Origin of the sequence: Cupriavidus consociatus, from assembly GCF_017814975.1 — a bacterium.
GTDB classification, from domain to species: Bacteria; Pseudomonadota; Gammaproteobacteria; order Burkholderiales; family Burkholderiaceae; genus Cupriavidus; species Cupriavidus consociatus.
Map to the genome: position 1 here is coordinate 1 of NZ_JAGIQA010000034.1, position 54,717 is coordinate 54,717.

Sequence of the window (54,717 nt, forward strand, 5' to 3'; positions counted from 1 at the left end):
CTGCAGCGGCTGGTGAAGTCGGAAGCGTTCCGCACCGCCGACCTCGATACCGGACTGATCGAGCGCAACGAGAAGACTCTGTTCCCGCCGCCGGCGCCGGTTGGCATGGAAATCATCGCGCTGGCCGTGGCCGCGCTGCTGGACCGCGAGGCGCGCGAACTGCGCATCGACGCCGCCGATCCGCACTCGCCGTGGACCCACGGCGGGGCGTGGCGGCTCAATGGCGGCGTCTCGCGCCAGCTGCGCTTCGGCTACGGCGACCATGTGCTCGACGTGACGCTGAACACCAATGCGCGCGGCAGCACGCTGATCTACGCCGACCAGGCCGCGCCCTTCGCCAGCACCTGCCAGGCCGACGACCTGCGCGTCAACCTCGGCACCCGCCGTGCGCATGGGCAGGTGCACAGTGACGGCGAAACCTTCCATGTGTTCTATGCCGGACGGCATGTCGCGCTGGCGTGGCTCGACCCGCTGGCCCATGCCGGCGAATCCGAGAGCGAGGGCGGCAAGCTGACCGCGCCGATGCCCGGCAAGGTCATCGCGGTGATGGTCGAGGCGGGCAGCACGGTCACGCGCGGCACACCGCTGCTGGTGATGGAGGCGATGAAGATGGAGCACACCATCAGCGCGCCGGCAGATGGCGTGGTCAGCGAAGTGCTCTACGGAGTGGGCGAGCAGGTGGCCGAAGGGGCGCAATTGCTGGCGTTCGAGGGCAAGTAAGTGGCGCGGGCGGACGGGGACCGGCCCGAGGGCCTGACCCCCGATCGCATTCCTCTGCCAAAATAGCCTTTTGAGCGATCAACGCCCGCCGTCGATCCCGCGCACGGGAAAACAGCAATAGGACGCCCCGTTGCACGCCCCGCCCCAGCAACATCCCCTGGAGACAAGATGAAGTTGCAGTTGTACGTCCCCGACGGCCGCTATGACCCGTGGATCGAAGGCTTTGCCGAGGCCCTGCCCGAAGCCGAATGCCAGACCTGGGAGGACAGCCGCGGCAAGCCAGCCGACTACGCCGTGGTCTGGCGCCCGCCGGTGGAAATGCTGCGCGGCCGCACCGACCTGAAGGCGGTCTTCAATCTCGGCGCCGGCGTCGACGGCATCCTGCGGCTGCGCGACGAAGCACCCGATGCGCTGCCCGCCGGCGTGCCGATCGTGCGGCTGGACGATGCCGGCATGGCCGCCCAGATGGCAGAGTACGTCACACATGCGGTGCTGCGCTATTTTCGCAAGCTCGACGCCTATGAGGCGCAGGAGCGCGCCGGCCACTGGAAATTCCTCAAGCCGCATCGCCGCGCCGACTTCACCATCGGCGTGATGGGCGTGGGCACGCTCGGCACACATATCGCCCGCACGCTGGCCGGCTTCGGCTTTCCGGTGCGCGGCTGGAGCCGCACCGCGCGGGCGATCGAAGGTGTCAGCGGGTTCTACGGCGATGCGGGCCAGGCGCCGTTCCTGAACGGCCTGCGCGTGCTGGTCAATGTGCTGCCGCTGACACCGCAGACCGAGAACATCCTGAATGCCGGCCTGTTCGCGCGGCTGGCGCAGGGCGCCTATGTGATCAACGTGGCGCGCGGCCAGCACCTGGTCGAGGAAGACCTTGTGGCCGCTGTGCAGTCGGGCCAGCTTGCGGGCGCCACACTCGACGTGTTCCGCACCGAGCCGCTGCCGGAGGATCATCCGTTCTGGCAGGAGCCGCGCATCACGGTGACACCGCATATCTCGGCGCTGACGCTGCGCGAGGACAGCATCGCCCAGATCGCCGGCAAGATCCGCGCGCTGCGCGCGGGCCAGCCCATCGCCGGCGTGGTCGACCTGCAGCGCGGGTACTGAGCGCCACGGCACCCCACAATGAATAACAGACAGGAGACGGCCATGACCATCCCGAACTACGTGAAGATCGTCGAAGTCGGCCCGCGCGACGGCCTGCAGAATGAAAAAGCCATGGTGCCGACCGACGTCAAGGTCGCGCTGGTCAACCAGCTGACCGACGCCGGCTTCGTCAATATCGAGGCCGCCTCGTTCGTCTCGCCCAAGTGGGTGCCGCAGATGGCCGACGGCGCGGATGTGATGGCCCGCATCCAGCGCCGGCCCGGCACGCTGTATTCGGTGCTGACGCCGAACATGAAAGGCTTCGAAGGCGCCGTCGCGGCCGGCGCCGACGAGGTGGTGATCTTCGGCGCCGCCAGCGAAGCGTTCTCGCAGAAGAACATCAACTGCTCGATCGCCGAGTCGATCCAGCGCTTCGAGCCGGTCGCCGCCGCCGCAAAAGAGAAGGGCGTGCGCCTGCGCGGCAGCATCTCGTGCGCGCTGGGCTGCCCCTACCAGGGCGAGGTCCCGGTCAGCGCGGTGGTCGACGTGGTGCGCCGCATGCGCGAGCTGGGCTGCGACGAGATCGATATTGCCGACACCATCGGCGTGGGCACGCCGGTGCGCGTGCAGGAAGTGATGCGGGCGGCCGCCGCGGAGTTCGCGCTGGACCGGCTCTCGGGCCATTTCCACGATACCTACGGCCAGGCGCTGTCCAATATCCTGGCCAGCCTGGAAGTGGGCATCTCGATCTTCCACGCCTCGGTCGCCGGGTTGGGCGGCTGCCCGTATGCCAAGGGCGCGACCGGCAACGTGGCCACCGAAGACGTGCTGTACATGCTGCACGGCATGGGCATCCATACCGGCATCGACCTGGAAGCGGTGGTGCGCACGGGCGACTACATCTCGCAGGCGATCGGCCGCGCCAACAGCTCTCGCGTCGGGCGGGCGCTACTGACCAAATGGGCCGCCGCCAGCGATGCGGCGCCCGCCTGCGCCTGAGCCCGGACCTCTGAACACACGACAGGAAGAACCCATGACGGCAAGTAACGAAGCGCTGCCCGAATCCGCGCAGCGCGTGGCGGACCTGCTGGCCGGGCTCGGCCACGACTGCCCGGTGGTGATGCTGCCCGCCACCGGCAAGACCTCCGCAGAAGCGGCGGCGGGGCTGGGCTGCAGCGTGGCGGAGATCGCCAAGTCGATCATCTTCCGCCGCGTCGAGGACGATGCGCCGGTGCTGGTGATCGCCAGCGGCAGCAACCGCGTCGACGAGGCCAAGGTGGCCGCGCGCGTCGGTGCGCTGGGCAAGGCCGATGCGCGTTTCGTGCGCGAGAAGACCGGCTATGCCATCGGCGGCGTCTGCCCGATCGGCCATGCGGTCACGCCGGTGATGCTGCTCGACCAGGACCTGTTCCGCTACGACAGCCTGTGGGCCGCCGCCGGCCATCCGCATGCGGTGTTCAACCTGACGCCGCAGCAACTGCAGCAGATGACCGGCGCGGAAGTTGCCGACGTGGCCGCGGGAGCGCCGGCATGAGCGCCGGCATGAGCGCCGGCATGAGCGCCGGGGTGCCATCTGCGCAGCCATCTGAGCTGCGACCAGGGCTGACCTTCAGCTGGCAATACACGGTGCCCCCCAAGGCCACTGTGCCGCGGCTGTATGACGATATCCCCGGCTGCCCGGAGATGCCCGACGTGCTGGCCACCGGCTACCTGGTCGGCATCATGGAATGCGCCTGCCTGCAGATGTTGCGCGAATACCTTGACTGGCCGCGCGAGCAGTCGCTCGGCACGCTGGTCAGCTTCTCGCACCTGGCGCCGACGCCGCCGGGCATGACGGTGACGGTCAAGGGCCAGCTGGTCGAGGTGGACGGCCGCCGCCTGCGCTTTGAACTGAGCGCCTGGGACGGTGAGGACAAGATTTCCGAAGGCGTGCACGAGCGCCACCTGATCGACGCGGGCCGCTTCAACGAGAAGGTGGCGGCCAAGGCCGCGCGCCAGCAGAAGCATGCCTGAAACGCGCGCGCCAGCCACGCTTGCGGCATTGGCCGCGGAACTCGCGGCACAGGCCGAACGGCTGGAAACGCCGGTGCCCTCGCCGTGCCGCAACGTCTGCCGCATGGACGCGGCCAGTGGCTACTGCGAGGGCTGCCTGCGCACTATCGAAGAGATCGCCGGCTGGTCGTCGGCCAGCGACGAAGACAAGCGCCGCACCTGGGCGCAACTGCCCGGGCGCGCCGCCTGGCTGGCGGGCGAGGAGACACCCTCTTGAGCGAAGCATCGATGCCCACGTTGCCCGAGACCATGCGCGTGTTCGAGCGCGGGTGGCTGTCGGCCAACAACATCCTGTTCGTCGATGGCGACGATACCGCACTGGTCGACACCGGCTACGTCACGCATGCGCCCCAGACCGTGGCGCTGGTTGCGTCCGCGCTGCAGGACCGTCCACTGGCGCGCATCCTCAACACGCACCTGCACTCCGATCACTGTGGCGGCAACGCCGCGCTGCAAGCGCGCTGGCAGCCGCGCACCGCAATTCCGGCAGCCGAAGCCGCGGCCGTGGCCGCGTGGGATACCGAGGCGCTCACCTATCGTGCCACCGGGCAGCAGTGCGACCGCTTCGGCTTCGACAGCGTGCTGCACGATGGCGACGCGGTGACGCTGGGCGGCATCGACTGGCAGGTCGTGGCCGCGCCAGGCCATGACCCGCATGCGGTGATGCTGTTCGCACCGGGGCCACGCATCCTGATTTCCGGCGATGCGTTGTGGGAAAACGGCTTCGGCGTGATCTTTCCCGAATTGGAAGGCGAAAGCGGCTTCACCGAGCAGGCGGCGGTGCTGGCGCGCATCGCGGAACTCGATGCGCGGCTGGTGATTCCCGGCCACGGCCGTATGTTCACCGACGTCGATGCCGCGGTCGAGCGCGCGACCGCGCGGCTGCGCCACCTGAGCGCCGATCCCGCGCGCAATGCCAGCCATGCGGTCAAGGTGCTGGTGAAGTTCAAGCTGCTGGAGCAGCAGCGGATGACGCAGGGGGAACTGGCGCGGTGGATGGCGGAGGCGCCGTTGATGGTGCGGATACGCGACCGGTTCATGCCGCAGCAGGAGATGGCGCAGATTTCCGCGCAGACGGTGCGGGCGCTGGCGGGCGTCGGGGCACTGGCGGTGGAGGGGGAGTGGGTGGTGAACAAGGATTGAGATGGTTGCAGGGCCGGCGCCTCAACGAAGTCCCGCCAGCCGCTAAGCCACCACGCGGCCTCAGAACGACGTCCTGAACCCCAACTTCACGCTCCTGCCCGCCAGCGGTGCGATATCCCGCAGGATCGACGTCGCATTGCGCGCATCCTGGTTGGTCAGGTTATCCCCGCGCAAATACACCAGCGTCTGCGTCCCGGCCACCTTGAACTTGTAGGTCAGCGCCAGGCTCAGCAGCGTATAGGCATCGGTCGGCGTGTCGTTGGCCGGGACGCGCGTCTGCTTGGCCGCGTACGTGACATCCACGCGCGCGCCCCACGGACCCGCGCCATACACCAGCGCGCCGCCCAGCCGCAGCGGTGCCAGCCGCGGCAGCGGCTCGCCGGTGTCGCGGTTCTCGCCGCGTACGTAGTCGGCGCGGGCCTCGAAATCGAGTGTGTCGCTGCTGGTCAGCATCTTCTGCAGCAGCCGCGTCTTGCCTTCGGCCTCGAAACCATACAGCGTGGCCGGCACGCCCAGGTACTGGAATTCCGGCAGTGAATCCGGGCTGCCCGGGGCGACCACGTCGCCCGCCTCGTCGCGCGCGCGGCCCGTGGCCGACAGCGCCAGGTAGTTGGCAAAGCGGCTGTAGTAGCCCGATACGCTCGCGCTGTGCGCCCCCGACTTGAAGCGCGCGCCCAGGTCGATCGAGGTGGCGCGTTCCTTGTTGGCGTTGGGGTCGCCCACCTCCCACGAGCCGGTGGCCACGTGCGGGCCGTTGGCGTACAGCTCGTAGAAGGTCGGCGCGCGCTCCGTGTAGGACAGGTTGCTGGTCAGCGACCACGCCGGGCTGACCTTGTACAGCAGGCCGGCCGAAGCGCTGGTCGCGTTGAAGTTGCGGTTGGCGTCGGCAAAGCGGTCGTTGCCGTTGGCGCTGGCCTTGATGCTGCTGTGGTCGAGCCGGCCACCGAAGTTGAGCTTGAGGTCGCCCGACGCGGTCAGTGGCAGCTCTTCGAACAGGAACAGCGCGGCGTTGTCGGTATTGGTGCTCGGCACGAACGCTTCCTCGCCCAGCGCGGAGAAATCGGTATGGCCGAACTGCGTGCCGATCACGCCCGTCATGTTGCCGATTTTGGCGTGCTTGGCCTCGAAGCGCGCGTCCCAGCCGCGGTTCTTGAAGATCGTGCCGGTCTCGCCGCCTTCGATCTCCTTGTGCTCGTAGTCGGTGTAGCTGAACTTGCCCTTGACCGATTCGATCCAGCCGCCGGTACTGCCGGCCAGGCTGCGCGCCTCGCCTTCCAGCGCGAAGCGGTCCTGCTTCATCTTCAGCCGCACGTCCTCCTCGGCGGGCGTGCCGTAGTCATTGCGGTAGGCGCTGTAGTTGGCGCCGATGAAGCCGTCGGCCCAGGTGTAGGAGCCGCCCAGCGAGCCGCCCTGCTGATCGGCGCTGGTGTTGGGCAGGCGGCCGTAGGCCTCGCTTTCGCCCTCGGGCAACGGCTCGGCGGCGCGCAGGCGGTCGCTGCGGGCGTAGCCGGGAATGCGCAGGTCGCTGGTCTTGCGCGCGAAGGCATCGGCATGGACCGCGAACTGGCCGTTGCCGGCCTCGATCAGCGCGCTGGCATTGCGGGCCTCGTCGCCGCCGATGGTGCCGCTGGCATCCACGGCGCCGCCGACGCCTTCGATCGGCTCTTTGGGGATACGGTTGTCGATCACGTTGACCACGCCGCCGATAGCATTGCCGCCGTACATCAGCGCCGCCGGGCCGCGTACCACCTCGATGCGCTCGGCCACCAGCGGATCCAGCGCTACTGCATGGTCATAGGAGAGAGTCGAGGCGTCGACGGTGCTGCCGCCGTTCTGCAGCACCTTGATGCGGTCGCCATCCAGGCCGCGAATCACCGGACGGCTGGCATTGGGGCCGAAATACGTCGACGACACGCCGGGCATCTTGTCGAGCGTCTCGCCCAGCGTGCTGGCCTGGCGCACGGCCAGCGCGTCGCCACCCAGCGTCGAAACGGGCGCGACCATGTCGTTCAGTTCGCTGCCGAGCGGGTTGGCGGTGACGACGACTTCGCGCAGCGTGCCGGTGGCGGTGGCAGGGGCGGTCTCGGCAGCGGCCGCAGGCGTGGCGGTCTGCGCGTGCGCGGGTGCCGCCAGGGCAGCAAGCGAGGCAGTCAGGGAGGCAGCAATGGCCGCAAGCGGGGTCAGGCGGGGGGCGCTGTTTTTCGGGAAGTTCTGTGGGGACATGGTGCGCGTAACGAAGCAGTGGCAATCAGCCCCGGGCTGGGCACGGCTGCAGGGCGCGGCAGGGCGCGTGCCATCCCATAGGGGACGGCCGCACCAGGCAGGCGGCAGGTGTTCAGCTCAGGAAAATTCGAAAGCCGGGCACGCGGCGATGGCCGCGTCCCGGATCAGGCGAGGGCGATGGCCGGCGCCGGTGGCGCGCGCGAATGGAAGGGGTGTGCGGCGGGGAGATCGGGCCAGCGCCAGGCGAGGTTGGCCGGCTTGACCGGCTTGCCGAACGCGAGCCGCGGCAGCGGCAGCTTGCCGCACAGCGTGTCGGCCACCGTGGCGCCGTCGAACAGCACGCAGGAGTGGCCGCTGAATTTCTGCGCCAGTGGGTGGGAATCGGTATCGGCGTCGGTGCTGCCGTCGGCCCCAGCCGACGTGGCCAACGTGGCCGACGCGGCTGTGCTGACCGCCGCCAGCCCGCCGTGCACAATGCGGTGGGTCAGCCCGGCATGCTGCGCCAGCAGCAGGCATAGCGCCAGCCACAGCGCGAGCCACAAGCCCGGACCGTGCGCGCGCAGGCGGGCGAACCAGTCAGTGCGCATGGGGATCGTGCGGCGCGCCGCAGCCGCAATCGTCGCCATGGTCATGATCGTGGTCATGGCCATGGTCGTGGTCGTCGTCCAGTTCGTCGACCCACGCCGGGAACGGATCCGCGTAGTCCGCCCACGCCTGCGTGCCCGCTGCCATCTCGGCATCGTCCAGCAGGCAGGCATCGAGCCGCGCCGCCAGCGCAGCAGCGTCCAGGTCCACGCCGATCAGCACCAGTTCCTGGCGGCGGTCGCCAAAGGGTGCCGGCGCGCCGTCGACCTGCATGTCGGCCTCGATCCCGGCACGGTCCGCGTCATCGGTCGGCCATTCGGCCGGGTCCAGCGCCGACCACCAGGCGCCGGCGCCGCCGTGGCGGCACACGCCGCCGGCCTGGTTCCAGTCGCCGGCGGTGTCCATGCGGCTGGCCAGCCAGAACAGGCCCTTGGAGCGCAGCACGTTGCCGTGTTCGCGCAGCCATTCGGTATGGATCAGGTCGGCAAAGCGCTGCGGATGGAACGGCCGGCGGCGCCGGTACACCAGCGTCGACACGCCGCTGTCCGGCTCCGCCGCCATGCCCCGCAGAGCAGCCAGCCAGCCGGGAGCATCCGCGGCGGCGGCGAAGTCGAAGCGGCCGGTGCCGGACACGCGCTGCGGCGGCACGTTGCCGAAACTGGCCTCGACGATCCCGGCGCGCGGGTTCAGCGCATGCAGCACCGCGCGCAGCCGCGCCAGTTCATCGGCGCTGGCGAGGTCGGTCTTGTTCAGCACGATGACGTCGCAGAACTCGACCTGCGCGGCCAGCACTTCCGCGACGGTGCGGTCGTCTTCCGGCCCCTGCGCCAGGCCGCGGTCGGCCAGGAAATCGGCTTCGTTGAGGTCGGCGAGGAAGGTGGCGGCGTCGACCACCGTCACCAGCGTGTCGGGCTGCAGCGCGGCATCGGGACCGGCGCCGTGCTCGGCCTCGAACAGGAAACCCTCCGCGATCGCGAGCGGGTCGTCCCGGCCTTCGGCCTCGACCAGCAGCGCATCGAAGCGCGCCTGCGCGGCCAGCCGCGCGGTTTCGGCCATCAGCGTGTCCGCATCCGGCAGCACCGTGGCCTCGCAGCCGGGCGGCAGCGGCGCCAGCGTCTGGCCGTCCTGCGCGCCGCAGACCAGCACCGCCACGCGCCCGCCGGCGCCTTGCGCAAGCAGGTGGTTCAGCAGCGTGGTCTTGCCGGCGCCGGTAAAGCCGGACAGCACGGTGACGGGCAGGCGATCAGCCATGGCAGGAGAGCGGAAAGGTGGCGAACCGGCGGCGAACAGGCGGCGAACAGGCGGCGAACAGGCGGCCCAAGCAGGGGCCCAGACAGGCACGCATCCGGTTGTTGCAACAAAGTTGCGAATTTACCAGAAAGCCCCGCCCGGCGACAGCGGGACGATTCTCACCATGGTAGGCCGTGGCCGCGCCACGACAAGTGCTGCGGCACCAGGCGCGCGGCCAGCAATGCAAACGGCCCGGATAAACCGGGCCGTCGTGTCGCGGCTGCGCCGGCCATGCCGGCGCGCCCGGCTTAAGTGCCGGGCTTCAGTCCCCGAACAGCTTCTGGCGCAGTTCGCGGCGCTGCTGCGCTTCCAGCGACAGCGTCGCGGTGGGCCGGGCCAGCAGGCGCGGAACGCCGATCGGCTCGCCGGTTTCCTCGCACCAGCCGTAGTCGCCGGACTCGATGCGCTGCAGCGACTGCTCGACCTTCTTCAGCAGCTTGCGCTCTCGGTCGCGCGTGCGCAGTTCCAGCGCATGCTCTTCCTCGATGGTGGCGCGGTCGGCCGGATCCGGCACGATGACCGTTTCGCGCAGGTGTTCCGTGGTCTGGTCAGCGTTCTTCAGGATTTCGTCACGCAGCTGCTCAAGGCGATTCTTGAAGAAGGCGAGCTGCGCTTCGTTCATGTAATCCTTGTCGCTCATCTTCAGGATTTCAGCTTCAGTCAGAAGTTTGTTGCTGCTCATGGTTGCTGCTGATTCTCTTGTTGAGGCGGCCGGCGGCGTCTGGGTCCGCTCGGATTCGCTGTCCGTGCGCTTGCGCGCCACGGTCGTTTCACTCTGGCTGGCTGCAGTCTTGCTGCTTCGCGGGCCTCCCTTCGTTGCGCCCGCTTCGGCGTTCGCCGTACTGCCGCGGGGAGCGGGCGCGGCCTTCACAGGCTGCGCCTTGAGCGTCTCTGCCGCGGCACTACCTGTCTTGCTGCGGCTTTCTTTCGTCTTCGTTGCGGCTGTCATGGGACACCTCTCTCTCGCGTCAGTCAGTGACGGCGCGTGCCGGGGTACCCCAAGCGGAAAGGCGGTCTCCGCACGAAGCACTGCGACCGCACCTGCCCGGCGGCCTGCCTCATGCTGACGACAAATCCGCCGCCCTGCAGTCCACTGTTCAGTGGACTTCGATCCCGGCAGCGGAAAAAAGGTGCGCCACCGGTATCAAATCCGGCCTATTGTACTTGAACAAATTTTTCCGAGATACGGGGGAAAGCCAGCCAGCACTTCGGTATTTCCCCGGTACCCCGAACGGGGGTGGCCGTAAGGCGGCGTCGGAAGGCAGGGCCGCGCGTGCGGCGGCCCGTGCACTCAGGCCAGGCAGTTCTGCAGGCCCTTGAGGATGGCGTCCCGCGGCAGGTCAACGCCGATAAATACCATCTTGGTGCCCGGCGTCTCGTCATCCCACTTGGCGCCGATATCGCTGCCCATCAACTGGTGGACGCCCTGGAACACGACTTTCCGGTCCACGCCCTCCATATATAGTACGCCCTTGTAGCGCAGCAGTTTTTCCCCGTACACCGCCAGGATCCCCGACAGGAATTCCTCCAGCTTGCCGTAGTGGAAGGGCTTGTCGCTGCGGAAGACGAACGACGCGATGCGGTCGGTATGGTGGTGGTGATGGTGGTGGTCGTGCCCGTGGCCATGGTGGTGGCCGTGGTCGTGATCGTGATCGTGATCGTGATCGTGATCGTGATCGTGATCGTGGCCGCAGTCGGCGCCGCACTGCTCGCCGTGCTCGTGGTCATGATCGTGGTCGTGATCATGCTCGTCGGCGCGCAGGAACTCGGGGTCCAGTTCCAGCTTCTCGTTCAGGTTGAAGCCGCGCAGGTCGAAGATGGTCTCGATCGGCGTCTCGCCGAAATCGGCCGTGCGGATCGGTGCGCGCGGGTTCATGTGCAGCAGGCGATGGCGCAGATCGGCCACGTCGTCCTTGCCGACCAGGTCGGACTTGGTGATGAAGATGGCATCGGCAAAGCCCACCTGGCGCTGCGCCTCTTCCTGCTTGTCCAGCTGCAGGTGCGCGTGCTTGGCATCGACCAGCGTGATCACCGCGTCGAGCAGGTAGCGCGACGCGATTTCCTCGTCCATGAAGAAGGTCTGCGCCACGGGGCCGGGGTTGGCCACGCCGGTGGTCTCGATCACCACGCGGTCGAAGTCGATCTCGCCGGCATCGCGGCGCGTCAGCAGCCCGGACAGCGCCTGCACCAGGTCGCCGCGGATGGTGCAGCAGATGCAGCCATTGCTCATCTGCACGATCTGCTCGCGGCCGTCCTGCACCAGGATCTCGTTGTCGATGTTTTCCTCGCCGAACTCATTCTCGATCACGGCGATCTTCATGCCGTGCTGCTCGTTCAGGATGCGCTTGAGCAGGGTGGTCTTGCCGCTGCCGAGGAAGCCGGTCAGGATCGTGACCGGGGTCAGTTTGGACATTGCTTGTTCTCCGGGAAATTATGGGACCGGTCAGTGCGCCGCGGGCGTACGCTTGCCGCACTCGGCGCAGACGCCGTTCACGGTCAGTTCGACATGTTCGATGGCAAAGCCGCTGGGCACGCGCGGCGCGGCCGGCGGGGCCGGGATGCTGGCGTCGTCCAGGCAGAAAGTGCGGTCGCAGCGGGTGCAGTGGAAATGGCTGTGCTGGCGATGTTCCTGCGCGCGCGCGGCCTCGTGCTCGACCAGGGTGAAGCGGAACACGCGGTCGTTGCCGGCCCGCTTCTGCGCCACGCCTTGCTCTACCAGCCAGTCCAGCACGCGGTACACGGTGACGCGGTCGATGGTCTCGCCCTGCTCGGGCAGCCGGTCGATCACGGCCTGGTGGGTCAGCGCTTCGTCACTGCCGATCAGGCAGGCCAGGATGCACAGCCGCGGCTGCGTCACGCGCGCGCCCAGCTGGCGCAGGCGCTCGTGGGCGGCTTCGAGTATGGCGGGCGCCGGTCCAGGGGCCGGGCCGTCCGGGCTAATGCGGGTCATGGGCCGATTTAACCATAGGCCCACGGTTGTTGCAATTCAGTTGCAACGGTCCAGGGATGCACACGGTGGTCACTGGCGGCGCCGATGGCGGGGTTTGCGCCTATGATCGACAAGCGACCCAGAAGCGGAGACAAGCCATGCTGAACGACGCCAGCGCGCTGCTGTTCCCCAATTTCGAGCCCTTCCGGCACCGCGTCGGCGAGGTCGAGATCGCCGGCGTGCAGGGCGGCTCGGGCCCGCCGCTGCTGCTGTTGCACGGCCATCCGCAAAGCCACCTGATCTGGCACCGGGTGGCGCCAACGCTGGCCGACCACTTCACCGTGATCGCCACCGACCTGCGCGGCTACGGCAGCAGTTCGGCGCCGCCGGGCAACGCCGGGCATGAGCGCTACAGCAAGCGCGCCATGGCGCAGGACCAGGTCGAGCTGATGGCGAAGTTCGGCTTCACGCGCTTTGCGCTGTGCGGCCACGACCGCGGCGCGCGCGTGGCGCACCGGCTTTGCGCCGACCACCCCGACACAGTGAGCCGCGCCATGCTGCTTGACATCGCGCCTACGCTGGCCATGTACGAGCGCACCAGCATGGCCTTTGCCGCGGCCTACTGGCACTGGTTCTTCCTGATCCAGCCCGCGCCGTTCCCCGAGACGCTGATCAACGCCGAGCCCGAGTTCTACCTGCAGAAGCTGGTCGGCCTGCGCCAGGCCGGCCCGAGCCCGTTCGTCCCGGACGCGATGGCCGCCTACGTGGCGGCTATGCGCGATCCGGCGCGGGTGCACGCCATGTGCGAGGACTACCGTGCGTCCGCCACCATCGACCTGGAGCACGACCGCGCCGACCGCGAGGCCGGGCGCCGGCTGGCGCTGCCGCTGCGCGTGCTGTGGGGCGAGCACGGCGTGGTGGCGCGCTGCTTCGAGCCGCTCGGGCTGTGGCAGGAGGTGGCCGCCGACGTCAGCGGCAAGGCCCTGCCGTGCGGGCACTATCTCCCGGAAGAAGCCCCCGAACCGCTACTTGAGGAAATGCTCGGTTTTTTCCGTTGAGTAGCGCCGCATGTCGCAAAGGCGTGCCTTTATGGCGGATCCCTGCCTGTTTTCCGGATTTCCCGCCATATGCCGCGGATTGCAGGCGGGTTAGCCCCTATACCTGCGCATTGTCTGGAGTTGCTAACATCATCCCCCGCCCTTGCGGTTTACGGCAGGGGACAGCGGCGCCAGCCGGTCATGGTCCAAGCGCGGCCAGTGAGACCGCGCCAGAGCGCCCCCGCACGAGCAGGGGCCAAGCCGGCGGCAATGCATTGCATGACGGGTATTGAAGGAACCAGGAGAAGAGAGCATGAAACGAGTGGCAAAGACGGTCGCGGCCGCGCTGGCAGTGAGCGCGATGGGCATGGCGGCAGGCGCGTACGCGCAGGAATTCCCGGGCGGCAAGCCCATTTCGGCCGTGGTGCCGTTCTCGGCGGGCGGCCCGACCGACAAGGTCTCGCGCGAGCTGACCGCGATCATGTCCAAGCACCTGGGCGCGACCATCGTGATCGAAAACCTGGGCGGCGCCGGTGGCACCATCGGTGCCAAAAAGGTGGCCCAGGCCAAGAACGACGGCCATACCGTGCTGATCCACCATATCGGCATGGCCACGGCCCCGGCGCTGTACCGCAACCTGGGCTTCGATCCGCTGAAGGACTTCGAGATGGTCGGTGAAATCGCCGACGTGCCGATGATCCTGGTCGGCAACAAGCAGTTGGCGCCGAACAGCTTCAAGGAATTGCTGCCGTACATCAAGGCCAACGCCGCCAAGCTGTCGCTGGCCAATGCCGGCATCGGCTCGGCCTCGCACCTGTGCGGCCTGCTGTTCCAGAGCGCGATCCAGACCGAGCTGACCACCGTGCCATACAAGGGCGCGGCGCCGGCGCTGACGGATATCCTGGGCGGCCAGGTCAACCTGCTGTGCGACCAGACCACCAACCTGGCCGGCCACCTGAAGGCCCACTCGGTCAAGCCGTACGCGGCCATGCAGGCAAAACGCGTGGAAGCGTTCAAGGACGTTCCGACGGCAGCCGAGCAGGGCATGCCGAACGTGGAAGTGAAGGTCTGGCACGCCATGTACGCGCCGAAGGGCACGCCCAAGCCGGTGATCGACAAGCTGTCGGCCGCACTGCAGAAGGCCGTGGCCGACCCGGCGTTCCGCGCCAAGATGGCCGAGCTGGGCGCCGAAGCGGTGCCGGCACAGCGCGCCACGCCGGAATCGCTGCGCAACTACCTGACCGCCGAAATCAACAAGTGGACCCCGGTGATCAAGAAGGCCGGCGTCTATGCCGACTGATCGGACTGATTGGACTGCCGCGGCGCTTCGCTTGAAGTGATGCGCCGGGCGCCATGGAAGGGCCATGCGGCAACGCATGGCCTTTTTTGCTTTTGGGGGGAGGCGTACGAGGCGCTGCGGCAGGGCAGGGCCCGGCGTCCTATATTGGTCAGACGCCCGCGCGGCGCGCCGCCTGTGTGGCCCGGCGCACGAAAGGGCTTGAAACGGCCGGGGGCGTCGCCAACTACGGTCGTGACATATTCACGGAAGCCACCATGGAACAGTATCACGGCACTACCATCGTCAGCGTCCGCCGCGGCAACCAGGTCGCACTTGGCGGTGATGGTCAGGTCACTCTCGGCAATATCGTGATGAAGGGCACCGCTCGCAAGGTGCGCCGCATCTACAACGGCAAGGTGCTGGTCGGGTTTGCCGGCAGCACGGCCGATGCTTTCTCGCTGCTCGACCGCTTCGAAGCCAAGCTGGAGAAGTACCAGGGCAACCTCACCCGCGCCGCGGTCGACCTGGCCAAGGACTGGCGCTCGGACCGCGCGCTGCGCCGGCTGGAAGCCATGCTGATCACCGCCGACCGCGACACCACGCTGGTCATCACCGGCAACGGCGACGTGCTCGACCCCGAGGGTGGCATTGCCGCGATCGGCTCGGGCGGCGCGTATGCGCAGTCGGCCGCGAAGGCGCTGATGGAGAACACCGAGCTGCCGCCGAAGGACGTGGTCGAGAAAGCGCTGACCATCGCCGGCGAACTCTGCATCTACACCAATACCAACTTCGTCATCGAGACGCTGGAATAAGCGAAGGCGGCAACGCGCGCCCTACTGAACGGATACCATGTCGCACACCATGACCCCGTCGGAAATCGTTTCCGAACTCGACAAGCACATCATCGGCCAGGACAAGGCCAAGAAGGCCGTGGCGGTGGCGCTGCGCAACCGCTGGCGCCGCCAGCAGGTGGCCGAGCCGCTGCGCCAGGAAATCACGCCCAAGAACATCCTGATGATCGGCCCGACCGGTGTCGGCAAGACCGAGATCGCGCGCCGCCTGGCCAAGCTGGCCGACGCGCCGTTCATCAAGATCGAAGCCACCAAGTTCACCGAGGTGGGCTATGTCGGCCGCGACGTCGACACCATCGTGCGCGACCTCGCCGAGATGGCGATCAAGCAGACGCGCGAATCCGAGATGAAGAAGGTGCGGACCAAGGCCGAGGACGCGGCCGAGGACCGCCTGCTCGACGTGCTGCTGCCGCCGCCGCGCGACATCGGCTTCTCGCAGCCGGAGGAAAAGGATTCCAACACGCGCCAGGTGTTTCGCAAGAAGCTGCGCGAAGGCCAGCTGGACGACAAGGAAATCGAGCTGGAACTGGCTGCAGGCGTGCCGAGCATGGACATCATGGGGCCGCCGGGCATGGAAGACATGACCGAGCAGATCCGCTCGATGTTCGCCGGCCTGGGCCAGGGCAAGAAGGCGCGCCGCAAGATGAAGGTGAAGGAAGCCTTCAAGCTGCTGATCGACGAAGAGGCCGCCAAGCTGGTCAATGACGAGGAGCTCAAGCACAAGGCGATCGCCAATGTGGAGCAGAACGGCATCGTGTTCCTGGACGAGATCGACAAGATCGCCAGCCGCAGCGATATCGGCGGCGGCGAGGTGTCGCGCCAGGGCGTGCAGCGCGACCTGCTGCCGCTGGTGGAAGGCACGACGGTGAACACCAAGTACGGCATGATCAAGACCGACCATATCCTGTTCATTGCCTCGGGCGCGTTCCACCTGTCCAAGCCGAGCGACCTGATCCCCGAACTGCAGGGCCGCTTCCCGATCCGCGTGGAACTGGAGTCGCTGTCGGTGCAGGACTTCGAGGCCATCCTGACGCAGACCGATGCCAGCCTGACCAAGCAGTACCAGGCGCTGCTGAACACCGAAGAGGTCAACCTGGTGTTCGCGCCGGACGGCATCCGCCGTCTTGCCGAGATCGCGTTCTCGGTCAACGAGAAGGTCGAGAACATCGGTGCGCGCCGCCTGTACACGGTGATGGAGAGGCTGCTGGAGGATTTGTCCTTCCACGCCACCAAATCGTCGGGCGAGACCGTGACGATCGATGCGGGCTATGTCGACCAGCGCCTTGGCGACCTGGCCGGCAACGAGGACTTGTCGCGCTACGTGCTGTAAGCCGGCACGCAGGCCAGAGGAAAGAGGGCGCACCGCGGTGCGCCCTTTTTTGTGCCTCGCGGCCGGATTGTGTTTTCCGTGCGTATCGGCCTGCCACATGGAGGTAAGCATCGTAAGCATTGGTAAGCAGGCTGGCGCACACGCGGCGCGCAATGAGACCCTTGCGCACCTTGACGGTCGATTGACCGGTGCGGGAGCCACCGCATCCCACTCAACCCACTGGCAGGAGAAACCAATGGTCAACTACAAGACCCGCCGCGTGGTGCTCGCCACCGGAGGCCTGCTGGCCGCACTGGCCGCGGCTACCGCTTTCCTTTGCATCCGTCCCGCTGTGCCTGCCGTGCAGGCAGCCGAAGTTGCGCAGGCCGCGCAGGACACACAGGCCAATGTGCGCGGCGCCGCCAAGGCCGCCGCCGCGACGCTGGCGCTCGATGCCGGCGCGCTGTTCTCGCTGTCCGACCGGCATGCGGGCGATGCCATGCGCATCGTTGCGCAGGGCGACACGGCCGAGGCCAGCGAAGGGCTGGACTGGGAACACGTGCAGCTGCGCCTGTAAGCACGCGCCAGCCGCAATCAACTTCCGCTTTACTTCTACCGCGACACCGGCCGCTTCCCCAGCTTGCGCTGCAAGGTACGCCGGTGCATGTTCAGCGCCCGCGCCGTGGCGGAGATGTTGCCGCCGTGCTCGGCCAGCACGCGCTGGATATGTTCCCACTCGAGCCGCGCCACCGACAGCGGCACCGGCTCTTCCAGCGCGGCCTGCGCCGCGTCTTCCGACACTCCCGCCATCAGCGCAGTCAGGATCGAATCGACATTGGCAGGCTTGGCCAGGTACTCGTCTGCGCCCTGCTTGACCGCCGCCACCGCGGTGGCGATGCTGGCATAGCCGGTCAGGATCAGGATGCGCGCGTCCGGCAGCGCCTGGCGCAGCGGCGCGACCAGCTGCAGGCCGGATTCGGCCGGCGCGGTGCTGCCGGCTTCGGGGGGCGGCTCCAGGTGCAGGTCGAGCGTGACGTAGGCAAAGTCGGTGCGGCCCGCCAGCGCGAGCGCGGTGCGGCCGTCATGCGCCACTTGCACGGCGTAGCCGCGGCGCATGAGCGCGCGCGCCAGCGTGCCGGCAAAGACTTCGTCGTCGTCGATGACGAGGAACGGCGTGCCCGCCGGTGCGGTGGCTTCGGGAACCGGTTGGAAGGTGTCGGTCATGGTCAGGAGTGGCGCGTGGGTTCAGGATGCGCTGCGCACAGGCGGCGCCGATAGCGTGGACAGCGCGGGCAGCCGCAGCTCGGCCACGGTGCCGCCGCCGGACCGGTCGCGCCAGGCCAGCTCGCCGCCCATCTGGCGCGCGCCACTCTGCGCCAGGTACAGGCCGATGCCCTGGCCGCCATGGTGGCTGGCCACCGGCATTTCGCCGAGCTGGCCGCGCAGAGTCTCGGGGATGCCATCGCCATGGTCGGCGACGCGGAACGACAGCCACGGGGCCACGTGTCCCGGCTCCATGGCGATTTCCAGCTGAAGCGGCCGGCTGGAGCGGCCGGCGTTCTGCTGGGCGCGCGCGGCGTTGTCGAGCAGGATGGTCAGGATCTGGCCGACGCGCGCGGTCTCCACCGGCTGCGCGCCGGCACCCGGCGTGGCGCCTGCCTGCAGGCTGGCGTTGGGATGGCGCAGCTGCCAGCGCTCGGCGAAGGCCGGCAGCCAGGCGTCCAGGCGCTGCGGCGCCAGCGTGGCCGAGTCCTCGCGCAGCCGCGCCAGCGTGGTGCGGCACAGCGCCAGCTGCTGCTCGACGGTCTGCAGGTCGGGCAGGTAGCTGCGGATCGGCGTGGCGCCCAGCGCCGCGTCGGAGGCATCGGCGCGCAGCTCGCCGGCGATCACCGCCAGCGTCGCCAGCGGCGTGCCGATCTCGTGCGCCACCGCCGCGGCCTGGCCGTTAAGGTCTTCCACGCGCGCCTCGCGCAGCAACTGCTCGCGTGCCAGGTTCAGCTGCGCCTCGCGCTGGCGCAGCACGCCCGAGAGGCGCGCGACGAACATCGCGATCATCACCGCGCTGACGACGAAGTTCAGCCACATGCCCGCCAGGTGATAGTTCACCGCGTTGTCGGGGTTGTGCAGGTCCAGCGGCACGTATTCGAACAGCAGCACCGTGTAGCAGGCGAGCGCATATACCGCCAGCGCGATCACCTGCCGCCACGGCAGGATGGCCGCGGCGATGGCCAGCCCGGGCAGGTAGAACGACACGAAGGGGTTGGTAGCGCCGCCGGTGTAGAACAGGATCGCCGACAGCGCGGTCAGGTCCACCAGCAGCTGCCCCATCAGTTCGGCTTCGCCCGGCGCGGTGTTGCGCCGCGTGTGCTGGCGCAGGCGCAGTGCCGTGATCAGGTTGAACAGCGCCTGGAGCCCGAGCACCACCATCAGCGGCCCATATGGCAGCCGGATGCCGGCGATCGGGTCGCATGCCAGCAGCGTCAGCGCCTGTCCCGACAGCAGCGCCCAGCGCAGCCAGAACAGCCGGCGCAGCGTCACCTGGCCATGGCGCGGCGAACTGGCGGCCGGCAGGGGCGACAGGAAGGGCAGGTCAGGCAGGCGAGACAAGGCGGCGGTGGTCATGGCGCGAGTGTATCAATGCGGCCGGAAGGTGCCTTGCGCATGCGACACCTTGCCGCATTGGCGGCGCGCCGCCGCGGCTGCCAGACTAGCCGGCTTTGGCCGGCCCGCATGCTCCGGCACGCCTGCGCGCGGCGCGCGAGGCCATGTTCTAATGTCTGCTTTCAGGAGAGACAAAGATGCAAGCGAAATTCCGCGCGGCCACGCTGGCCGCATCGATTGCCGCACTGGCCACGGCGCTGGCGTCCGGGGCCGCGCTGGCCCAGGTCGACGTCAGCAACGCCTGGGTGCGCGGCACGGTGCCGACCCAGGCCGCTTCGGGCGCGTTCATGGTGCTGCATGCGCACGAGAACGCGAAGCTGGTGGGCGTCTCGTCGCCGGTGGGCGAAGCCGAGATCCACGAGATGAAGATGGAAAACAACGTGATGCGCATGCGGCAGGTCAAGTCGCTGGACCTGCCCAGGATGCAGAACGTCGAGCTGAAGCCGGGCGGCTACCATGTGATGCTGATGGGCCTGAAGAGCCAGCTCAAGAAGGGCGACATCGTGCCCATCACGCTGAAGATCGAGCAGGGCGGCAAGGTGACCGAGCAGATGGTCAACGCCGAAGTGCGCGACATGGTGCCGGGCGGCAGCCACGCCGGCCACGGCGATCACAAGCACTGATCCGCAGAGAGAGAGCCGGGCGCAGGCCTGGCCGCCAGCCATCATGGCCAACAAGCAGCACGGCACGCGCCAGAAACTGGTGTTCCGCGGTGGCACGCCGCCGGCACCGCCCGCGCCGCCCGCACCACCAACGAGGGGGCGCCGTGACGCCCGGCCGCAGCCCCCAGTGCCGGGTGCCGCCAAGCCGGCGCGGCGCCGTCAGCCGCGCAAGCTGATCGGCTCTTCCGATTCCTGACTCGCCGCCGCCGCCAGCACGCGCTCGCGCAGCCAGGCGTGGGCCGGATCGGCTTCGGTGCGCTCATGCCAGATCATGCTGAAGGTGAAGTCTTCCAGCGCAAACGGCGGATCGAAGATGGCGTAGCGCGGGTCTTCCTCCAGCGCTGACAGGCTGCGCCGCGCCGTTGTCAGCACCAGGTTGGTCCCGGCGATCAGCGCCGGCGCCACGCTCCAGTGCGGCACCACGCAGGCGATCTTGCGCCGCCCGCCCAGCCTGGCGACCGCGGCGTCGATCGCATCCATGCGTTCACTGTGGGTGGCCACCAGCACATGTGAGCGTGCCAGGTAGGCCACCTGGTCGAGCCGGCCGGTGTCCCGCACCGTGGCCGCATCCACCGCGCAGGCATAGCTTTCCCGGAACAATTCGGCCGACTGCACGCCTTCGGGCTGGTAGCTGAACACGCCCAGCGCCATGTCGATCTCGCCATCGGCCACCTGCGCCGTCATGCCCTCGCGGCTGGCCTGCGACACCGCCAGGTCGATATTGGGCGCGGCCTTGCGCAAGGCGCGCAGCAGCCGCGGCAGCACCACCAGCGCACCGTAGTCGGACATGGCGAGGCGGAAGGTCCGCCGCGCGGTGGCGGGCTGGAAGCCGCTCGGCCCCAGCAGGATGCGCACCTGCGACAGCGCTTCGGCCAGCGGGCCGGACAGTTCATGGGCGCGTGCGCTCAGCACCAGGCCGCCCTTGCCGCGTACCAGGATGGGATCGTCGAGCAGCTGCCGCAGCCGCCCCAGCGCATGGCTGACCGCAGGCTGGCTCAGGTGCAGGCGCAGCGCGGCGCGCGAGATGTGGCGCTCGGCGAGCAGTGCTTCAAGCACCACCAGCAGGTTGAGGTCGATTCCGCGTAGGCTATTCATTCGGCGAATATTAAACGTATGAAAGCAGAATTGGGAATTCGCTTTGCGATATTTCAAACTGTCAGGCATCGCAGTTTGCCCTACGGAGCGTGACATGTCAGGCATCCAGTTGCCGAATTCCTTCCCGGTTTCCTTGCTGTTGCCCCTCGCGAGCGCCGTGCTGGCGGGTGCCGTGATCCCGTTCCAGGCGGGTGCCAACGCCGCGCTGGGGCGCACGCTGGGACATCCGCTGGCGGCGACGCTGGTGTCGCTGCTGGTCAGCCTGGCGGCGCTGCTGCCCCTGCTGTGGCTGCTGCGCGTACCGCTGCCCGCGGCCTCGGTGCTGGCGCGTGCGCCGGCGTGGACCTGGATCGGCGGCGTGCTGGGCGTGTTCTATATCTCGGCCGCGCTGGTGATGGCGCCGAAGCTCGGCGCGGCCGGCTTTATCGCCGCGGTGGTGGCGGGACAGGTGCTGGCCGCGCTGGCGGTCGACCAGTTCGGGCTGGCCGGATTCGCGGTGCGGGCCATGACGCCGGCGCGGCTGGCGGGCGCCGCGCTGATCGTGGCGGGGATGCTGGTGATGCAGTGGGGCAGCGCCGGCGCGTCGTCCGACCCTGTGTCGGCGGTTCAGCCCTCGGCGGGCTCCGGCGCCTGATCGCCGCGCTGGCGCGCCGCAAGGCAGTTCGGACAAAGGCAGTGCTGGCCCGGCACGATGCGCCGTGCCGGCAGCAGCGGCTGGCTGGCGCACCAGCACTCGCTCAGCCCCGCCACGTAGCCGCAGACGAAGCCGGCGCCGCATTGGCTGCAATGCTCGACGGGGCGAAGCTGGCCGGTCAGGACGGTGGCGGGATCGGTCATGGTGCGGCGGGGACTGGCACGGCGGGAACTGGTACGGCGAAGGGCGAGACAAACGGCAAAGGCCGCGGCAAGGCTCGCTGTTGCGCGAACGGAACGCCGGCGGGCCGCCGTGGTGCCCCGTGCGGCGCTTGCCGGCGGATGGCCGGACCTGCCCGGGCCACGGGACTCGCGCCCCGCGCGGTTTCTTGTAAAATCGGCGCCTGCCATAGCCGGATGGCGCACTTTCGGGCGATCCCTGTTGCGCAAGGTTGCGCGCCGTTGCGTGTACCCCGGCTACGCGGCTGTTAGCCATCATACCTGTTGAATCTCACGGATGTCCCCCATGAACGCCGACAACCCCGGGCCTGCCGCGACTGCGGTGGCCGCCATCGCTCCCGCACTGAAAGCCGAGATCCTCGCCGAGGCGCTGCCGTATATCCGCAAGTTCCACGGCAAGACCATCGTGGTGAAGTACGGCGGCAATGCCATGACCGAAGAAAAGCTCAAGCACGGCTTCGCGCGCGACGTGATCCTGCTGAAGCTGGTCGGCATGAACCCGGTGGTGGTGCACGGCGGCGGCCCGCAGATCGATGAAGCGCTGAAGAAGGTCGGCAAAGTCGGCACCTTCGTGCAAGGCATGCGCGTCACCGACGAAGAGACCATGGAAGTGGTCGAGTGGGTGCTCGGCGGCGAAGTCCAGCAAGACATCGTGATGCTGATCAACCAGTACGGCGGCCAGGCCGTGGGCCTGACCGGCAAGGACGGCGGCCTGATCCGCGCCAAGCGCCTGCAGATGCCCGACCGCGAAAACCCCGGTGCCTTCATTGATATCGGCTACGTGGGCGATATCGAGGCGATCAACCCGGCAGTGGTCAAGGCGCTGCAGGACGACGCCTTCATCCCGGTGATCTCGCCGATCGGCTTCTCCGACGATGGCCAGGCCTACAACATCAACGCCGACGTGGTCGCCGGCAAGATGGCCGAGATCCTGAAGGCCGAGAAGCTGGTGATGATGACCAACATCCCCGGCGTGATGGACAAGAAGGGCAACCTGCTGACCGACCTGACCGCGCGCGAGATCGAAGAACTGTTCGCCGACGGCACCATCTCGGGCGGCATGCTGCCGAAGATCTCGTCGGCGCTGGACGCGGCCAAGAGCGGCGTGCATTCGGTGCACATCGTCGACGGCCGCATCGAACATTCGCTGCTGCTGGAAATCCTGACCGAGCAGGCGTTCGGCACCATGATCCGCTCGCACTGAGCGGAGCCGCCGGGGCGGCGCAGGCTTCAACCAGCCGCCCCGGCATCCCCCACCATCATCCGAGCTGCCCGGCGTGCCTTCCAGTCTTCCTCCTCCGCGCCGTGTCCGCGCTCGCCTGCGCCGCAGTCCGGCCGGGGACAACTCGGGGCGCACGGTCTGGCTGTTCGACCTCGACAACACGCTGCACGATGCCTCGCACGCGATCTTCCCGGCGATCAACCGGCTCATGACCGCCTACGTGGCGCGCGTGCTTGATTGCGACGAGGCGACCGCGAGCCGCGTGCGCGTGGACTACTGGCAGCGCTACGGCGCGACGCTGCTCGGCATGATCCGGCATCATGGCGTCGATCCCGCCGACTTCCTGCGCGCGGCGCATGATTTCCCGGCGCTGGCCGAGATGGTGCGCGTGCAGCGCGGGCTGGCGGCGCACCTGCGGCGCCTGCCGGGGCGCAAGCTGCTGGTCACCAACGCGCCGCAGGACTATGCGCGCGCGGTGCTGGATATCGCCGGCATCGGCCATTGCTTCGAGCGCGTGGTGGCGATCGAGCAGATGTGGGTGCATGGCCACCTGCGGCCCAAGCCGGACCGCCGCATGCTGCGACGCCTGCTGGTGCAGGCGCGGGTCGCGCCGCATCGCGCGGTGCTGGTGGAGGACACCGTGTCGCACCTCAAGCGCTATGCCGGCACCGGCATCCGCACCGCCTGGGTGACCGGCTACCTGCGCACCCTCGCGCCGTCGCGCCCGCATGACGTGCCTGGCGCGCCCGCTGCGGCGCAGGACAACGGCAGCCGGCGCGACGCGGCGGTCCGTTCGACGCTTGAGGCGGAAGAAGACCGCCGCGCCGGCCACGCCGCGCAGGAGCATTCGGTCACGCTGGTGGCCGCGGAGGCGCAGGCACCGCAGGCGCAGCCCGGTAACGTGCCCCGGGTGCGGGCCCGCGTGCCGAACCGGCCGGCCTATGTGGACATAAAAGTACAATCGATGCATCAACTCCAACGACGAATACGGAGAAACGGGTCATGACGCAAAGCAACGGGGACCAGCCGGAGGCAGTCATTACAGGCGGGGCCGATGACATGGACACGCCCGCGGCGCCAGCCACGCCGGCGCGCAAGCGCCCGCGCCCGGGCGAGCGCCGCGTCCAGATCCTGCAGACGCTGGCGACCATGCTCGAGCATCCGCGCGGGGAAAAGATCACCACCGCGGCGCTGGCCGCGCGCCTGAGCGTGTCCGAGGCGGCGCTGTACCGCCACTTCGCCAGCAAGGCGCAGATGTACGAGGGTTTGATCGGCTTTATCGAGCAGACCGTGTTCGGCCTGATCAACCAGATCGCGGACAAGGAAGAGCACGGCCTGCGCCAGGCGCATGCGATCGTGCGCATGCTGCTGTCGTTCGCCGAGAAGAACCCGGGCATGACGCGCGTGCTGACCGGCGAGGCGCTGGTGGGCGAGCACGAGCGGCTGCAGGAACGCATCAATCAGGTGGTGGACCGCATCGAGGCCTCGCTGCGCCAGTGCCTGAAGGTGGCGGTGACGCAGGCCGAGTTCCCGGTGGAGGCCGATATCCCGGCGCGAGCGGCGCTGATCATGGCGACGGTGCAGGGCCAGTGGCACCGCTATGCCAAGAGCGGCTTCCGCAAGTCGCCGTCGGACCATGCCGAGGCGCATCTGCGCGTGCTGCTGGGCTGAAACCGACACGCCGGGCCGATTGCTCTATAATTGCCCGGTCGCGCCGATTTGATGACTGGCTTGCGGGCGCGCGGCAGCCACGGGGACCAAGGCACCACGGTCCGGGCTGCCACTATAAATGCGGCTAAAGAGGTTGGGTCGGCGCCCCATGTCACCACGACGATGATCGGCGCCGGCACGCGGAATCCCGCAAGGAATCCAGCGAATCCCGACTTGGCTGCGTTGCTTCACACGCAAATGCCGGTCGGGTTTTTTTATGCCCGTTCGCCGCGGGCCTGGATTCCATGACTGATGTCGCCCTGCCGCCCGACGCACCCCGCGCGCCCAGCGCGCCCACAGCGCCCTCCCTGCCGCCCGGTTCGGTCGGCGTGGTCACGCCGCAGCGCATGCACTTTGCCGAGCCGCTGAAACTGCGCAACGGCACGTCCCTCGCCGGCTACGACCTGATGGTCGAGACCTACGGCACGCTCAACGCGGCGCGCTCCAACGCGGTGCTGGTGTGCCACGCGCTCAACGCCTCGCACCATGTCGCCGGCGTCTATGCGGACGACCCGCGCGACCTGGGCTGGTGGGACAACATGGTTGGCCCCGGCAAGGCGCTCGATACCAACCGCTTCTTCGTCATCGGCGTGAACAACCTGGGTTCATGTTTTGGCTCGACCGGGCCGATGAGCGTGAATCCCGCGACTGGCCAGCCTTATGGCGCGGCGTTCCCGGTGGTCACGGTGGAGGACTGGGTCAACGCGCAGGCGCGCGTGGCCGACGCGTTCGGCATCACGCAATTCGCCGCGGTGATGGGCGGCAGCCTCGGCGGCATGCAGGCGCTGGCCTGGAGCCTGATGTACCCGGACCGGCTGCGCCACTGCATCGTCGTCGCATCGACGCCCAAGCTGTCGGCACAGAACATCGCCTTCAACGAGGTGGCGCGCAGCGCCATCCTGTCCGATCCGGACTTCCACGGCGGCAACTACTATGCGCATGGCGTCAAGCCCAAGCGCGGCCTGCGCGTGGCGCGCATGATCGGCCATATCACCTACCTGTCGGACGAGGACATGGCGGAGAAATTCGGCCGCGAGCTGAAGACCGACGATATCCGCTTCTCGTTTGACGTCGAGTTCCAGGTGGAAAGCTACCTGCGCTACCAGGGCGACAAGTTTGCCGAGTACTTCGACGCCAACACCTACCTGCTGATCACGCGCGCGCTGGACTACTTCGACCCGGCGCTGGCCTACGGCGGCGACCTGACCCGCGCCATCGCCCAGACACAGGCAAGCTTCCTGGTGGCGAGCTTCAGCACCGACTGGCGCTTCGCGCCCAGCCGCAGCCGCGAGCTGGTCAAGGCGCTGCTGGACAACAAGCGCCCGGTCTCGTACGCCGAGATCGACGCGCCGCACGGCCACGATGCCTTCCTGCTCGACGACCCGCGCTACCACAACCTGATGCGTGCCTACTACGACCGCATCGCAGAGGAGATCGGCGCATGAACGCCCTGGCCAATCCCAATATCCTGGCGCTGCGCCCCGACTTCCGCGCGATCGCGCGCTGGATCGAACCCAACTCCACGGTGCTCGACCTTGGCTGCGGCGACGGCAGCCTGCTGCGTGTGCTGCAGGACGAGCTCGATGTGCAGGCCTATGGCATCGAGATACGCGACGAAGGCGTGCTGGCGTGCGCGCAGAAGGGGGTGCATGTCATCCAGCAGAACCTGGAGGGCGGGCTGGCGCTGTTCGAGGACAAGAGCTTCGACACGGTGATCCTGTCGCAGACGCTGCAGACCATCCACAACACCGCGCAGGTGCTGCGCGACACGCTGCGGGTGGGGCGCGAATGCATTGTGTCGTTTCCCAACTTCGGCTACTGGCCGCACCGGCTGTCGGTGTTCCGCGGGCGCATGCCGGTGTCGGAATCGCTGCCTTACCAGTGGTACAACACGCCCAACGTGCGCGTGCTGACCATCAGCGATTTCGAGGAACTGGCGCCCACGGTCGGCCTGCGCGTCATCGACCGCGTGGTGATGCACGAGGGCATCACCGTGAACTGGGGCGTCAACTGGCGCGGCAGCCTGGCGGTGTACCGGGTCTGCGCCGCCTGACCTCGCATGGCGGGCGGCGCCCGCCTCCTTATTGCGGCAGCGCGCCGGCCTCATACTGCGCCGCATACTCTGCCGATGGCGGAATCGGCTTGATCACGTCGATCAGCACGCCGTTGGGATCGGCGGTGATGAAATGCCGCTGGCCGAACGCCTCGTCGCGCAGCGGCAGCAGGATCGGCAGCCCCGCCGCCCGCAAGCGGTCATGGGCCGCATCCGCGTCTTCCACTTCAAAGTTCAGCAGCAGCCCTTGCGCGCGCTGGCCGCGTGCCGGCGCGGGGATGGTCTCGTGGCTGGCGTCCAGGACGGCCAGGTTGACCGATGGATCGTCCGCCCGCTGCAGGTGCACATACCAGCCGCTGGTGAACAGCGGCACGAAGCCGAAGTGGCGCTGGTAGAACGCGGCAGTGCCGGCGACATCGCCGGTCATGATGACGGGGTAGTAGCTGGTGACTTTCACGACGCGATTCCTTGTTGTCTAGATACATACAGCATGTATGTAAATTGATATTAAGATACAGACTGTATGTATGCAAGGAGAAACCGCGTGGCCCGATCCAACCGTGAACGTACCGAGGCTACCCGGCAGGCGTTGCTCGACGCGGCGCGGAGCCTGTTTGTCGAACGGGGCTACGGCGAGACCTCGACCCCGGACGTCTGCACCGTGGCCGGCATCACGCGCGGGGCGCTTTACCACCACTTCGCCGACAAGCGCGACCTGTTCCGCCAGGTACTGGCTGATGAAGCTGCGGCGGTAGCCGTTGAGATTGAGGCCGCAGCGCCCGCCGGCCTGGATCCCGCCGAAGCGCTGATAGCCGGCGCGCAGGCTTACCTGGATGCGATGACGGTGCCGGGCCGCACCCGGCTGCTGCTGGTCGAGGGGCCGGCCGCGCTGGGCCTGCGCGAAACGCTGGCGCTGGACGAGGACAATGCCGCGCGCACGCTGCGCGAAGGGCTCGATGCCGCCGGCATGGGCGGGCAGGGCGAGGTGGCGCTGCGCGCGCTGGCGCCGCTGCTGTCCGCGGCATTTGATCGCGCCGCACTGGAGATCGAGGCCGGTGCCGATGCCGCGCGGGTACGCGAAGCCATGCTCTGGCTGCTGCGGCGGGCGCTGGGCAAGGACTGATCAGGCCGGCGGTTCGGTGGCGGTGGCGGCGAGGTGATCGACAAAGGCGCGCACCTTGGGCGGCACGTGCCGCGTCGGGGTGTACACCGCGTAGGCCGTGCCGATGTAGGGCTCGAGGATGTCCCAGTCCGGCAGCACGGTGACGACGCGGCCCTCGTCCAGCGCGCTGCCGAGCGAGAAGTCCGGCACCAGCCCGATACCCGCGTCGCCTTCCACCATCGTCATGATGGCCAGGCTGTTATTGAGCGTCAGCCGCGGCGGGATGCGCACCACCACGGCCTCGCCGCCGGCATGGTGGCGCAGCGTCCAGCGCTCGCCGAAGTTGCCATAGCCCAGATACAGGCAGCGCGCTGCCGGCAGCTCGGCCGGCGCAGCGGGCGTGCCGTGCCGCGCCAGGTAGCGCGGCGAGGCCACCAGCCGGTAGCGCACCTCGCGCAGCGGCCGCGCCGCCAGGCCGGGCGCCAGCTCGCGCGCGATGCGCACGGCCACATCCAGGCCTTCTTCGACCAGGTCGACCATGCGGTCTGCCAGCGTCAGCTGCAGGTCGAGGCCCGGGTATTTATTCAACAGGGCGGGCAGGCGCGGCGCCAGCCAGGCCTGCCCGAACGAGACCGGCGCGCTGACCCGCAGCACGCCATGGGGCGTGCCGCCGTGCTCCCCGGCCAGCGCGGTGACCTCGCGCGCGGCGGCGGTCATGCGCGCGCAGGCGGCGTAGACCGACTGGCCCAGCTCGGTCAGCGAGAAGGCGCGCGTGGTCCGCTGCAGCAGGCTGGCGCCGAGCGTCGTTTCGAGCCGCGACACGTGCCGGCTGACGCCCGACGGGGTCATGCCGAGATCCTGCGCCGCGGCGGAGAAGCTGCCGCATTCGACCACGCGAGCGAAGACGGCCATCGCGTTAAGTGGGGTATCCGACATGCCAGGTCTCCGATCTTTGATTGCAGCTCAAATACTAATTGAGCTTTGGCGGGATTGTTGAGCGCACGGCATGGTGGAACAATGCCGCCATTGCATTCCCGGAGTGCCCCATGCCTTCCCCCCAATCCCTGCCCGGCGGTGCCTGGCGCATGGTCGCGGCCATGGTGCTGTCAGGCACCATCGGCTGGTTTGTCGTCACCAGCGGACAGCCGCCGCTGGACGTGGTGTTCTTCCGCTGCATCTTTGGCGGCGCCGCGCTGCTGGGCACGCTGACGCTGCAGCGTGGCTGGGTGCGCATGAGCCGCGCGCAGCTGGGCTGGCTGGCGCTGGGCGGCGTCACGCTGGTGCTCAACTGGCTGGCGCTGTTCTCGGCTTATGCCTACAGCGGCATTGCGATTGCGACCGTGGTCTACCACACCCAGCCGTTCTTCCTGCTGCTGCTGACCTCGGCGATGCAGCGCGAACCGCTCCCGTTCGCCAGGCTGCCGTGGCTGGTGCTGGCCTTTGCCGGCGTGATGCTGATCACCGGGCTGGAGCACGGCGCCACCGGCGCCGCGATGCTGGCCGGGATCGGCCTGGCATTGCTGGCGGCCTTGCTCTATGCGGTCACGACCATGGCCACGCGCCGGCTCCAGCAGATTCCGCCCGGGCAGATCGCGGGCCTGCAGATGGTGCTGGGTGTGGTGATGCTGGCACCGCTGGCGCATCCCGCGGCCGGCAGCTATCACACCGTCACCTGGGCCGCGCTGCTGGCGCTGGGACTGGTCCATACGGGTGTCATGTACACCTTGCTGTACGGCGCCTTCCAGCGGCTGAGCGTGGTGTCGATCGCAACGCTGTCGTTCGTCTATCCGCTGGTGGCAATCGTTATCGATGTGGTGGTGTTCGGCGTCGTGCTCGGGCCGCTGCAGGTCGCGGGCATGCTGCTGGTGCTGCTGGGCGTGGTCGCCAACCAGCTCGGCTGGAGCCTGCCGTGGTGGCGCCGGGCACAAGGCTGATGCGCCGTCCGGGCCGCTTGCCTGCAGGACCGGTTGACCGAACTCCTGACTACGGTTAGTGTAGGCAGCTATCGAACGACCGTTCTATTTGCTTCCTCGCCATGACTGCTACCGCTGCTGCCCTGTCCGCCTCCGCTCCCGTCGCGCTGCATGCGTTCGACGATGCCATCGCCCTGGAGGCCGCCGGCGAAAATCGTTTTCTGGGCCGCACCACGCCGGCCTACTGGAACATGATCGGCCCGTTCGGCGGCATCACCGCCGCCACGCTGCTGCAGGCGGCGCTGCTGCACCCGCAACGGCTGGGCGATCCGATCGCGCTGTCGGTCAACTTTGCCGGCCCGATCGCCGAAGGCCCGTTCGAGATCGAGGCACTGCCGGTGCGGACCAACCGCTCGACCCAGCACTGGAACCTGACGCTGCGCCAGGGCGATGCCGTGGCCACCACCGCCACCGCTGTGTTCGCAGTGCGGCGCGAGACCTGGGCCTGCGGCGAGGCGGTGATGCCCGAGGTGCCGGCTGCCGACACGCTGCCGGCGATGGGCGGCTTCGCGCCGGTGCGCTGGCTCAAGTCCTATGACATGCGCCCGGTGCGTGGCGCCAAGCCGAGCGCCGAGGCCGGCACCGAGCACCCCGACAGCCTGACCCAGTTCTGGCTGCGCGACGCGCCGGCGCGCACGCCGGACTTCGCCGCGGTGGCGTCATGGGCGGACAGCTTCTACCCGCGCATCTTCCTCAAGCGCGCGGGCTTCGTGCCGGCCGGCACGGTGTCGATGACTACGTATTTCCACGCCGATGCGCCCACGCTGGCGGCGCTGGGCGACAGCCACGTGCTGGCCAGCGCGCAGGCGCAGGTGTTCCAGCAGGGGTACTTCGACCAGCGCGCGCAGCTGTGGAGCCCGGCGGGCCAGCTGCTGGCCAGCTCGCACCAGATCGTCTACTACAAGGAATAAGCGCAGGCAGGGGCTCAGGCGATCGCTTCGCGCGCCTGGGCTTCGTACCGGTGCACGGTGTTGCGCATCGCCCAGAGCAGCATCACGCCGGGTAGCGCCACCACCACGGTGCCGAGGTAGAACGGCGCCCAGCCCCAGGCCTCGACCATGTAGCCGGACGTTGGCCCGACATAGACCCGGCCGACTGACGCCAGCGCCGACAGCAGCGCATACTGCGTGGCCGAGAACGAGCGGTTGCACAGCGTCATCAGCAGCGCCACGAAGGCCGCTGTGCCCATGCCGCCGCACAGGTTTTCCACGGCGATGGTCGCGCCCATGGTCCACAGGTGCGGCGGCGTCACGGCGAGGATCCAGTAGCCCAGGTTCGATACCGCCTGCAGCACGCCGAACACCATCAGCGAACGGTACAGCCCCAGCCGCACCATCAGCGTGCCGCCGAACAGCGCGCCGATGATGGTGGCGGCCAGTCCCAGCGTCTTGTTGACGATGCCAACCTCGCCGGCCGAGAAACCGACGCCGCGGATCAGGAAGGTGGTCGACAGGCTGCCGGCAAAGGCGTCGCCCAGCTTGTAGAGCACGATCAGCAGCAGCAGCCACCACGCGCCGGGCCGCGCGAAGAAATCGCGCAGCGGGCCGAGCACCGCCTCTTCCAGCGAGCGCGGCGCGCGCGCGGGCACGTCGGGCTCGGGCGCCCACAGCAGGGTCAGGATGCCCACGGCCATCAGCGCCGCCATCAGCAGGTAGGTCTGCTGCCAGCCGAGCACGCGGTCGGCCAGCCACAGCGCCAGGCCGCCGGAGACCAGCATCGCCAGCCGGTAGCCCAGCACCTTGACCGCCGCGCCGGCACCGCGCTCGGCCGGACGCAGCACGTCGGTACTGTAGGCGTCGAAGACAATGTCCTGCGAGGCCGACAGGAAGGCCACCAGCGTGGCCAGCGCCGCCAGCGTCCACAGCGCCTCGCGTGGCGGGCAGAACGCCATCGCGGCGATGCCCGCCACCAGCCCCAGTTGCGTCACCAGCAGCCAGCCGCGGCGCCGGCCCAGCAGCGGCGGCGTGTAGCGGTCCATCAGCGGCGCCCACAGGAACTTGAAGATATAGGCCTGGCCCACCAGCGAGAAGAAGCCGATGGTCTTGATATCCAGGCCCTCGACCGTCATCCAGGCCTGCAGCGTGCCGGAGGTGAGCGCCAGCGGCAGCCCGGAGGCAAAGCCCAGGGTCAGCATGGCGCCGATGCGGCGGTTGCGGAAGATATCGAGATAGGCCTGGAAAGTCATGGATGCGCGGGGGATGGAGCGCCGCGCGGCTGCGCGGGCGCCGTGTATTATTGCATCACCCGTTTGCCGCCCTGCCAGTTGCGCTGTGGCAGCTTGCCGCGGATCGCACCGGTCCGCCGCCACGATCCCCCTACTGCGCCCGAGGAACCGCAAAATGCTCCGCCCCCAGCAATGTGCCCAGCGTCCGATTCGTGTCCGGCTCGTCCGCGCGCTCGCGCTGGCGGCGGCGTTGCTGGCCTGGTCCGGCATGCCCGCGCAGGCGCAGGAAACCGAGCCGGGCGGCATCAACATCCAGCGCGGCGGCTCGGCGGTGCGCAATATCGTGCCGGCCGAGGCGATCGAGCAGCAGGCCGCGCAGGAGTACGAGCAGCTCAAGCAGGAAGCCATCGCCAAGCGCGCGCTGGCCGGCGACGACAACCCGCAGCTCAGGCGGCTACGCGCGATCGGCAAGCGGCTGCTGCCCCAGACCGTGCGCTGGAACGAGCGCGCGCGCAACTGGCCGTGGGAGATCAACCTGATCGGCTCGAAGCAGGTCAATGCGTTCTGCATGCCGGGGGGCAAGATCGCCATCTACACCGGCCTGCTCGACCAGCTTAAGCTGACCGACGACGAGGTCGCGATGGTGATGGGGCACGAGATCGCGCACGCGCTGCAGGAGCATGCGCGCGAGCGCGCCGCCAAGTCCGAGATCACCAACCTTGGCGCCAATGTGATTTCGCAGCTGTTCGGCTTCGGCAACCTGGGCAACATGGCGCTCGGCACCGGGGCGCACCTGCTGACGCTGCGCTTCTCGCGGGCCGACGAGACCGAGGCCGACCTGATCGGCATGGATATCGCCGCGCGCGCCGGCTTCGATCCCCGCGCCGCGGTGTCCCTGTGGCAAAAGATGGGCAAGATGTCGCAATCGGGCACCGAATTCCTGTCGACGCACCCGTCCGGGCGCAGCCGCATTGCCGACCTGGAAAAGCACATGCCCGAGGTGCTGCCGCTCTACGCACGCGCGATCAATACCCCGGTCGACAGGCTGCCGCCGTACCGCGCCAATATGGCCGGACTGGGCGATGCGCCGGTCGACGCGGGCGACGACGACAGAAGCAAGCCGCTGAAGCGCTAGCCGCTGCTGCCGGTGCCTGGCGCCGGGGCGGCCCACCGGATCGAAGGACAATGCGACAACCGCAGGGGAACCCGCATGAGCCTGAACCGCATGAGCCCGTCGGAGCAACGGGCCGCCTATATGCTGATCTTCGCGGGCTGCGAGGCCGAGCCCGAGCGCTTCACCAGCGACCTGCCGGTCAGCTCCGAAGTCTGGCTGCTGTATGCGTCGGGAGAATCGTTCGAGGTGCCGCGCGGGCTGTTGCTGACCCCGCACCACGCCGCGGGCATTGCGGCCCTGCGCACGGCGGTGCTGCGGCGCCTGCCGTCGCTGGCCGAGCCGGCATCGGCGGCGGCAGGCCAGCGCTTCCTGGCGGCCAACGAATCGCATCTGCTGGCGCAGATCGATTTCTTCGACATGCTCAGGCTGCTGCCGCTGACGGCATGGTGGCACCGGGAGGTTCGGCTGCCGATGGCCGGCGTCAGCTGGTCAACCGCCGCGCGGCACGCGCTTGAGCGCAGCCTCACCGGCGAGGCCTTCGTGCGCTGGCTGGGCGAGTCGGTTCTCGCCCATGTGTCCAGCGAGGCAGCCATTGCCAGGTTCAAGGACATCGGCTACACCGCTTCCCGGACGCGCTTCGGCGGCATCGCGGCGCCGGCCGGCCAGGCGCTGGGACGGCTGGTCAATGTCGCCGCGCAGTATGTAGCCCTGACCTTGCTGGGGCTGGACGACGACAGCTTTCCTCCCGGCGGGCTGACCCGGCGCATCGGGCAGGCGAGCCGGCAGGTGCTTGAGACGCTGTGGGCCTGCCTGCAGGACGACCATGCGGCGCCACAGGTTGCAGAGGCCGCGCGGGCAGCGGGATTGGCCGATGCCGCGGATGCGGCAGATTCGGCAAAGGTGGCGGCAGTGGCGCCGCTGTGGCGCATCTCAGTCAACCGGCCCGCCGAGCACGCGGTCTTCGCCTCGCGCAAGACCGTGAAGGCGGATGCGGCGATCCGCGTGTTCGATACCGGCGGGCAGGGCGTGCGCTGGGCGGTGATCGATTCCGGCATCGATGCGCGCCATCCGGCGTTCTTCGATCCTGCCAGGCTGGAGGGCGCGCTGCCGGTCAGCGACGGCCTGATCGCGCCGCGCCTGTCGCGCGTGGTCAGGACGCTGGATTTCACCCGCCTGTCGGCCATCACCAGCGGCCGCCTGCCGCCCATGCCCAAGGGCAAGCGCGGTCCCGCCGAGGCCGAGCTCAGGGCGCGCATCGCGGCGATCGCCGACGACCTCGCCAACGGCCGCATCATCGACTGGTCCGTGATCGAGCCGCTGCTGGAAATCAGCCAGGAAGACCCGGCGCAATACGTGCCGCCGGGCGGCAGCCACGGCACGCATGTGGCCGGCATCATCGGCGCCGGCTGGCCTTCGTCGGCCTACCTGGCGCGGCCCGAGCCCATGCCGCTGCCCCCGGAGCTTGCCGAAAGCGGCGACGTCAGCGGCATCTGCCCGCGCATTGAGCTGCTGGACCTGCGCATCTTCGATGCGCAGGGCAGGGGCGATGAGTTCGGCATCCTGGGCGCGCTGCAATACGTGCGCTGGCTCAACCAGAGCCGCGACCGGCAATACGTCCACGGCGTCAACCTCAGCGTGGCGCTGCGCCATGACGTGCGCACCTACGCCTGCGGCAGCACGCCGGTGTGCGTCGAGTGCGACCGGCTGGTGGCCAACGGCGTGATCGTGGTGGCGGCGGCCGGCAACTATGGCTATGACGAGCAATATGCGGCCGCGCACATGGGGGCGGGCTTTCGCGGCCAGACCATCACCGATCCTGGCAATGCGCGCGCCGTGATCACAGTGGGAGCGACCCATCGTACCGATCCCTTCCGGTATGGCATCTCTTATTTCTCCAGCCACGGTCCCACCGGCGATGGCCGCATCAAGCCCGACCTCGTGGCACCCGGGGAGAAGATCACCTCCACCGTGCCCGGCGGCACGCTTGCGTCAATGGATGGCACCAGCATGGCCGCGCCGCATGTGTCGGGCGTGGCCGCGCTGCTGCTGTCGCGCAACAATGAGCTGATGGGCCAGCCCGAGACCGTCAAGGCCATCCTGTGCGATGCGGCTACGGATCTCGGGCGAGAGCGCGCATTCCAGGGGGCGGGTCTGGTGGATGCGTTGCGGGCGCTGCAACGCGTGTAAGCACGCCGGTTTCCGGCCAGCAAAAAAGCCGGCAGTGCCGGCTTTTTTTTGTCCAGGAAGCAGCCGTATCAGGCCTGCAGCCCGGTGGCCTCGTCGGCGCCGACGTGCACGTTCATGCATTGCACCGCCGCGCCGGCCGCGCCCTTGCCCAGGTTGTCCAGGCGCGCGACCAGGTTCAGGCGCTCGGGCGTGCCGAACACGAACAGGTCGACACGGTTGGTGTCGTTGTTGGCCTGCACGTCGAAGAAACCGTCGTCGAGGTTGTCGTTGCTGTTGTACGGCATCACGCGCACGAACTGCTCGCCTTCATAGTGCTTGCGGTAGATGTCGACGATCTGCTCCGGACTGACCTTGCGCGCCAGGTGGTTCACGAACAGCGGCACCGTCACCGCCAGGCCCTTCAGGAAGTTGCCGACGATCGGGTTGAAGATCGGGTCCGCCGACAGGCCGCCCTGCACGCGCATCTCGGGCAGGTGCTTGTGCTGCAGGCCCAGCGCGTACTTGCGCGGGCTGTGCAGCTTCGGGTTACCGCCGGCTTCGAAGTCCGCAATCATCTTCTTGCCGCCGCCGCTGTAGCCGGTCAGCGAGAACGCCGACACCGGGTAGTCGCGCGGCAGCACGCCGGCATCGACCAGCGGGCGCACCGCCAGCACGAAGGCGCTGGCGTGGCAGCCCGGCACGGCGATGCGCTTGCTGGCACGGATCTTCTCGCGCTGGCCGCGCACCAGTTCCGGCAGGCCATAGGCCCAGTTGTCGGCGGTGCGGAACGCCGTGCTGGCGTCGATCACGCAGGTATTCGGGTTGGTCACCAGCGACACCGCCTCGCGCGAGGCCACGTCGGGCAGGCACAGGAAGGCGACGTCGGCGGCGTTCAGGAAGCGTGCTCGCTCGGCCGGATCCTTGCGCTTGTCATCGGCAATACGCAGCAGTTCCACGTCGGAACGACCGGAAAGATAGTCAAGCAGCCGGAGACCGGTCGTGCCTTCCTGACCATCGACGAACACTTTGAAAACCATGGCGGACTCGCTCTATGAAATGCGGGGGAATGCGAAACGTCTCCTGCCGGGCGCAGGGGCGAACCCGCATTGTAGCGGGGATGGGGGTCCGTCGCAGGGGTTTGTACCGATTGGATTCTTGCGGTTTGGCACAGTTCGCGGCCCCCGCTGGCGCTGGTCAAGCTGCTGAAATTGCTCGATCGCCACCCGGAACTGCTCGAAGAAGTCCGGGCGGCCTGATTACTACGGCTCAGAGCGGATAGTCGTAATCGATCGACAGCGGCGCGTGGTCGCTGAACTTCTCGTCCTTGTAGATCGAGCACAGCTGTGCCGTGTCGGCGATCTTCGGCGTTGCCAGGTGGTAATCGATACGCCACCCCACGTTCTTGGCATATGCCTGGCCGCGGTTGCTCCACCACGTGTACTGGTCCGGGCGCGGGTCGAGCTTGCGGAACACATCGACGTAGCCATGGACATCGAAGAGCTCGCCGATCCAGGCGCGTTCTTCCGGCAGGAAGCCGGAGTTTTTCAGGTTGCCCTTCCAGTTCTTGATGTCGATTTCCTTGTGCGCGATGTTGACGTCGCCGCACAGCACGATCTCGCGCCCGCTGGCTTTCAGTTGCAGCAGGTGGGGCAGGAAGGCCTCCATGAAGCGGAACTTGGCCAGCTGGCGTTCCTCGCCGCTGGAACCGGAGGGCACGTACACCGAGATCACGGCCAGGTGAGGGTACTGCACTTCCACATAGCGGCCTTCGCCGTCGAACTCCGCGTTGCCGAAGCCGGTGATGACCCGCTCAGGCTTGTGTCGCGTATACAGGCCCACGCCGCTGTAGCCTTTCTTCTCCGCGTAGTGGAAGAAGCCATGGTAGCCATGTGGCGCCAGGAACGCTTCGGTCATGTCCGCGGCCTGTGCCTTCAGTTCCTGCACGCAGACCATGTCTGCGTCCTGCTTGCCCATCCAGTCGAAAAAGCCTTTCTTGGACGCGGAGCGGATGCCGTTGAGGTTGGCGCTGATAATCCGTAACATTCGGGGAAATTTTGAATTCAGAGAGAAATGATGACGCAGCAGAACACGCCGGCCGCAGGGCCCAAGGACATCGACCTGAGCCAGACCTTTATCCGCTTTGCGCTCGATGCCGGCGTCCTGTCGTTCGGCGAATTCGTCACCAAGGCCGGCCGCAAGTCGCCGTATTTCTTCAACGCGGGCCTGTTCAACCAGGGCGCGATGCTCGGCGAGGTGGCGCAATTCTATGCCAAAACCCTGCTGGCATCGGGCGTGCAGTTCGACGTGCTGTTCGGACCGGCCTACAAGGGCATCACGCTGGCGTCGGCGACCGCGGTGGCGTTGGCCGGCATGGGACGTGACGTCGGCTTCGCCTACAACCGCAAGGAAGCCAAGGACCATGGCGAAGGCGGAACGCTGGTCGGCGCGAAGCTGCAGGGCAAGGTCGTCATCGTCGACGACGTCATTTCCGCCGGCACTTCGGTGCGTGAATCGGTCAACCTGATCCGCGCCGCCGGCGCCGAGCCGGCCGCCGTGCTGATCGCGCTGGACCGCATGGAAAAGAGCGGGACCGCCGACCAGGTCGGCACGCATTCGGCCGTGCAGGACGTGCAGCGTGAATTCGGCATCCCCGTGATCGCGATCGCCAGCCTGAAGGACCTGCTGGCCTACCTCGACGCGTCGCAGGACCAGTCCCTGGCGGCTTCGCGCGAGGCTGTGTCGGCGTATCGGCAGCGCTACGGCGTCTGACGGAGCCTTTGCGCCCGCGCGGATGCGCCGGGCGCTGCAACGATCCAGGGCAGGCGGAATATCCAATCGGCAGGGGGCGTGCGTGGCGGCGAAAGAGCGGCAGGAACGGGCAGGACGGCAGCCGGCATCGACGGCAGCGAAGGAAACGGAAAGGACAACAGGCAATACCAACGGCAACGGCGATTCGCTGGCCGAGCGCGGCGCGCAGGTGCGCCCGCGCAAGCCGGTGCGCCAGGACGCCAAGGCGCCCGACCGGCCCGCGCATGAAGCGTATGCCGTGCGCGCGCTGGTGCTGCAGGGCGGCGGCGCGCTCGGCGCCTACCAGGCCGGCGTGTACCAGGGCCTGGCCGAAGGCGGAATCTACCCGAACTGGGTCGCGGGCATTTCCATCGGCGCGCTCAACGCCGCGGTGATTGCCGGCAATCCGCCAGAGCGCCGCATCGAACAGCTGCGCGCGTTCTGGGAATACATCTGCGCGCAGCCATGGCTGCCCAGCCTGTCGCCTACCTGGCTGACCGATAGCGCCGAGAGCTGGCCCGAGCCGCTGCGCGTCTGGTTCGACGGCCTGCATGCCACGCGCGCCATGGTCGAAGGCCAGCGCGGCTTCTTCCAGCCGCGCAGCTGGGCGGAGCTGATGATGCGCTATGCCGATCCCGGTCGCGCCAGCTTCTACGACACCTCGCCGCTGAAGGCGACGCTGGAGCGCTTCGCCGACTTCGACCTGATCAACCATCGCCCCGACCTGATGCGGGTGTCGGTGGGCGCGGTCAATGTGCGCACGGGCAATTTCGCCTATTTCGACAACACCCGCGACAAGCTCTGCCCCGAGCATTTCATGGCGTCGGGCGCGCTGCCGCCGGGTTTTCCGGCGGTGGAGATCGACGGCGAGTATTACTGGGACGGCGGCCTGGTGTCCAACACCCCGCTGGCCGAGGTGCTGACCGCGCAGCCGCGGCGCGACGCGCTGATCTTCCAGGTTGACCTGTGGAGCGCGCGCGGCAAGCTGCCGCACGACCTGGTCGACGTCGCCGAGCGCGAGAAGGAGATCCGCTATTCCAGCCGCACCCGCGCCATTACGGACTACATGCGCGAGCAGCAGAACATGCGCCGCATGCTCAACGAGGTGATGGCGCTGGTGCCGCAGTCAAAGCGCAACAGCGAGTGGTACCGGCGCGCCGCCGAACAGGCCTGCGACGCGCGCCGTAACGTGATCCAGCTGATCTACCGCGACAAATCATTCGAGAACATGGCCAAGGACTACCAGTTCGGGCTGCTGACCATGAACGAGCACTGGACCAGCGGCCTGGACGATATCCGCCAGACGCTGCGCCATCCGCATTGGCTGGCGATGCCCAGCCGCGAGCATCCGTTCGTCACGCACGACGTGCATCGCGGCAACGGCGGCTGAACCGGGCGGCCAGCCGCTCTGCTGGCGCGCTATTCGACCTTGACGTTCGCCAGTTCCGGCTTGGGCGGCGGGTAGGCGGGCTTCAGGTCTTCGAACACCCGCGCCAGGATCTCCGCCACCATCAGGTTGCGGTGCGTCTTGGAATCGGCCGGCACCACGTACCACGGGCATTCCGGCGTGCTGGTCGCCATGATCGCGGCCTCGTACGCATCCATGTAGGCCTTCCAGTGCTTGCGCTCGGCGAGGTCGGTGGTGTCGAATTTCCAGTGCTTTTCCGGGTCTGCCAGCCGCGCCTCCAGTCGCGCCTTCTGTTCGTCGCGCGAAATATGCAGGAAGCATTTGACGATGGTGGTGCCGGTCTCGGTCAGCATTGCCTCGAAGTCCCGGATCTGGCGGAAGCGCCGTTCGGCTTCGGCATTGTCGATCCAACCGTGCACGCGCGTGATCAGCACGTCTTCATAGTGGCTGCGGTTGAATACCACGATCTCGCCGGCCCTGGGCACCTGCAGGTGAATGCGCCAGAGGAAGTCGCGCGCCAGTTCATCGGCAGTAGGCGCCTTGAAGCCGACCACGCGGATGCCGAGCGGATCGAAGCTGCGGAACACCCCGCGCACCGTGCCGTCCTTGCCGCTGGTATCCATGCCCTGCAGCACGACCAGCAGCTTGCGGCGGTGCTCGGCGTAGAAGATGTCCTGTTGTGCGTCCAGCCCCTCGCTCAACTCGGCGATGCGGGCAAGGTCCTCGGCCTTGTCTCCGCGCGACAGCGGCTTGCTGCCGGGAGGGAAGTCGGCAAGGCGGAATCGCTTGCCCGTCGTGATGCGGAAATCGTCCAGCGGCATGGGCGCTCCATCGGTATGACCTGAAGATCAGGGAATGGGCGCCCCGCCTGGGCCGGAACGGATGCGGGCTGTGTCGTTGGGGCGCGCTGCCCCTATGGTCAGGCCGGCAGGGTCGCCAGGTCAATGGTGCCTTCGAACACCGTGGTCGCCGGGCCGGTCATGCGCACCGGTTCGGCGCCGCCGTCCCAGGCAATGGTCAGGTCGCCGCCGTGGGTATGCACCTTGACGGGCGAATCCAGCAGACCGCGCCGGATGCCGGCGACCACCGCCGCGCAGGCGCCGGTGCCGCAGGCCAGCGTTTCGCCGGCGCCGCGCTCGTAGACGCGCAGGCGAATGGTGTTGCGGTCCTGCACCTGCATGAAGCCGGCATTGACGCGGTTGGGGAAGGTGGCATGCTGCTCGATCACCGGGCCGTCCTGCAGCACGGGGAAGTTCTCGACATCGCCCACCACCTGCACCGCGTGCGGATTGCCCATCGATACCGCCGAGATCCATGCGGTGCGGCCGTTGACCTCCAGGCCGTAGACCGTATCCATACCTTCAGCCCGGGTCGGCAGGCCCTCGGCACGGAACGGCACCTGGGCCGGTTCCAGCTCGGGCGCACCCATGTCAACGGTGACCTGGCCGTCGTCCTGCAGCGTCAGCGTGATCACGCCTTTCATCACCTCCACGCGCACCGAGCGCTTGTCGGTCATGCCCTTGTCGCTGACGAAACGCACAAAGCAGCGCGCGCCGTTGCCGCAATGCTCGACCTCGCTGCCGTCGGCATTGAAGATGCGGTAGCGAAAGTCGACATCGCCGCGCGACGGTTTCTCTACCACCAGCATCTGGTCGGCGCCCACGCCGAAATGCCGGCTGGCGAGCGCGCGCCATTGCGCGGGCGTCAGGTCGATCTGCTGGTGGATGCCGTCAAGCACGACAAAGTCGTTGCCGGCGCCATGCATCTTGGTGAACTGGAGTTTCATGGTGGGGATTGTAGCCGCGGCTCGCTCGAATTGCCGCCGCCCTCGGCAGATGCTCAGTAGATCACGGGTTCGCCCGGCAGGCGGTGCTTGAAGCGCTTGTGCACCCAGTAATACTCAGGCACGCGCGGGCGGATGCAGTCCTCGAAGAAGGCGTTCATGCGGCGCGTGTCGTCGGTGACGCTTTCGCCGGGGTAGTTGTCCCAGGCAGGGAGGATGCGGAGCACGTAGCCCTGGTAGTCGGGCAGCATCTCGGTGTAGATCGGCACTACCTTGGCGCCGGTCAGGCGCGCCAGCCGCGACACCGAGGTCAGCGTCAGCGCCTGCACGCCGAAGAACGGCACGAATTCCGAGTCGCGTTCGCCGAAATCCATGTCGGCGATCAGCTGCAGCGCTTCGCCCTTCTTCAGGCAGCGCAGGATGTCGCGCGCACTGTCGTTGCGCGAAATCATGTTGGCGCCGAAGCGGCCGCGCGCGTGCTTGAGGAAGCCGTCGAACAGGTCGTTCTTCTGCCTGGTGTACAGCGACGCGCCGGAACGCCCGACGTGCTCGCGCAGGTGGATGGTCAGCCGGATCGCGCCGGCCTCGACACCCGACAGGTGCAGCGTGACCAGGATATGCGGCGTGCCGTCCAGCGACACCAGGTCGGCCTGGTCGTCGATCTGCACCCAGCGGCGCATCTGCGCTTCACTGCCGGTCCAGAAGATGCCGCGCTCGGCGAAGCTGCGGAACACGGTGCGGAAGCTCTGGCGCGACAGCTCGTCGATCTCGGGCTCGGTCTTGTCCGGGAAGCACAGGCGCAGGTTGGCCTGCACCACGCGGCGGCGTTCGCTGGGAATCAGGTAGAGCAGGCTGCCCAGCCCTTCGCCGAAGCGCGCAACGAACGGATATGGCAGCTTGCCCAGCACCGTCAGCAGGCCGATGCCGAGCCAAGTGAACACGCGGCTCATGAAATCGATTGGTCGGTGGTCGGTTCGGTACTGCGGCTGGGGGCAGCGGCAGGCCCCTTGTAGCGGCTGTACCCCCACAGGTACTGCGTGGGGCACTGTCTCACCAGGGTCTCGACGGCCAGGTTGATCACCGCGGCCGCTTCGGCCGGGTCGTCCGGCAGCATGCCGCCCTCGTTGAGCACATGCAGGTGGGCGCGATAGCCCGCGCCTTTCGGCAGCCGTTCCGCAAAGACCGCGACCACCGGCGCGCCGGTCAGCTGCTGCAGCCGGTGCACCAGCGCCATCGTGTAGGCCGGCTTGCCGAAGAACGGCGCCCAGTTGCCCTCGCCGCCGCTGGGCACCTGGTCCGGCAGGATGCCCACCGCCTGGCCGCGCTTGAGTGCCTTGACCAGCATGCGCACGCCGCGCGGCGTGGCGGGCGCCATGTGCATATTGGGCCGGGTGCGCATCTTTTCGATCCAGTCGCGCAGCCAGGGCTGGTGCGGTGGCTTGAACAGCGCCGTGACCGGGCGCACCAGCGCGTGGGACTGAGGCAGCACTTCAAAGCAGCCCAGGTGGGGCGTCAGGATGATCAGGCCCTTGCCGCGGGCCTGTAGCTTTGCCAGTTCGGGCCACATGTAGTCGTCGAAGCCATGCAGCCGCGCGCTGATCTTCTTGCGGCTCCAGAAATAGGGCATCTCGATCATCATGCGCCCGGCGGAGCGGGCGGCTTCATCGATCATCGCCTGCGTGGCGTCGGGGAATGCCAGGCGGAAATTTTCATTCAGGCGCTGGCCATAGCGGCCGGGCAGCCGTGCTGCCAGCAGTCCGAGCGCGCCGCCTGCGGCCTGCAGCAAGCGCAGGGGGAAACGGGAAATCAGCCAGAAAAGAAAGGTCATCGGGCGTGGATTGCAGTCCGGGCTGCAAAGTCAAAACCGGCGTTTTTGCGACGCGGCATTCAACTCCGCGCCGGCTTGCCGTAATCCGGGCAAACGGCATGCCGTGGCGGCAGCGTGTTGCGTCGGCTGTTGCGTCGGCGCCTTTGGCGCGCTGCAACGTGCCCGGCAGGCGCGTATAATAGCGTGTATCGCCGAGTTAACTGACAACTTGCGGGGCGATGCGGCTCTAACCGGGCTGCCTTAAATACCGCTAAAGCGTCGCCGCCATGAACCCGACCGGGTGGCACGCAATAGCCAACCTGGAGAATAAGTTCGTGGCAAACGACTTCCTTTTTACTTCGGAATCGGTTTCCGAAGGCCATCCCGACAAGGTCGCCGACCAGATTTCCGACGCCGTCCTCGACGCCATCCTGGCGCAGGACAAGTACGCGCGTGTGGCTGCCGAGACGCTTTGCAACACCGGCCTGGTGGTGCTGGCAGGGGAAATCACCACGACCGCCAACGTCGACTACATCCAGATCGCGCGCGACACGATCAAGCGCATCGGTTACGACAACACCGAATACGGCATCGACTACAAGGGCTGCGCCGTGCTGGTGGCCTATGACAAGCAGTCGCCGGACATCGCCCAGGGCGTGGACCGCGCTTCGGACGACTACCTGAACCAGGGCGCCGGCGATCAGGGCCTGATGTTTGGCTACGCCTGCGACGAGACGCCGGAACTGATGCCGTTCCCGATCTATTACGCGCACCGCCTGGTGGAACGCCAGTCGCTGCTGCGTCGCGACGGCCGCCTGCCCTGGCTGCGTCCGGACGCCAAGTCGCAGGTGACGGTGCGTTATGTCGACGGCAAGCCGCACAGCGTGGATACCGTGGTGTTGTCGACGCAGCATTCGCCCGATATCACCCAGGCGCAGATCCGTGAAGCGGTGATCGAAGAAATCATCAAGCCGGTGCTGCCCGCTGAGATGCTGAAGGAAACCAAGTATCTGGTGAACCCGACCGGGCGTTTCGTGATCGGCGGCCCGCAGGGCGACTGCGGTCTGACCGGGCGCAAGATCATCGTCGATACCTATGGTGGCGCTTCGCCGCATGGTGGCGGTGCGTTCTCGGGCAAGGATCCGTCCAAGGTCGATCGCTCGGCTGCGTATGCGGCGCGCTATGTGGCCAAGAACGTGGTGGCTTCGGGCCTGGCGCGCCAGTGCCAGGTCCAGGTGAGCTATGCCATCGGCGTGGCGCGTCCGATCAATGTGACGGTCTACACCGAAGGTACCGGCAAGATTCCGGATGCCAAGATTGCGGAGCTGGTGCAGGAGCATTTCGATCTGCGGCCGAAGGGGATTGTGCAGATGCTGGATCTGCTGCGGCCGATCTATGAGAAGACGGCTGCCTATGGGCACTTTGGGCGGGAAGAGCCGGAGTTCTCGTGGGAGGCTACGGATAAGGCGGCTGCGCTGCGGGCTGCTGCTGGGCTGTAAGCGGCATTTCGTATTCCGGCAAGCCCCGCCGGCCCGTCAGGGTCGGCGGGGTTTTTTGTTTTTTGGTGTTCTGCTGTGGTCGCTGTTGGTGACATGCTGTTGGCCTTTGAACCGCCTGGTTCCGCCCTCCTGGGCGGGTCACTTTTTGTCCGAGCGACAAAAAGTAACCAAAAAGCGCGTTTGCTGCCCTGCGGGCGGCCACTCTTATCGTAGTGTGCCGGGGCTATCGTACGGGGCTTGGCTTCGTTGCAGGGCAGGACTGCCTGACGCCCTGGTGCGCCACGGTGGCTTGGGATTGATGCGGGGATTGAACGAGCCCAGAGCTGTGGGTGGCCCCTGCTGCTGGCGGCAATGGTAGGAACGCCTTCGGCTGCGCTGCGCGCCGGTCCTAACGTGGCAGGGCCGGCCGCCGAATTCTGACCCGCTCTGAGGTCCGGCATCGCAAGCGATAAGGCTGTGCGAGCGCAGCGACGCACTTCGTGCCAGAGCCCCCGACCTACGATACTGAGCGCGCGCAGCGCAGCCGTAGGCGTCGTCGCGTTGACGCCGGCAGCAGGCGGCCTACGCCCGGCATGGGGATCGTTCAATGGTGGGTCGACGCAGCCACTATCCCAGACTCACTTGGCGTAGCAGGTTCGAACCACTGGCTACATCGAACGGAAATCACCACCGCCCGAACCACCCACACCGCCAACTTGATAGCCAGCCGCTAAGGCGACGCGCTTTTTGGTTACTTTTTGTCGCTCGGACAAAAAGTGACCCGCCCAGGAGGGCGGAACCCAGCGGTTCAACGGCCGACAGCATGTCATCAACAGCGATAGCAGGCGGTAAAACAGCCGGCAGCGTGTCCACCAGCAGAACCCCGCCACGCAAAAACCCCCACCCCTGCGCCCCAATCGCCACCCAAATACCCAGGTAGTAAAATCCCAACCACCACAAATTTCCTTCACGGGGCCCGTCCCCAGAGGACTGCCATGCCCGCAGCACCAGCCATTTCCAATGCCATCGCGCCGACCGGCTCCGCGGCCGGAGGCAACCTTGACCTGATCCGCCCGCAGCCCTACACCACCTGGGCCCCGCAGGTCACCGCCGAGGAGCGCGCCACACTGCGCCGCGAGCTGGAGCAAGGCGCAGTACTGTATTTCCCCAACCTGAAGTTCCACTTCGAACCCGGCGAGGAACGCTTCCTCGACGCCCGTTATTCCGACGGTAAATCCAAGAACATCAACCTCCGCGCGGACGACACCGCGGTGCGCGGCGCGCAGGGCACACAGCAGGACCTGTCCGGCCTGTACACGCTGATCCGCCGTTATGCCGATAGCAGCGAGTCGCTGATCCGCACGCTCTTTCCGGAATACATCCCCCACATGACCCGCGCCGGCACCTCGCTGCGCCCGAGCGAGATCGCCGGCCGCCCGGTCAGCTGGCGCAAGGACGACACCCGCCTGCACGTCGATTCCTTCCCCTCCAACCCGATGCTGGGCAAGCGCCTGCTGCGCGTGTTCCACAACATCGATCCGGCATCGCCGCGCGTGTGGCGCGTGGGCGAGCCGTTCGGCGATTTCGCGCAGAAATTTGTCCCGAAGACCCACGGCATGTGGCCAGGCCAGGCGGCGCTGATGAAGCTGCTGCATATCACCAAGCGCAAGCGCTCGGAATACGACCACCGCATGCTGCAGCTGCACGACCTGGCCAAGGCCGACCTGGACTACCAGCGCGACGTGCCGCAGCAGGAATTCCACTTCCCGCCCGGTTCGACCTGGATCGTATTCAGCGACCAGTTGCTGCACGCCGCCATGCGCGGGCGCGCGATGATGGAGCAGACCATCTACCTCGAGCCGCAGGCGATTTCCGATCACACCCACTCGCCCGAGGCCGTGCTGGCGCGCATGCTCGGGCGGCCGATGCTGGTCTCGTGAGCGGCGGAGCTCAGCGCAACAGCAGTTTCGGCATCGACGCAAAGGTCTTGCCGTAAGGCGGCGCGCCGCCCTTCACCTCCGTTCCGGCTAGCGCCTACACTGAATCTCACAGCTTGCCATCCGCCGGACGGACAAGGCACGCGCGGCCGGCGCGGCGCCCGGCTCACGCGCGCCGCCTGCGGGCACGCGGGGAGACAGATGGAAACCACCTACGACTACGTCATCGTCGGCGCGGGTTCGGCGGGCTGTGCGCTGGCCGGACGACTGGCCGACAGCGGGGACGACACCATTGCACTGGTCGAGGCCGGCCAGCACGATCATCATGTGCTGATACGCACACCCGCCGCGTGCGCCGCCATGCTGCCGCGCGCAGGCGCGCGCAACTACGCCTACGAAACCGTGCCGCAGCCGGGACTGAATGGCCGCCGGGGCTACCAGCCGCGCGGGCGCGGACTGGGCGGCTCCTCGTCGATCAACGCGATGATCTACACGCGCGGACGGCCCGCCGATTACGACGACTGGGCCGCCGCCGGCTGCGACGGCTGGTCATGGGACGACGTGCTGCCATATTTCCGCCGCGCGGAATGCAATGAGCGCCTGGCCGGCAGCGACGACGACCCGCTGCATGGCGGCAATGGCCCGCTCCATGTGTCGGACCTGCGCACCCCCAATCCTTTCGCCGAGCGCTTTATCGAGGCGGCGCAGCAGGCGGGATACTTGCGCAACGACGACTTCAACGGCGAAGAGCAGGAAGGCGTGGGCTGGTATCAGGTCACACAGCATGCGGGCGAGCGCTGGAACGCGGCGCGCGCCTACCTGCACGGCGGCAATACGCGCGACAAGGCCTGCAACGGCGGGCGCGCGCGCTTGCAGGTGCTGACCGGCACGCAGGCGCTGCGCATCGTGTTCGAGGGCCGCCATGCCGCCGGCGCGCTGGTCGTGCGCGACGGCCGCCAGCAACTGCTGCGCGCACGGCGCGACGTGATCGTCTGCGCCGGCTCCTTCGGCTCGCCGCAATTGCTGATGGTGTCGGGCGTGGGTCCGGCGGCGCAGCTGCGCGAGCTTGGTATCGAGGTGGTCCACGACCTGCCGGGCGTGGGCGCCAACCTGCAGGACCATCTCGACGTCATCCTGCACAAGCGCGTGGCGGCGCCCGAGTTGTTCGGCGTGTCGTTCAGCGGATTCATGACCCTGCTGTCGGAAATCCTGCGCTACCGGCGCGAACGCACCGGCATGCTGTCGAGCAACTTTGCCGAGGCGGGCGGCTTTATCCGCAGCCGCCCCGAACTGGCCGAGCCTGACCTGCAGCTGCATTTCGTCGTCGGCATGGCCGACAACCATATGCGGCGGCTCAACTTCGGCCATGGCTATTCGTGCCACGTATGCGTGCTGCGACCGCGCAGCCGCGGCGAGGTGCGGCTGACATCGGCCGATATCCGCGAGGCGCCGCTGATCGACCCGCGCTACCTCAGCGATGTGCGCGACCTCGACGACATGGTCGCCGGCGTGCGCATCGTGCGCCGTATCTTCGCGCAGCCGCAGCTGGCCAGCTTCGGCGGGCGCGAGCTGTACTCCGCGCACCTGCGTGCCGATGGCAGCGACGATGCCGACGTGCGCGAGATGATCCGCACGCATGCCGACACCATCTACCACCCGGTCGGCACCTGCCGCATGGGTATGGACGCGATGGCGGTGGTCGACCCGCAGTTGCGCGTGCGCGGTGTGGAAGGGCTGCGCGTGGTCGATGCCTCGGTCATGCCGACGCTGATTGGTGGCAATACCAACGCGCCCGCGATCATGATCGGCGAACGCGCGCATGACCTGATCCGCTACGCGCCGCGGGTGATGCTGCGCGTGCTGGAGTCAATGGAGGCGTGACGCCTACGCAAGTCCGCGCAGCTAGCCTTCGAAGCCGCGTGATGCCACGCGCTGCAGCAACCCGGCCTCCGCATCCAGCGTGCCGAACACGCGCCCGTGCTGGCGCCCGAGCCGGCTAGCGACGAACAGCTCGGCATTTTCCGCATCGGCATGCGCCAGCATCAGCGCCGCCTGCGTGGTCAGCACCAGCCCCTGCGCAAAGCGGCGCGCATTGGCTTCCAGGTGCTCCGGCGCCTCGCGCAGCAGCGCCTGCAGCGACGCCAGTTCCGCGCGCACGGCGGGATGGCCGCCGGCGCGGCGCTGCAGGTCCTGCAGCAGGCGTGCGGCGTCGTCTGGGTTGCGCTGGATCGCGCGCAGCACGTCCAGGCACATGATGTTGCCCGAGCCTTCCCAGATCGAGTTGACCGGTGCCTCGCGGTACAGCCGTGCCATCGGGCTTTCTTCCACGTAGCCGTTGCCGCCCCAGACTTCCATTGCCTCGCCGGTGGCCTCGATGGCCCGCTTGCAGATCCAGAACTTGGCCGCGGGCGTGACCACGCGCTTCCACGCGGCGGCGAGCGGGTCGGGGTTGTCGCCCTCGGCGTGCTCGAAGGCGTGGCCCAGTTCCATCATCAGCAGCGTGGCGGCTTCGGATTCCAGCGCCAGGTCCGCCAGCACATTGCGCATCAGCGGCTGGTCGGCCAGCAGGCGGCCGAAAGCGCTGCGGTGGCGCGTATGGTGCAGCGCCTGCACGAAGGCCGCGCGCAGGATGGCCGAGCTGCCGATCACGCAGTCGAGCCGCGTATTGGTCGCCATCTCGATAATGGTGGGGATGCCGCGTCCTTCCTCGCCGATCAGGATGCCGGTGGCGTCGCGGAACTCAACCTCGCTGCTGGCGTTGGAGCGGTTGCCGAGCTTGTCCTTCAGGCGCTGGATCTGGATCGGGTTCTTGCTGCCGTCGTCGCGGAAGCGCGGCACGAAGAAGCACGACAGCGGGCCGTCTTCGGCGCCCATGCGCGCCACCACCAGGTGCGCGTCGCACATCGGTGCCGAGAAGAACCACTTGTGCCCGGTCAGCGCGTATTCCGCGCCGCGGCCTTCGCCGCTTCCGCTGTGCAAGGCGCGCGCCACGGTGGTGTTGGCGCGCACGTCGGAGCCGCCCTGTTTCTCCGTCATGCCCATGCCGATCATGATCGCCGTCTTGTCACGCCAGGGCAGGTCGCGCGCATCATGCTCGCTCGCGTACAGGCGCGGCTCCAGCTCGGCGAACAGCGCGGTTTCCTTGCGCAGCACCGGGATGCTGGCGAGCGTCATCGTGGTCGGGCACAGCGAGCCCGACTCCACCTGTGCCTGCAGGAAGTAACCCGCGGTGCGCGCGCTCCATGCGCCCAGGCGCGGCTGCGCGAAGGGCAGGGCCTGCAATTGCTGGCCGCGCAGCAGCGCCAGCAGTGCGTGCCAGCTGGGGTGGAATTCCACGGAATCGATGCGCTCGCCGGTGCGGCTGTGGGTGTGCAACTCGGGCGTATGGCGGTTGGCGTCGGCCGCCCATTGCTGCACTTCCGGCTCGCCCAGCCGCGCGCCGAACTGCCCCAGCGCCTCGGCATGCCAGCCGCCGCCAAGCCGTTCCAGCGAGGCGCGGAGGAGGGGATCGCTGCCGAAGAGGTTGTAGTGCGCAAGATCCGGCACCTGGTTGAAGACGCGATGCGTGGCGGCGTCGGTCATGATGGGATGTCTCCTGGATCGGTTCGATGCTTGCCGTTTGCTTGCATGGTAGAGCACGTGACACGCGTTTGAGTGCGGGGTCGTCCGCTTGGCGCGGATTTTTGCGCTGCACCATGCGCGATTCGATACCTCCGCGCACAGGTGTGGCACCACAAACGATAGGGAACTGGCACTGGCGCGCACCGGGGCTCTGTGCTTAAATTCACCCCGTTGGATGAAACAGGGGTGCCGTACGGATGGGCCGTGCGGCTGAGAGAGTCCCTTCGAACCCGATCCGGTTAGTACCGGCGTGGGAAGTTTCAGCAAGACCAAGCCTCTAGTCCCTCCGGGACTCGCCCCTCCGGCCACAAGCCCAGGCGGCGCTCACAGGGCTCCTGGTTTCGTCCACCCCGCAAGAGAGAGAGGACGACACCCATGGCCCGTACTGCCCCCGCTGCTTCCTTCGAATCGCTCGAGAGCGACCTCGACCAGAAATTTGCCTACCCGGCTTCCAGCAAGACCTACCTGACCGGCAGCCGCCCGGATATCCGCGTGCCGCTGCGCACGATCCTGCAGACGTCCACGCGCACGGAGAAGGGCGACATGCCCAACCCGCCGATCCCGGTGTACGACACCTCGGGCCCGTACAGCGACCCGGACGTGCATATCGACCTGAAGGCCGGCCTGCCGGCCCTGCGCGCCAAGTGGATCGACGAGCGCGGCGACACCGAAGTGCTGCCTGGCCTGTCGTCGGAATACGGCCGCGACCGCGCCAACGATCCGGCCACCGCGCACCTGCGCTTTGCCCAGCTGACCAATCCGCGCCGCGCCAAGGCCGGCGCCAACGTGTCGCAGATGCACTATGCGCGCCGCGGCATCATCACGCCGGAAATGGAATACGTGGCGCTGCGCGAATCGCTGAACCTGCAGGCGCTGTATGACAAGCCCGAATACAAGGCGCTGCTGCGCCAGCACCCCGGCAATGCGCTGGGCGCCGGCCTGCCGCTGCGTCCGGAGGACATCACGCCGGAGTTCGTGCGCAATGAGATTGCCACGGGCCGCGCCATCATCCCCGCCAACATCAACCACACCGAGCTGGAGCCGATGGCGATCGGGCGCAATTTCCGCGTCAAGATCAACGGCAACCTGGGCAACTCGGCGGTGACCTCGTCGCTGGCCGAGGAAGTGGAAAAAATGGTGTGGTCGATCCGCTGGGGCGCCGACACCATCATGGACCTGTCCACGGGCAAGCACATCCACGAAACCCGTGAATGGATCCTGCGCAACTCGCCGGTGCCCATCGGCACGGTGCCGATCTACCAGGCCCTGGACAAGACCGGCGGCATCGCCGAGGACCTGACCTGGGAGATGTTCCGCGACACGCTGATCGAGCAGGCCGAGCAGGGCGTCGACTACTTCACCATCCACGCTGGCGTGCTGCTGCGCTACGTGCCGCTGACCGCCGACCGCGTCACCGGCATTGTTTCGCGTGGCGGTTCGATCATGGCCAAGTGGTGCCTGGCGCACCACAAGGAAAACTTCCTGTACACGCACTTCGACGAGATCTGCGAGATCATGAAGGCGTACGACGTGTCGTTCAGCCTCGGTGACGGCCTGCGTCCGGGCTGCATCGCCGACTCCAATGACGATGCCCAGTTCGGCGAGCTGCGTACGCTGGGCGAGCTGACCGCCAAGGCGTGGAAGCACGACGTGCAGGTGATGATCGAAGGCCCGGGCCACGTGCCGCTGCAGCGCATCCAGGCCAACATGGACGAAGAACTCAAGCATTGCTACGAGGCGCCGTTCTATACCCTGGGACCGCTGGTGACCGACATCGCCCCTGGCTACGACCACATCACCAGCGGCATCGGCGCGGCCAATATCGGCTGGATGGGCACGGCCATGCTGTGCTACGTCACGCCCAAGGAGCACCTTGGCCTGCCGGACAAGGAAGACGTGCGCGAAGGCATCATCACCTACAAGATCGCTGCCCACGCCGCGGACCTTGCCAAGGGCTGGCCGGGCGCGCAGCTGCGCGACAACGCGCTGTCCAAGGCACGCTTCGAGTTCCGCTGGGAAGACCAGTTTAACCTTGGCCTGGACCCGGAGCGCGCGCGTTCGTACCACGACGCCACGCTGCCGGCCGAAGGCGCCAAGATCGCCCACTTCTGCTCGATGTGCGGGCCGAAGTTCTGCTCGATGAAGATCACGCAGGAAGTGCGCGACTACGCGGCGTCGCTGCCCAAGGAAGCCCAGCAGGGCATGGAAGAAAAGTCGATCGAGTTCCTGAAGAAGGGCAGCAAGATCTACTCGTAAGGCAACGGCAGTACGGGCATGGCGTCGCAACCATGCCCGCGTGTGTTCCGCCGCCGCGCAGCGCCCCGCGCGGCGGCCCAGACAACAAGGAGGCCGGCGCGGCGGCATGCCCGCATGCCCATGCGCCGGCACAACATCCCTCATGACAGCAGTACAGTCGTTTGACGTCGCCATCCTCGGGGCCGGACTTGCCGGTCGCCTGGCTGCCTGGCAACTGGTACGCAGCGGCGCCCGCGTGGCGCTGGTGGAGCGCGCCGGGCCGGACGGCGCGGGTTCGGCCGCCTACGTGGCCGCGGCCATGCTGGCGCCGCTGGCGGAATCGGCCATCGCCGAGCGCCGCATCGTCGATCTCGGCATCGCCAGCGTCGACCTGTGGCGCGCGTGGCTGGCCGAGTTGCCGGAGCCGGTGTTCTTCCAGGAGGACGGCACGCTGGTGGTCTGGCATGCGCGCGATCGTGGCGAGATGTCGCTGTTCACCAGCCGCATGCGCGCCGTGGCGCCGCCCGAACTGGTGTCGCAGCGGCTGCGGGCGCTGGACGGCAAGGGCGTGGGCGAAGTCGAGCCGGCGCTGGCGGGCCGCTTCCCGCAAGGGCTGCTGCTGGCCGGCGAGGGCCAGCTCGACAATCGCGGTGCGCTGCGCGCGCTGCTGTCGTGCGCGGTCAGCGAGGGCGTGCATTGCGTCTGGGAAGCCGGTGAAGTGGAAGCCGATACGCTGCCCACGCTGGGCATCCGCGCCGACGTGGTGCTGGATTGCCGTGGCCTGGGCGCGCGCAAGGCCTGGCCGTCACAGCCCGGAGGCACCACGCCCGGACTGCGCGGGCTGCGCGGCGAAGTGGTGCGCGTGCATGCGCCCGACGTGAAGCTGCACCGGCCGGTGCGGCTGCTGCATCCGCGCTACCCGATCTATATTGCTCCCAAGCCCAACGATCTGTACGTGATCGGCGCGACCGAACTGGAGAGCGAGGACGATTCGCCGATGAGCGTGCGTTCCGCGCTGGAACTGCTGTCGGCGGCGCATTCGCTGCATCCCGCTTTCGGCGAGGCGCGCGTGCTGGAACTGAACGTGCAGCGCCGCCCCACGCGGCCCGACCACCTGCCGGCCATCCGCGTCGACCAGCAGGCGCGCGTGGTGCGCGTCAACGGCCTGTACCGCCACGGCTTCCTGATCGCCCCGGCGGTGACCGAGGCCGCGTGCGCGGTGGTGGGCGCGTTGCTCAAGGGTGATCCTGCCGCCCACGCGGTGCCTGCCGCGCTGCGCTGGCCCGGCATGATCGAGGCAGTGACGGAAGCGCCGGCCGCAGCGCTGCATGCGCGCACCGGGCTGCTGCACTAACGCAAGGCTGACATGGAAATCCTGCTCAACGGCCGACCCCTCGCCCTTGCCGAATCCGCCACGCTGGCGGACGCGGTGGTCGTGGCGAAGATCGCGCCCCCTTTTGCCGCGGCGGTCAACGGCCAGTTCGTGCCCCGCGCCGCGCATGCCAACACCCCCCTTGCGGCCGGCGACCGCATCGACCTCGTGCAACCCGTGACGGGAGGCTGACCCCATGACATTCGAACCTTCCGAAACCCTGCGCGACCCGTTCGTGCTGTATGGCGAGTCGTTCGGCTCGCGCCTGCTGCTGGGCACCGCGCGTTATCCGTCGCCGGCCACGCTCGAAGCGGCCGTGCAGGCGTCCGCGCCGGCCATGATCACCGTCGCGCTGCGCCGCCAGGGTGCGGTCGGCGACGGCGAGGGCGGCCAGGCGTTCTGGCAGATGCTCAAGGCGCTGAACGTGCCGGTGCTGCCGAACACCGCCGGCTGCTTCACCGCGCAAGAGGTCATCACCACCGCGATGATGGCGCGCGAGGTGTTCGAGACGCCGTGGATCAAGCTGGAGCTGATCGGCGACGACTACACGCTGCAGCCCGACACGCTCAACCTGCCCGCCGTGGCGGAGACCCTGATCAAGGAAGGCTTCAAGGTGCTGCCGTACTGCACCGAGGACCTGGTGCTGTGCCGCCGGCTGCTCGACGTCGGCTGCCAGGCGCTGATGCCGTGGGCCGCGCCGATCGGCACCGGCCGCGGCGCGGTGAATCCGCATGCGATGCGCGTGCTGCGCGAGCGCCTGCCGGATACGCCGCTGATCGTCGATGCCGGCCTGGGCCTGCCGTCGCATGCGGCGCAGGTACTGGAGTGGGGCTACGACGGCGTGCTGCTCAACACCGCGGTGGCGCAGGCGGCCTACCCGGTCAACATGGCGCGCGCGTTCGCGCAGGCCGTCGAGGCGGGCCGCACCGCGTACCTGGCCGGGCCGATGCCCGAGCGCGAGGTGGCGCAGGCCAGCACGCCGGTGGT

General features: G+C 67.9%; 53 protein-coding genes, 1 pseudogene and 1 riboswitch (1 of these 55 only partly in view). Of the genes and pseudogenes, 34 read left to right on the forward strand and 20 right to left on the reverse strand.

The window, feature by feature from the left end:
* The 7 genes from J8I82_RS31960 to J8I82_RS31990 all read left to right on the forward strand — a co-directional run.
* Positions 1–720, forward strand: a 720-nt coding sequence (locus J8I82_RS31960; RefSeq protein ID WP_284183231.1) for an acyl-CoA carboxylase biotin carboxyl carrier protein subunit, incomplete at its 5' end; no start/stop codon positions are given.
* Positions 721–888: 168 nt separating this feature from the next.
* Positions 889–1,830, forward strand: a complete 942-nt coding sequence (locus J8I82_RS31965) for a 2-hydroxyacid dehydrogenase (RefSeq protein ID WP_209763615.1) — start codon at positions 889–891, stop codon at positions 1,828–1,830.
* 42 nt (positions 1,831–1,872) lie between these two features.
* Positions 1,873–2,808: a hydroxymethylglutaryl-CoA lyase gene (locus J8I82_RS31970; RefSeq protein ID WP_029047309.1), complete on the forward strand. Its 936-nt coding sequence runs from the start codon at positions 1,873–1,875 to the stop codon at positions 2,806–2,808.
* 34 nt (positions 2,809–2,842) lie between these two features.
* Entirely contained in the window at positions 2,843–3,343 is a 501-nt protein-coding gene (locus J8I82_RS31975; protein ID WP_209763616.1) for a YbaK/EbsC family protein, read from the forward strand.
* Entirely contained in the window at positions 3,340–3,822 is a 483-nt protein-coding gene (locus J8I82_RS31980) for a thioesterase family protein (protein ID WP_245180354.1), read from the forward strand. Before J8I82_RS31975 ends, J8I82_RS31980 begins: the two co-directional genes overlap by 4 nt.
* Positions 3,815–4,078 carry a DUF1289 domain-containing protein gene (locus tag J8I82_RS31985; protein WP_209763617.1) on the forward strand — a complete coding sequence of 88 codons (264 nt, stop codon included), beginning with the start codon at positions 3,815–3,817 and terminating at the stop codon, positions 4,076–4,078. The genes J8I82_RS31980 and J8I82_RS31985 overlap by 8 nt, the downstream gene beginning before the upstream one ends.
* An 11-nt stretch (positions 4,079–4,089) precedes the next feature.
* A complete protein-coding gene (locus tag J8I82_RS31990; RefSeq protein ID WP_209763703.1) occupies positions 4,090–5,004 on the forward strand; it encodes an MBL fold metallo-hydrolase in 915 nt (304 codons plus the stop codon).
* A gap of 60 nt (positions 5,005–5,064) precedes the next feature.
* Here J8I82_RS31990 and J8I82_RS31995 read toward each other — a convergent pair whose 3' ends face one another.
* The 6 genes from J8I82_RS31995 to J8I82_RS32020 form a co-directional block, all read right to left on the reverse strand.
* Entirely contained in the window at positions 5,065–7,227 is a 2,163-nt protein-coding gene (locus tag J8I82_RS31995; protein WP_209763618.1) for a TonB-dependent receptor, read from the reverse strand.
* Positions 7,228–7,391: 164 nt separating this feature from the next.
* Complete coding sequence (locus J8I82_RS32000) at positions 7,392–7,871, reverse strand: hypothetical protein (RefSeq protein WP_245180356.1); 480 nt, start codon at positions 7,869–7,871, stop codon at positions 7,392–7,394.
* Positions 7,804–9,063, reverse strand: a complete 1,260-nt coding sequence (locus J8I82_RS32005; RefSeq protein WP_209763619.1) for a CobW family GTP-binding protein — start codon at positions 9,061–9,063, stop codon at positions 7,804–7,806. The genes J8I82_RS32000 and J8I82_RS32005 overlap by 68 nt, the downstream gene beginning before the upstream one ends.
* A 301-nt stretch (positions 9,064–9,364) precedes the next feature.
* On the reverse strand, positions 9,365–10,051 hold the full coding sequence (gene dksA / locus J8I82_RS39430; RefSeq protein WP_239477827.1) for an RNA polymerase-binding protein DksA: 687 nt from the start codon (positions 10,049–10,051) through the stop codon (positions 9,365–9,367).
* A gap of 342 nt (positions 10,052–10,393) precedes the next feature.
* The gene (locus J8I82_RS32015; RefSeq protein WP_209763620.1) at positions 10,394–11,515 is read right to left on the reverse strand and encodes a CobW family GTP-binding protein; all 1,122 of its coding nucleotides are present in this window, start codon (positions 11,513–11,515) and stop codon (positions 10,394–10,396) included.
* Positions 11,516–11,545: 30 nt separating this feature from the next.
* Positions 11,546–12,052: a Fur family transcriptional regulator gene (locus J8I82_RS32020; RefSeq protein WP_209763621.1), complete on the reverse strand. Its 507-nt coding sequence runs from the start codon at positions 12,050–12,052 to the stop codon at positions 11,546–11,548.
* 137 nt (positions 12,053–12,189) lie between these two features.
* On the opposite strand from J8I82_RS32020, the gene J8I82_RS32025 reads away from it, so the two are divergent.
* From J8I82_RS32025 to J8I82_RS32045, 5 genes are all read left to right on the forward strand, one after another.
* Positions 12,190–13,089 carry an alpha/beta fold hydrolase gene (locus J8I82_RS32025; RefSeq protein ID WP_209763623.1) on the forward strand — a complete coding sequence of 300 codons (900 nt, stop codon included), beginning with the start codon at positions 12,190–12,192 and terminating at the stop codon, positions 13,087–13,089.
* 292 nt (positions 13,090–13,381) lie between these two features.
* Positions 13,382–14,368 (forward strand): tripartite tricarboxylate transporter substrate-binding protein, encoded by a 987-nt coding sequence (locus J8I82_RS32030; RefSeq protein WP_209763624.1) that lies wholly within the window; start codon positions 13,382–13,384, stop codon positions 14,366–14,368.
* 254 nt (positions 14,369–14,622) lie between these two features.
* On the forward strand, positions 14,623–15,159 hold the full coding sequence (gene hslV / locus J8I82_RS32035; protein WP_209763625.1) for an ATP-dependent protease subunit HslV: 537 nt from the start codon (positions 14,623–14,625) through the stop codon (positions 15,157–15,159).
* A gap of 37 nt (positions 15,160–15,196) precedes the next feature.
* Positions 15,197–16,528 carry an ATP-dependent protease ATPase subunit HslU gene (gene hslU / locus J8I82_RS32040; RefSeq protein ID WP_209763626.1) on the forward strand — a complete coding sequence of 444 codons (1,332 nt, stop codon included), beginning with the start codon at positions 15,197–15,199 and terminating at the stop codon, positions 16,526–16,528.
* A 235-nt stretch (positions 16,529–16,763) separates the two neighbouring features.
* Positions 16,764–17,084, forward strand: coding sequence for a hypothetical protein (locus J8I82_RS32045; protein ID WP_209763627.1), 321 nt, complete (start codon positions 16,764–16,766; stop codon positions 17,082–17,084).
* A 35-nt stretch (positions 17,085–17,119) separates the two neighbouring features.
* Here J8I82_RS32045 and J8I82_RS32050 read toward each other — a convergent pair whose 3' ends face one another.
* Positions 17,120–17,731, reverse strand: coding sequence for a response regulator transcription factor (locus J8I82_RS32050; RefSeq protein ID WP_029047324.1), 612 nt, complete (start codon positions 17,729–17,731; stop codon positions 17,120–17,122).
* A 21-nt stretch (positions 17,732–17,752) separates the two neighbouring features.
* Complete coding sequence (locus J8I82_RS32055) at positions 17,753–19,129, reverse strand: ATP-binding protein (protein WP_209763628.1); 1,377 nt, start codon at positions 19,127–19,129, stop codon at positions 17,753–17,755.
* Positions 19,130–19,305: 176 nt separating this feature from the next.
* Between J8I82_RS32055 and J8I82_RS32060 the strand changes: the two genes are divergently transcribed.
* Positions 19,306–19,791 (forward strand): copper chaperone PCu(A)C, encoded by a 486-nt coding sequence (locus tag J8I82_RS32060; RefSeq protein WP_209763629.1) that lies wholly within the window; start codon positions 19,306–19,308, stop codon positions 19,789–19,791.
* A gap of 198 nt (positions 19,792–19,989) precedes the next feature.
* Here J8I82_RS32060 and J8I82_RS32065 read toward each other — a convergent pair whose 3' ends face one another.
* The gene (locus tag J8I82_RS32065) at positions 19,990–20,925 is read right to left on the reverse strand and encodes a LysR family transcriptional regulator (RefSeq protein ID WP_209763630.1); all 936 of its coding nucleotides are present in this window, start codon (positions 20,923–20,925) and stop codon (positions 19,990–19,992) included.
* A 94-nt stretch (positions 20,926–21,019) separates the two neighbouring features.
* Here J8I82_RS32065 and J8I82_RS32070 point away from each other — a divergent pair, with 94 nt between their 5' ends.
* Positions 21,020–21,559, forward strand: a complete 540-nt coding sequence (locus J8I82_RS32070) for a DMT family transporter (protein ID WP_209763631.1) — start codon at positions 21,020–21,022, stop codon at positions 21,557–21,559.
* Here J8I82_RS32070 and J8I82_RS32075 read toward each other — a convergent pair.
* Positions 21,532–21,762, reverse strand: a complete 231-nt coding sequence (locus J8I82_RS32075) for a cysteine-rich CWC family protein (RefSeq protein ID WP_209763632.1) — start codon at positions 21,760–21,762, stop codon at positions 21,532–21,534. The two genes, J8I82_RS32070 and J8I82_RS32075, sit on opposite strands and share 28 nt — an antisense overlap.
* Positions 21,763–22,084: 322 nt before the next feature.
* Between J8I82_RS32075 and argB the strand changes: the two genes are divergently transcribed.
* From argB to metW, 5 genes are all read left to right on the forward strand, one after another.
* Positions 22,085–23,002, forward strand: a complete 918-nt coding sequence (argB, locus tag J8I82_RS32080) for an acetylglutamate kinase (protein ID WP_084254770.1) — start codon at positions 22,085–22,087, stop codon at positions 23,000–23,002.
* Between the two features lie 73 nt (positions 23,003–23,075).
* Positions 23,076–24,026, forward strand: coding sequence for a pyrimidine 5'-nucleotidase (locus tag J8I82_RS32085; RefSeq protein WP_209763633.1), 951 nt, complete (start codon positions 23,076–23,078; stop codon positions 24,024–24,026).
* Positions 24,023–24,691, forward strand: coding sequence for a nucleoid occlusion factor SlmA (gene slmA, locus J8I82_RS32090; RefSeq protein WP_209763634.1), 669 nt, complete (start codon positions 24,023–24,025; stop codon positions 24,689–24,691). Before J8I82_RS32085 ends, slmA begins: the two co-directional genes overlap by 4 nt.
* A gap of 284 nt (positions 24,692–24,975) precedes the next feature.
* Positions 24,976–26,175 (forward strand): homoserine O-succinyltransferase MetX, encoded by a 1,200-nt coding sequence (metX, locus tag J8I82_RS32095; RefSeq protein ID WP_209763635.1) that lies wholly within the window; start codon positions 24,976–24,978, stop codon positions 26,173–26,175.
* A complete protein-coding gene (gene metW / locus J8I82_RS32100) occupies positions 26,172–26,783 on the forward strand; it encodes a methionine biosynthesis protein MetW (protein ID WP_063241126.1) in 612 nt (203 codons plus the stop codon). Before metX ends, metW begins: the two co-directional genes overlap by 4 nt.
* A gap of 28 nt (positions 26,784–26,811) precedes the next feature.
* Here the strand turns inward: metW and J8I82_RS32105 are convergent, their stop codons facing one another.
* Positions 26,812–27,240: a VOC family protein gene (locus tag J8I82_RS32105; RefSeq protein ID WP_209763636.1), complete on the reverse strand. Its 429-nt coding sequence runs from the start codon at positions 27,238–27,240 to the stop codon at positions 26,812–26,814.
* Positions 27,241–27,306: 66 nt separating this feature from the next.
* Between J8I82_RS32105 and J8I82_RS32110 the strand changes: the two genes are divergently transcribed.
* Positions 27,307–27,906 carry a TetR/AcrR family transcriptional regulator gene (locus tag J8I82_RS32110; RefSeq protein WP_209763638.1) on the forward strand — a complete coding sequence of 200 codons (600 nt, stop codon included), beginning with the start codon at positions 27,307–27,309 and terminating at the stop codon, positions 27,904–27,906.
* Here J8I82_RS32110 and J8I82_RS32115 read toward each other — a convergent pair whose 3' ends face one another.
* Positions 27,907–28,821 carry a LysR family transcriptional regulator gene (locus J8I82_RS32115; RefSeq protein WP_209763639.1) on the reverse strand — a complete coding sequence of 305 codons (915 nt, stop codon included), beginning with the start codon at positions 28,819–28,821 and terminating at the stop codon, positions 27,907–27,909.
* A gap of 110 nt (positions 28,822–28,931) precedes the next feature.
* Between J8I82_RS32115 and J8I82_RS32120 the strand changes: the two genes are divergently transcribed.
* Both J8I82_RS32120 and J8I82_RS32125 read left to right on the forward strand, forming a co-directional pair.
* Positions 28,932–29,819 carry a DMT family transporter gene (locus J8I82_RS32120; RefSeq protein WP_209763640.1) on the forward strand — a complete coding sequence of 296 codons (888 nt, stop codon included), beginning with the start codon at positions 28,932–28,934 and terminating at the stop codon, positions 29,817–29,819.
* 101 nt (positions 29,820–29,920) lie between these two features.
* Positions 29,921–30,769, forward strand: coding sequence for an acyl-CoA thioesterase (locus tag J8I82_RS32125; protein ID WP_209763641.1), 849 nt, complete (start codon positions 29,921–29,923; stop codon positions 30,767–30,769).
* A 14-nt stretch (positions 30,770–30,783) separates the two neighbouring features.
* On the opposite strand, the gene J8I82_RS32130 is transcribed toward J8I82_RS32125, so the two are convergent.
* Entirely contained in the window at positions 30,784–32,043 is a 1,260-nt protein-coding gene (locus J8I82_RS32130) for a muropeptide transporter (RefSeq protein ID WP_209763642.1), read from the reverse strand.
* 154 nt (positions 32,044–32,197) lie between these two features.
* On the opposite strand from J8I82_RS32130, the gene J8I82_RS32135 reads away from it, so the two are divergent.
* Both J8I82_RS32135 and J8I82_RS32140 read left to right on the forward strand, forming a co-directional pair.
* The gene (locus tag J8I82_RS32135) at positions 32,198–33,157 is read left to right on the forward strand and encodes a M48 family metallopeptidase (protein ID WP_209763643.1); all 960 of its coding nucleotides are present in this window, start codon (positions 32,198–32,200) and stop codon (positions 33,155–33,157) included.
* Positions 33,158–33,232: 75 nt separating this feature from the next.
* On the forward strand, positions 33,233–35,323 hold the full coding sequence (locus J8I82_RS32140) for a S8 family peptidase (protein WP_209763645.1): 2,091 nt from the start codon (positions 33,233–33,235) through the stop codon (positions 35,321–35,323).
* A gap of 68 nt (positions 35,324–35,391) precedes the next feature.
* Here J8I82_RS32140 and argC read toward each other — a convergent pair whose 3' ends face one another.
* Positions 35,392–36,339: an N-acetyl-gamma-glutamyl-phosphate reductase gene (gene argC, locus J8I82_RS32145; RefSeq protein WP_209763647.1), complete on the reverse strand. Its 948-nt coding sequence runs from the start codon at positions 36,337–36,339 to the stop codon at positions 35,392–35,394.
* Between the two features lie 135 nt (positions 36,340–36,474).
* Here argC and J8I82_RS32150 point away from each other — a divergent pair.
* Positions 36,475–36,558: pseudogene (locus J8I82_RS32150) on the forward strand (type II toxin-antitoxin system MqsA family antitoxin); the annotation flags it as partial.
* 10 nt (positions 36,559–36,568) lie between these two features.
* On the opposite strand, the gene J8I82_RS32155 reads toward J8I82_RS32150, so the two are convergent.
* Positions 36,569–37,345 (reverse strand): exodeoxyribonuclease III, encoded by a 777-nt coding sequence (locus J8I82_RS32155; protein WP_151071018.1) that lies wholly within the window; start codon positions 37,343–37,345, stop codon positions 36,569–36,571.
* Positions 37,346–37,375: 30 nt separating this feature from the next.
* Here J8I82_RS32155 and pyrE point away from each other — a divergent pair, with 30 nt between their 5' ends.
* Complete coding sequence (gene pyrE / locus J8I82_RS32160; protein ID WP_431831600.1) at positions 37,376–38,071, forward strand: orotate phosphoribosyltransferase; 696 nt, start codon at positions 37,376–37,378, stop codon at positions 38,069–38,071.
* Between the two features lie 82 nt (positions 38,072–38,153).
* Positions 38,154–39,479, forward strand: a complete 1,326-nt coding sequence (locus J8I82_RS32165; RefSeq protein WP_209763652.1) for a patatin-like phospholipase family protein — start codon at positions 38,154–38,156, stop codon at positions 39,477–39,479.
* Positions 39,480–39,508: 29 nt separating this feature from the next.
* Here J8I82_RS32165 and J8I82_RS32170 read toward each other — a convergent pair whose 3' ends face one another.
* The 4 genes from J8I82_RS32170 to J8I82_RS32185 all read right to left on the reverse strand — a co-directional run bounded on the left by J8I82_RS32170 (position 39,509) and on the right by J8I82_RS32185 (position 43,108).
* A complete protein-coding gene (locus J8I82_RS32170) occupies positions 39,509–40,318 on the reverse strand; it encodes a polyphosphate kinase 2 family protein (protein ID WP_209763654.1) in 810 nt (269 codons plus the stop codon).
* A 98-nt stretch (positions 40,319–40,416) separates the two neighbouring features.
* Entirely contained in the window at positions 40,417–41,283 is an 867-nt protein-coding gene (gene dapF, locus J8I82_RS32175) for a diaminopimelate epimerase (protein ID WP_209763655.1), read from the reverse strand.
* A gap of 53 nt (positions 41,284–41,336) precedes the next feature.
* Positions 41,337–42,230 carry a lipid A biosynthesis lauroyl acyltransferase gene (locus tag J8I82_RS32180; protein ID WP_209763657.1) on the reverse strand — a complete coding sequence of 298 codons (894 nt, stop codon included), beginning with the start codon at positions 42,228–42,230 and terminating at the stop codon, positions 41,337–41,339.
* Positions 42,227–43,108, reverse strand: a complete 882-nt coding sequence (locus tag J8I82_RS32185) for a lysophospholipid acyltransferase family protein (protein ID WP_209763659.1) — start codon at positions 43,106–43,108, stop codon at positions 42,227–42,229. The genes J8I82_RS32180 and J8I82_RS32185 overlap by 4 nt, the downstream gene beginning before the upstream one ends.
* Positions 43,109–43,422: 314 nt before the next feature.
* On the opposite strand from J8I82_RS32185, the gene metK reads away from it, so the two are divergent.
* The 3 genes from metK to J8I82_RS32200 all read left to right on the forward strand — a co-directional run bounded on the left by metK (position 43,423) and on the right by J8I82_RS32200 (position 48,383).
* A complete protein-coding gene (gene metK, locus J8I82_RS32190; RefSeq protein ID WP_029047350.1) occupies positions 43,423–44,586 on the forward strand; it encodes a methionine adenosyltransferase in 1,164 nt (387 codons plus the stop codon).
* A gap of 974 nt (positions 44,587–45,560) precedes the next feature.
* Positions 45,561–46,505, forward strand: a complete 945-nt coding sequence (kdoO, locus tag J8I82_RS32195; RefSeq protein WP_209763660.1) for a Kdo hydroxylase KdoO — start codon at positions 45,561–45,563, stop codon at positions 46,503–46,505.
* Between the two features lie 198 nt (positions 46,506–46,703).
* Positions 46,704–48,383, forward strand: a complete 1,680-nt coding sequence (locus J8I82_RS32200) for a GMC family oxidoreductase (RefSeq protein ID WP_209763661.1) — start codon at positions 46,704–46,706, stop codon at positions 48,381–48,383.
* Positions 48,384–48,404: 21 nt separating this feature from the next.
* On the opposite strand, the gene J8I82_RS32205 is transcribed toward J8I82_RS32200, so the two are convergent.
* Positions 48,405–50,084 carry an acyl-CoA dehydrogenase family protein gene (locus tag J8I82_RS32205; RefSeq protein WP_209763662.1) on the reverse strand — a complete coding sequence of 560 codons (1,680 nt, stop codon included), beginning with the start codon at positions 50,082–50,084 and terminating at the stop codon, positions 48,405–48,407.
* A gap of 211 nt (positions 50,085–50,295) precedes the next feature.
* Positions 50,296–50,397, forward strand: a riboswitch (TPP riboswitch).
* 101 nt (positions 50,398–50,498) lie between these two features.
* Here J8I82_RS32205 and thiC point away from each other — a divergent pair.
* The 4 genes from thiC to J8I82_RS32225 form a co-directional block, all read left to right on the forward strand.
* On the forward strand, positions 50,499–52,379 hold the full coding sequence (gene thiC / locus J8I82_RS32210; protein WP_209763663.1) for a phosphomethylpyrimidine synthase ThiC: 1,881 nt from the start codon (positions 50,499–50,501) through the stop codon (positions 52,377–52,379).
* Positions 52,380–52,521: 142 nt separating this feature from the next.
* A complete protein-coding gene (locus J8I82_RS32215) occupies positions 52,522–53,712 on the forward strand; it encodes an FAD-dependent oxidoreductase (protein WP_209763664.1) in 1,191 nt (396 codons plus the stop codon).
* 12 nt (positions 53,713–53,724) lie between these two features.
* Positions 53,725–53,922 (forward strand): sulfur carrier protein ThiS, encoded by a 198-nt coding sequence (gene thiS / locus J8I82_RS32220; RefSeq protein ID WP_029047356.1) that lies wholly within the window; start codon positions 53,725–53,727, stop codon positions 53,920–53,922.
* A 4-nt stretch (positions 53,923–53,926) separates the two neighbouring features.
* Positions 53,927–54,717, forward strand: the 5' portion of a protein-coding gene (locus J8I82_RS32225) for a thiazole synthase (RefSeq protein WP_209763665.1). It continues 52 nt past the right edge of the window; 791 of the gene's 843 nt are visible here — the first part of the coding sequence; it begins with the start codon at positions 53,927–53,929; its stop codon lies beyond the right edge, outside the window.

Bases quoted from the DNA above. Each gene is read 5' to 3' on its own strand.
- J8I82_RS31965 (WP_209763615.1), top strand. From the start codon at position 889: ATGAAGTTGCAGTTGTACGTCCCCGACGGCCGCTATGACCCGTGGATC.
- J8I82_RS31970 (WP_029047309.1), top strand. From the start codon at position 1,873: ATGACCATCCCGAACTACGTGAAGATCGTCGAAGTCGGCCCGCGCGAC.
- J8I82_RS31975 (WP_209763616.1), top strand. From the start codon at position 2,843: ATGACGGCAAGTAACGAAGCGCTGCCCGAATCCGCGCAGCGCGTGGCG.
- J8I82_RS31980 (WP_245180354.1), top strand. From the start codon at position 3,340: ATGAGCGCCGGCATGAGCGCCGGCATGAGCGCCGGGGTGCCATCTGCG.
- J8I82_RS31985 (WP_209763617.1), top strand. From the start codon at position 3,815: ATGCCTGAAACGCGCGCGCCAGCCACGCTTGCGGCATTGGCCGCGGAA.
- J8I82_RS31990 (WP_209763703.1), top strand. From the start codon at position 4,090: ATGCCCACGTTGCCCGAGACCATGCGCGTGTTCGAGCGCGGGTGGCTG.
- J8I82_RS31995 (WP_209763618.1), bottom strand. From the start codon at position 7,227: ATGTCCCCACAGAACTTCCCGAAAAACAGCGCCCCCCGCCTGACCCCG.
- J8I82_RS32000 (WP_245180356.1), bottom strand. From the start codon at position 7,871: ATGACCACGATCATGACCATGGCGACGATTGCGGCTGCGGCGCGCCGC.
- J8I82_RS32005 (WP_209763619.1), bottom strand. From the start codon at position 9,063: ATGGCTGATCGCCTGCCCGTCACCGTGCTGTCCGGCTTTACCGGCGCC.
- dksA (WP_239477827.1), bottom strand. From the start codon at position 10,051: ATGACAGCCGCAACGAAGACGAAAGAAAGCCGCAGCAAGACAGGTAGT.
- J8I82_RS32015 (WP_209763620.1), bottom strand. From the start codon at position 11,515: ATGTCCAAACTGACCCCGGTCACGATCCTGACCGGCTTCCTCGGCAGC.
- J8I82_RS32020 (WP_209763621.1), bottom strand. From the start codon at position 12,052: ATGACCCGCATTAGCCCGGACGGCCCGGCCCCTGGACCGGCGCCCGCC.
- J8I82_RS32025 (WP_209763623.1), top strand. From the start codon at position 12,190: ATGCTGAACGACGCCAGCGCGCTGCTGTTCCCCAATTTCGAGCCCTTC.
- J8I82_RS32030 (WP_209763624.1), top strand. From the start codon at position 13,382: ATGAAACGAGTGGCAAAGACGGTCGCGGCCGCGCTGGCAGTGAGCGCG.
- hslV (WP_209763625.1), top strand. From the start codon at position 14,623: ATGGAACAGTATCACGGCACTACCATCGTCAGCGTCCGCCGCGGCAAC.
- hslU (WP_209763626.1), top strand. From the start codon at position 15,197: ATGTCGCACACCATGACCCCGTCGGAAATCGTTTCCGAACTCGACAAG.
- J8I82_RS32045 (WP_209763627.1), top strand. From the start codon at position 16,764: ATGGTCAACTACAAGACCCGCCGCGTGGTGCTCGCCACCGGAGGCCTG.
- J8I82_RS32050 (WP_029047324.1), bottom strand. From the start codon at position 17,731: ATGACCGACACCTTCCAACCGGTTCCCGAAGCCACCGCACCGGCGGGC.
- J8I82_RS32055 (WP_209763628.1), bottom strand. From the start codon at position 19,129: ATGACCACCGCCGCCTTGTCTCGCCTGCCTGACCTGCCCTTCCTGTCG.
- J8I82_RS32060 (WP_209763629.1), top strand. From the start codon at position 19,306: ATGCAAGCGAAATTCCGCGCGGCCACGCTGGCCGCATCGATTGCCGCA.
- J8I82_RS32065 (WP_209763630.1), bottom strand. From the start codon at position 20,925: ATGAATAGCCTACGCGGAATCGACCTCAACCTGCTGGTGGTGCTTGAA.
- J8I82_RS32070 (WP_209763631.1), top strand. From the start codon at position 21,020: ATGTCAGGCATCCAGTTGCCGAATTCCTTCCCGGTTTCCTTGCTGTTG.
- J8I82_RS32075 (WP_209763632.1), bottom strand. From the start codon at position 21,762: ATGACCGATCCCGCCACCGTCCTGACCGGCCAGCTTCGCCCCGTCGAG.
- argB (WP_084254770.1), top strand. From the start codon at position 22,085: ATGAACGCCGACAACCCCGGGCCTGCCGCGACTGCGGTGGCCGCCATC.
- slmA (WP_209763634.1), top strand. From the start codon at position 24,023: ATGACGCAAAGCAACGGGGACCAGCCGGAGGCAGTCATTACAGGCGGG.
- metX (WP_209763635.1), top strand. From the start codon at position 24,976: ATGACTGATGTCGCCCTGCCGCCCGACGCACCCCGCGCGCCCAGCGCG.
- metW (WP_063241126.1), top strand. From the start codon at position 26,172: ATGAACGCCCTGGCCAATCCCAATATCCTGGCGCTGCGCCCCGACTTC.
- J8I82_RS32110 (WP_209763638.1), top strand. From the start codon at position 27,307: ATGTATGCAAGGAGAAACCGCGTGGCCCGATCCAACCGTGAACGTACC.
- J8I82_RS32115 (WP_209763639.1), bottom strand. From the start codon at position 28,821: ATGTCGGATACCCCACTTAACGCGATGGCCGTCTTCGCTCGCGTGGTC.
- J8I82_RS32120 (WP_209763640.1), top strand. From the start codon at position 28,932: ATGCCTTCCCCCCAATCCCTGCCCGGCGGTGCCTGGCGCATGGTCGCG.
- J8I82_RS32125 (WP_209763641.1), top strand. From the start codon at position 29,921: ATGACTGCTACCGCTGCTGCCCTGTCCGCCTCCGCTCCCGTCGCGCTG.
- J8I82_RS32130 (WP_209763642.1), bottom strand. From the start codon at position 32,043: ATGACTTTCCAGGCCTATCTCGATATCTTCCGCAACCGCCGCATCGGC.
- J8I82_RS32135 (WP_209763643.1), top strand. From the start codon at position 32,198: ATGCTCCGCCCCCAGCAATGTGCCCAGCGTCCGATTCGTGTCCGGCTC.
- J8I82_RS32140 (WP_209763645.1), top strand. From the start codon at position 33,233: ATGAGCCTGAACCGCATGAGCCCGTCGGAGCAACGGGCCGCCTATATG.
- argC (WP_209763647.1), bottom strand. From the start codon at position 36,339: ATGGTTTTCAAAGTGTTCGTCGATGGTCAGGAAGGCACGACCGGTCTC.
- J8I82_RS32155 (WP_151071018.1), bottom strand. From the start codon at position 37,345: ATGTTACGGATTATCAGCGCCAACCTCAACGGCATCCGCTCCGCGTCC.
- pyrE (WP_431831600.1), top strand. From the start codon at position 37,376: ATGACGCAGCAGAACACGCCGGCCGCAGGGCCCAAGGACATCGACCTG.
- J8I82_RS32170 (WP_209763654.1), bottom strand. From the start codon at position 40,318: ATGCCGCTGGACGATTTCCGCATCACGACGGGCAAGCGATTCCGCCTT.
- dapF (WP_209763655.1), bottom strand. From the start codon at position 41,283: ATGAAACTCCAGTTCACCAAGATGCATGGCGCCGGCAACGACTTTGTC.
- J8I82_RS32180 (WP_209763657.1), bottom strand. From the start codon at position 42,230: ATGAGCCGCGTGTTCACTTGGCTCGGCATCGGCCTGCTGACGGTGCTG.
- J8I82_RS32185 (WP_209763659.1), bottom strand. From the start codon at position 43,108: ATGACCTTTCTTTTCTGGCTGATTTCCCGTTTCCCCCTGCGCTTGCTG.
- kdoO (WP_209763660.1), top strand. From the start codon at position 45,561: ATGCCCGCAGCACCAGCCATTTCCAATGCCATCGCGCCGACCGGCTCC.
- J8I82_RS32200 (WP_209763661.1), top strand. From the start codon at position 46,704: ATGGAAACCACCTACGACTACGTCATCGTCGGCGCGGGTTCGGCGGGC.
- J8I82_RS32205 (WP_209763662.1), bottom strand. From the start codon at position 50,084: ATGACCGACGCCGCCACGCATCGCGTCTTCAACCAGGTGCCGGATCTT.
- thiC (WP_209763663.1), top strand. From the start codon at position 50,499: ATGGCCCGTACTGCCCCCGCTGCTTCCTTCGAATCGCTCGAGAGCGAC.
- J8I82_RS32215 (WP_209763664.1), top strand. From the start codon at position 52,522: ATGACAGCAGTACAGTCGTTTGACGTCGCCATCCTCGGGGCCGGACTT.
- thiS (WP_029047356.1), top strand. From the start codon at position 53,725: ATGGAAATCCTGCTCAACGGCCGACCCCTCGCCCTTGCCGAATCCGCC.